Source organism: Bhargavaea cecembensis (assembly GCF_000826125.2).
GTDB classification, from domain to species: Bacteria; Bacillota; Bacilli; order Bacillales_A; family Planococcaceae; genus Bhargavaea; species Bhargavaea cecembensis_B.
The window spans coordinates 781,084-838,754 of record NZ_LN651373.1; the positions used below are offsets into that span (position 1 = coordinate 781,084).

The window sequence follows — 57,671 nt, forward strand, 5'->3', positions numbered from 1 at the left end:
TCGCAGGCCTGACCGGAGCGGCTGCGGGTGCCGGCGTCGGCGGACTGGCCGGCGCACTCATCGGCATGGGCGTGCCGGAAGATGAGGCGAAGCGCTATGAGACGTATTTCAATGAAGGAAAAATCCTCGTGCTCGTCGACCGGAACGCCGACGTGGAAGACAGCTATTTCGCCAACCGGCGCCCGCTATCGAACGATGTGAACGATATGGCGCGCGACCCGAATCTTGACCGCGACCGCTTCAATGACCCGCTCGTTTAATTGAACCACGACCGCCGCGCTCCGGTGCGGCGGTTTTTGAGTACGTTGAATAAATCCCTCCCGCATCAGGCAGGATGAACGAAGCAGACGGACGGGAGGGGTGCCGATGGGCGACTGGGGACAAGTGGACTTCTGGGAGATGGTGCTGCGGTCGGCGGTGACGTTCGCGGTGCTTCTTCTCCTGACCCGGCTGCTCGGGAAAAAGCAGATGAGCCAGCTGACGTTCTTCAACTATGTGACCGGGATCACGATCGGGTCGATCGCGGGGAATATCGCAGGGGAAAGCGAGACGCCGTTTTTCGACGGCCTCGTCTCGCTCGTCACGTGGGTGCTCCTGACGATCCTGCTCAGCCTGATTTCATTGAAATGGGCGGGGGCGCGCGTCATTCTCGACAACGAGCCGACGATTGTCATCAAGGATGGCCGGATCGACGAACGGGCGATGAAATCCGTCCAGCTTCATCTTGACGACCTGAACATGATGCTCCGGGAAACCGGCGTGTTCATGGTGAAGGACGTCCGCTACGCGATCCTCGAGACGAATGGGGCGCTCAGCGTCCTGCTCAAAGGCCAGAACCTCCCGGCGACGAAAAAGGACGTGAATGTCGGCGCCGGCCCGGCGAAGTACTTGCCGACCGAAATCATTTCCGACGGCAAGGTCGTCCGGAAGAATCTCGCCGAGTACGATCTGACAGAAGCGTGGCTGCTGAAGGAGCTCGGAAAGCACGGGGTCTCCCGTCCGGAACAAGTCTTCTTCGCCCAGCTTCAGGAAGACGGGACGCTGGACGTGACCGTAAAAGAGAATAACTAGACATGCAACCGCCTGATCCGGAGATCACCGTCCGGACCGGGCGGTTTTTTTAGATTACTCCAAAAAGTGGGGCGCAAAAGACGGTGAAAATGGTATATTAAGAGTGTTTGAAAACTTTAAACAAAGAACAGGGGGAAATGAAGTGGGTGACAAGACAAGGTCAAAACGGCTCAGCCTGATCATGATCGTGCTCATGGTGCTGTCGCTGATCCTGCCGGCGGGCGCGTTTGCCGAAGAGGCAGGCGGACTGCCGAAAGGTCCGAAGCAGACCGCAGGCATCATGGCGCAGAAACAGGCGATCGCCGAACAGCAGGCAGCCAAATCGGGCATGCCGAGGCTGCATCCGGACTTGCAGAATCTGTCCGGCAGCCAGGAAGTGAACGTCATCATTCAATTGACTGAAGACCCGGTGGCGGTCGACGAAGGCAAGAAAAAGCTGAAAAAGCTTCCGTACCAGGCTTCCGAACGCGCGAAGCAGGTCCACGCCATCAAGGCGGAGCAGACCCGCGCGAAGAAAGAGATGAAAGCGAAAAAGCTTCTCAAAAAAGAAGGTTTCTCGTACGAAACGGTGCTGAACGGATTTGCGGCGACCGTCAAGGCGGATGACCTGGAGAAGCTGCTTGACGTTCCGGGCGTGCGCGTCGTGGAGCCGGACGTGATCCGGGAAGCGATGGAAACGCCGGCAGCGGGCGGTGTTTCCGACGGGCGGACCGACGAAAGCAACTCATTCCTCGGCATCGGCCGACTCTGGGACAAGGGCCTGAAAGGGGAAGGCATCAAAGTCGGCGTGCTCGACACCGGCATTGATTACAACCACCCGGCGTTCAAGGACAATTACAAGGGCGGCTGGAACTTCATCGTGCACGACAACCGTTATGCCCGGCCGCGCGACGACCGGGACCCGATGGAGACGACGCCGAAAGACCGGGCGTCCGGCACGCCGGAATTCAATTCGGACGGCAGCTCGTTCTACACGTCCCACGGCACGCACGTCGCGGGCATCATCGCAGGACAGGCGAACAATGACTACGGCATTTCCGGCATTGCGCCGAATGTCGAGCTCCACGCCTACCGCGTCCTCGGCGGCTACGGCAGCGGCGCGACGTCCGGCATCATTGCCGGGATCGAAAAAGCGGTCGAAGAAGGCATGGACGTCATCAACCTGTCGCTCGGCGGCGGCAGCAACACGTCGCTTTCCGCCGACTCGTACGCGATCAACAACGCCATGCTCCAAGGCACGATTGCCGTGATCGCCACCGGAAACTCCGGTCCGAACCGCGGCACGATCGGCACGCCGGCCACTGCGGCGCTCGGCATCGGAGTCGGCAACACGACCCAGCCGGAAAGCCATTTCTCGGCCGATGTCGAAATGAGTGCAGGCGGCTTTGACAAGACCGTCCGCATGAATCTCATGGCGACCGAATTCGGAGCGGATCCGGCCGCGAAGCTGCAGGGCGAGTTTCAGGTCGTCCCCGTTCCGGGCGCCGGCCAGGAAAGCGATTATGCAAATCTTGACGTGAACGGCAAAGTCGCGCTCGTTTCCCGCGGGGACATCGCATTCGTCGACAAGATCGAAGCCGCGAAAAACAACGGCGCGACTGCGGTCCTCATTCACAATTTCGCGGGCGGCACGAACGCGCCCGGCATTTCGGATGTTTACCTAGGCGATGACTTTGATTTCATCCCGGCGTTTGACATGAGCCAGACGGACGGCGACGCCTTCCGCGCGGCCATCGGAAACGGCGAAGGAACCGTCACATTCGGCGCGATCAAAGAAGAGCAGTCGGCCGGCGACGAGGTGAACGACTCGAGCTCGCGCGGCCCGTCGACTCCGACATTCGACATCAAGCCGGACGTCTCGGCGCCGGGCACGAACATCATGGCCGCCATCCCGGCCTACGCAAGCGACTTCCCGGATGCCGACTACACGAAGGCATTCGGACGCAAAACCGGCACATCGATGGCGACCCCTCAAGTGGCCGGCGTTGCCGCGCTCATCAAGCAGGCGAACCCAGAGTGGGATGCATTCGACGTGAAAGTCTCCCTCTCGAACACGGCGAAACTGCTCGACACCGGCAAATATGACGTCTTCTCGCAAGGCGCGGGCCGCGTCCAGCCATATGAAGCCGCGTTCCCGGAAGTTCTCGCCTACTCGCACGACAAGACCGTCGCGGACGGCGAAGGGACGATCGTCGACAACGTGAAAGGCACCGTCACATTCGGCAACCTGCCGCAAGTGACTGAAGAAGCCGTCACGGTCACGAAGAAGATCAGCGTGAAGGACATGAAAGGGAGCGGCGGCGACTACTCCGTCTCCGTCCAGACGACGAAAGCATTCGGACAGGCCGCCGTCACGGTGGACAAGCCGGACTTCACGCTAAGCGGCGAAGAAAAACTGACCGTCACGCTCACCGCGCCGAAAACGGCGACAAAAGCGGGCGACGAACTCCTCGGCTACATCCGCATCAGCGGGCCAGGTGAAGAACTGTCGCTTCCATTCGCCGCCTCGTTCGGACCGGAAGCATCGGCGGAGATTGAATACATGCAGATCACGAACACCGATCTGTCGTTCCATCCCGACGCACAAGGAAAAATGGCCGAACTCCAGTTCAAGATCACCGGAGACCTCGGCTTGAACTACATTGAATTGTGGGATCTCGCGAATCCCGACGGCGGCGTATACGAAGACGGCTACATCGGCTATCTTCATGCGGGTCCTTCGCTTCCAGCAGGCGCCTACCGCCTCGGCATCGACGGCCAGTACATGCCGTGGGGAGGAGACGAACTTGAAACGATTCCGGACGGCGTCTACACGATCGATCTGACCGGCGAAACGGTTTCCGGCAATCCGCCGATTGTCTTCCAGGACATCGGGCCGGTCTACGTGAAATCCGCTCTTCCGGAAGCCGAAACGACAGTCGACGGCACGGTCGTCTCCGGCCGGGTCATCGACAAGTACCTCGACTTCAAGGCGCTCGTCGCCCAGTTCGGCGTCAACCTCAACATCAACTCGAAGCTCGGCGGCTTCATCGAAGTGACCGACGCGCAGGGCGGATTCGTATCAGTCGAGCCGTTCCGCTTCGGTCAGGACGGCACATTCACAGTCGATCTCGGCGCAGCAATCGCGGCCGGCGGCACGAAAGCCGAGCTGACGATCGCGGACGCGGCGGGCAATATGATGGAAGCGGTCGTTTACGAGAAAGCGGAAGAACCGGAAGAGCCAGCGATCACCGTTCCGGATGAGGAGATCGGCAGCCAGCTCGCCGACAAGAAATCAAAAGAAGTGACGATCAGCATTCCTGAACTCGGCGACGGCGAGACGGAAATCAAGCTCGCAGACGGCCAGCTCGACCGGATTGTCGCAGCGAAGAAGGGCATCACCGTCACGGACGACGGCGGCTTCGGCTTCACGGCGGACAAGAAACTCGTCGAGCAGCTCGCCGCATCGGCGGGCGGCGTCACGATCGCACTCGGAAAAGAAAAATCCGGCGATGCGTCGGCGATCTCGGACGAGTACGCGCTCCGCTTCCTCGACGAGTCGGGCAAGCAGATCGACACGGGCAAGAAAAAGGATAAAATCGAAATCACGCTCCCGGTCGACCTGAGCGGCGTCGGCAAGACGAACAAGCTCTTCATCAAAGACGGCGACACGGGCGCACAGTACAAGCTCAAAGTGAAAAACGGCTTCGCCACGTTCACGGCGGACAAGCCGGGCACGTTCACGGCATTCAACTGAATCATCGCAAGGCGGAACGCCGCGGGGAATCCACCCTGCGGCGTTTATTATTACAAGACGGTTACAATGCTCTATAATCGGGGAAAGAGAGAATAGCAGAAACAAAGGCGGTGGTCCACGTGGATGAGCAGAAGAGAACAGTCGAGCAGCTGCTGGAGGAAAAAGTCCAGCAACAGAAAAAGCGCATGCGGCCGCCCGCACGGCCAAAAAAATACCAGACATCCGTCCGCAAGGCGGCAGACTACGTCGTCCTTGATTTCGAAACGACCGGCTTCCGGTCCGGCGCAGACAAAATCATCCAGATCGGCGCCATCAAATATATCGGTCACCGGCAGGAGGCCGTCTTCGAAACGCTCATCAATCCCCGGCGCTTCATTTCACCGACGATCACACGGCTCACCGGCATCTCCAATGAAAGCGTCGAGAACGCCCCGTTCATCGAAGACGTCATCGGCGACCTGATCGCCTTCATCGACGATTACCCGATCGTCGCCCACAACGCCGCATTCGATATGAGCTTCTTGTACGCCCTCGACAACCTCGAAGGCATCCAAGTCCCGGAATACACCGTCATCGACACCGTCCGGCTCGCCCGGAAAGTCATCAAGGAAACAGCCAACCACAAACTCGGAACCCTGGCCCACTACCTGCGCCTCGAACACCACGCCCACGACGCGATCGGCGACTGCCTCGCCACCGCGGCGATCTACCAGCACTGCCTCGGCGTCAGGAAATAAATCTGTTGGACGTCCCGCTCAGCCGGGACGTTTTTCAATTGGGCGTTCGCAGCCTGCGAATGTTCGATATAATGAGACAATATGCGAGCGGCGGAAGGGGAGACGGGACATGTGGAAAATTTACGGGATGCTGACGTTCGTCATGGTGATGTGGGGCCTCAACCTGCCGATGCTGAAATACCTGCTCGGATTCGTCGGCCCCGTCACGATGACCTCCGTCCGCATCTTCACCGCCGGCATCATCGTCTTCCTCATCCTCACCGCCCTCCGGATCGTCCGCATGCCGCGCCGGGCCGAATGGAAATACATCATCCCCGGCATGCTCCTGAACGTTGTCGGCCACCACTACTTCCTGAACAACGGCCTCACGATGACGAGCGGCACGAACGCCGGCCTCATCCTCGGCACCGGCCCGTTCCTCACCGCCGTCTTCTCATCAATCCTGATCCGCGTGTTCCCGAAGGTCCAGTGGCTCGGCGTCTTCCTCGGACTGGCGGGCGTATCGTCCGTCGTCCTCGCCGACGGCGGCCTGTCCGGCATCTCCCGCGGCGACGTCTACGTCTTCCTATCGATCCTCGTCCAGGTGCTCAGCTTCCTCATCGTCGCCAAAGCCGCCGCCACCCTCGACCCGCGGCTCCTGACCGCCTACATGCTCATTCTCGGCGGCTCGACGCTCTTCGTCATCAGCCTCGCCGCAGAACCCGGCGGATTCGCGGCCTTCGGAAGCGTTCCGCCGAAGTTTTGGCTCATCTTCGCCCTGAGCGCCGTCTTCGGCACCGCCGTCAGCCACATGCTCTACAACTACTCCGTCGGCAAAGCCGGACCGACCAAAGCCGCCATCTTCATGAACCTCAACACCGTCGTCGCCCTCGCCGGCTCCGCCCTCTTCCTCGGCGAACTCATCACCCTCCGCCACCTCCTCGGCCTCCTCCTCATCATCACCGGCGTCCTCCTCGGCAGCGGCGCGGCGGAGGACATGTGGAAGAAAAGGCGGGGGCGTGTGAGGATAGAGGGGCGCGGGTGAGCGTTATTTATCTAGGGGAAAGCGTTGTTTATCTCGGGCGAAACGTTTCGTATCTCGGGCGGAACGTTGTTTATCTCACGCAGAACGTTGCGTATCTCGAGTTGTTTATCTTCAATGAGGCATCGAGTAATCTAATAACGTTGCGTATCTCAGGTGAAACGTTGTGTATCTCAACCAAAGCGTTGCTTATCTGCAATGAAACGTTTCGTAACTCACCCGGTAGTCAGTTGGAGAGCAGCACGACTCTCTCAATCAGTTCGAAAATTTAAAATAAACCTATTGCGTTCGGCCGGTTGTTATCCTATGGTAAAGGAAACACCGCCGGACGCATCTTATTTTGCGATCCCCCTCCGGCTCGAGAGGAGAGTCAAAATGATTCGCCACACTCTTGAGCTTCGCCCGCTTGACTGGGAGATTCATCGGCTGACACGCATGGAGGTCCGTCTTCAGTACGAGGATGCTGCCGCAAGCGATTCACATACTGTCCCGACAGTCGAAGAAATGCTCGGCATTCACTCCACAGACAAGGACCTCCGCTTTCTTAGGAAAAAAGCATTGGAAAAAGTCAGCGATCTCCTTTACCGAAAAAAGACAGGAAGAGCAGGGGAGGAGATGGTTGCGCAGACCCTCCAGGAAATCATCCTCCCCGACAATTCATATATATTAAGAAACGTGTCGATCACCATCCGGCACGGCTACCGTATAGAAATAGATGCCATGATCCTATCACCGGCCTTCGCCCTCATCCTGGAAGTCAAAAACATTGCAGGAACCCTCTTTTTTAAAGAAGAAGAAGGGAAGACAATCCGTGTACAGAATGACGGTCAGACCGATGAATTCGATTGTCACATTCATCAGCTTGACCGGCAGCTTAATGGCCTCATGCAATATTTTCATGCACGCGGAATCCGGCTTCCTGTATATGGTGCTGTCGTTCTGGCCAATCAAAACACCCGGATCAAGCAACGACCGAACCTGCACCCGGTCATCTACAGAAAGCAGCTTGCCCGCTTTTACCGGTCGCTCACAGAATCCGCTCCGGTCCTGCCGGCGGGGAAGACCGGGCGCCTCGCTGAAATTTTGACCAGCCGCGAATTGCAGGCGGATGAAGAGCCGCTCTGCCTTCAGCTCGAGTACCCTTTTGAGATTTTAAGAAAGGGCGTTCTATGTCTGGAATGCAATCAGAAATGCGAAGCAATCCGAGGTGCCGGCTGGCGCTGCCCAAACTGCAAGAAACCGGGCAGGGAAGCGGTCAGGCAAGGGGTGGAAGACCTATTGATACTTGGCGAAAACCAGATCACCAATGCTCTTGCCAGAGACTTCCTGGAAATCCGCAGCAATTCAATGATGTCAATCTTACTCAGTGAGCTGGACCTTCTTCGGACCGGAAAACCGCCGGCCACCTCCTACCGCCGGAAACATGCCGGCCCTATCCGGTTCAAGGAGGATATAACATCACGATAGATGGGACCCGTAAAGTTTCAGCGAAGATACACAACGCTTCGCCAGAGATACGAAACGTTTTGCCGAAGATACGCAACGCTTCACCTGAGATACACAACGTTTTCTGAGATGCGTAGCGCTTTGCCGAGATACACAACGCTTCTCCTGAGATACGCAACGTTTCGCTGAAGATACGCAACGCTTCGGCCGAGATACACAACGTTTTCTGAGATGCCTATCGCTTTGCCGAGATCCGCAACGCTTCATCTGAGTTACGAAACATTTTGCCGAAGATCCACAACGCTTTGGCCGAGATACACAACGTTTTCTGAGATGCGTAGCGCTTTGCCGAGATCCGCAACGCTTCGCCGAAGATACGAAACGTTTTGCCGAAGATCCACAACGCTTCACCTGAGGTACGCAACGTTTTCTGAGATGCGTATCGCTTTGCCGAGATCCGCAACGCTTCGCCGAAGATACGAAACATTTTGCCGAAGATACACAACGCTTAGGCCGAGATACACAACGTTTTCTGAAATGTGTATCGCTTCGCCGAAGATACGCAACGCTTTGTCGAAGATCCACAACGCTTAGGCCGAGATACACAACGTTTCACCCGAGATACGCAACGCTTCACCTCAGATACCTTCACACCCCCCAAGAGAAAGGACGATTCAGGTATGACAATTTCAATCAATCCGCTGGCGCAGGCGACGGGGCTGTCGGGGATCCGGGAGATTTCGAACCGGATTCCGGATTTCCCGGGAGCGGTGAATCTGACGGTCGGGCAGCCGGATTTTGCGGTGCCGGACGGGGTGAAGGCGGCGGCGGAGCGGGCGATCCGCTCCGACCAGACCGGGTATTCGCACAATGCGGGGCTGCCGGAGCTAAGAAAAGCGGCCGCCGATTTCTACGGCCATAAATACCGTTTCCGCTATGACCCGGCGACGGAGACGGTTGTGACGGCGGGGGCGAGCGGGGGGATGGATGCGGTGCTCCGGACGTTGCTCGAGCCGGGCGACGAGGTCATTTTGCCGGTGCCGATCTTCGCGGGGTACGAGCCGCTCATCAAGCTCACCGGGGCCACGCCCGTCTATCTCGACACGCGGCCGACCGGCTTCATCCCGGACGCGAGGCGGCTCGAGGCGCTCATCACGCCAAGGACGAAGGTGGTCATCTTCAACAATCCGTCGAATCCGACCGGCGTGACGATCCCCGAACGCGAGATGGACCGGCTCGCAGACATGCTCGCAAAGCATGACGTCTTCATCCTGTCCGACGACATCTACAGCGAGAACACGTTCGATGCGCCGCATGTCTCGTTCGGCCGATATCCGGCGCTCCGGGACCGGCTGTTCCTCATCCACGGCCTGTCGAAATCCCATGCGATGACCGGCTGGCGGATCGGCATCCTGTTCGGGCCGGCGCCCTACATGAAGTACATCGTCCGCATCCACGCGTACAACACGATCTGCGCGCCGACGCCGTCCCAGTACGCGGCGATCGAGGCGTACACCGGCTCGGCGGACGCACCGAAGGTCATGAACCGCCACTACACGGAGCGCCGCGACTTCATCCTCGGCGAGCTCGCCAAGATGAAGCTCCCGGTCGTGAAGCCGGACGGGGCATTCTACGTGTTCCCGGAGATCACCGAGTTTCCGGTGTCGTCGAAGACGTTCGCACTCCGGATGCTGGAGGAGGCGGGGGTCGCGGCCGTCCACGGCACGGCGTTCACCCGGTACGGGGAAGGGTACATCCGCATCTCCTACGCGAAATCCATGCAGGACCTCACGACCGCGATGAACCGGATGTCCCGCTTCATCACGCAGCTGCGAGGTGAAACCCGGCAGATCCCTCCGGCGCCGAAGCAGCTATGAGAATATGCCCAGCTTCACCGCAACGCTCTCCACGCGACCCACTCAAAAATGGGTCTTTTTTCTATCCCGAAATCCCATTAACTCCTTCCGCAACGGGTAGAATGATAGAAAAAGGAAGGAGCTGCCCCTAATGCCCCTCAAACGCAAACCAATCAAATCCCTTCTGATCGTCGCCGCGCTTCTGGCTTCACCCGCCGCCACACCCGCTGCGATGCCGGCCGCCGCCGCCCAAGCCGCGCAGGCCACGCATTCATTCTCGGATGTCTCGCCCACGTTCTGGGCATACAAGGAAATCGAAGAACTCACGTCGCTCGGTGCGCTCGAAGGCTATCCGAACGGCCGGTTTTATCCGAACAACCTGCTCACCCGCGCGCAGGGGGCGAAGGTGCTCGATCAGCTTACACATGCGCAGGCCGCCCCGGGCTCATTCAAACCAAAATTCAAGGACGTCACGCCGAACCACTGGGCTTATCCGTTCGTGCGGGACCTCACGTACGACGGCGTCTTCCTGAACACGGACCGCTTCCGTCCGCAGGAAAACCTGTCACGCGCACAGATGGCGAAAATCATCGTCGAGGCGTTCGACATCGTCGTCGATGACAACGATCTCGCCCACTTCGTCGACACGCCCGCCGGGGAATTCCACGGCTACATCACGACCATCGGCGAACTCGGCATCACGACCGGCCGGCCGGGCGCACGCTTTGACCCGAACGGCCCCGTCACCCGGGCCCAGTTCGCCACATTCGCAAGCCGCGCGCTCGCATTCGACGAAAAGCGCCGCAGCGGACAGATCGTCTACGACAAGGAAGACAAGCTGTATGTCGACTTAACCGGCGAACCGCTCGCCCTCAGCAACCCTGCTGAGCAGGTCGGAAAAGAGTCGATCACGCTCGTCAACAAAGAAAGGCAGAACCGACACCTCCCGGCACTCAAGGAAGACACCAACCTCGACGCCATGGCGCAGCTCAAAGCGGAGGAGATGGCCGAGAAAGGCTACTTCAGCCACGACTCTCCGACGTACGGACATGTGAACGAAATGGCCGCCATGTTCGGCTACTCCTTCACGCGGATCGGCGAAAACATCGCCTGGAACCAGCGGTCGCCCGAAGAAGTCACCGCGGACTGGATGGCGTCCCCGGGACACCGGAAAAACATCCTCGACCCGCGCTACACGAACGTCGGCGCCGGCTTCGCGACGAACAGCCAGGGCGAAACGTACTGGGTCCACATATTCGCGAAAAAGTGAGCCGGCCATCCGGACCTCTGGCACGGGTCGCCTGAAAACCGTATAATGAACCCATGAAAAAATACATCTTCCTGTTGATCATCCTCGCGGCGCTGTTCGTCTCGTCCGGCCAGACGTACGAGCAGCAGTCGCTCATCCCGACGCTCCAGAAATATCTGCCGGGCAAGCCGCTTGAAGGAACATTGTCCCGCCTGGAGATCCCGTACTGGGGCAGGACCGTCACCGTCGAATCCCGGGGCTACTACCACTTCGTCGAGTTCCTCATCCGGAAAGGGGCGCATCTGGCTTCATTCGGATTGCTCGCTGCGGCGATTTTCTTCGTGCTCCCGAAGTTCCGCCTGCGGTATGTCGCGGCATTCGCGCTCACCGTCCTGGCCGCCTCGCTCGATGAGTTCCACCAGATGCTGACGGGCGGCCGGACGCCGTACGTCGGGGATGTCATCCTGGACGGCGCCGGGTCGTTGATCGCACTGCTTCTCATTGCGCTCGTCCGGGCTTTAAGAAAACCGCAGACACAAAATAACCGCCGCACGCCCGCTTAGAAACGGGGTGCGGCGTTTTTTCCGTATATGCCAAAGTTTTCTCCCCGCCGCATGTCCGGCCGCCCGTTCATAGGGTATAATTGAAAGAATAATGACTTCACAGAAACGGGGGACTGACGGATGCGAAAACTTCAAGTGGCCTTCATCCTGGCGATGACGCTCATGATCGGCGTCCAGCCCGCCGCGGCATCACAAGACGTGCTAACCGATATCAAGTTCTACGTGAAAAACTATTACTACGGGGATATCCCGCTCGGCATCGACGATATGAAAACGATCCGGGAAGTCACGAACAGCCTGGACGAGTACTCGACTTACATGACGAAGGCGCAGTACGAGGCCTATTTGAAGACGATCCACATTCCGGGGATGAACGAGACACTCGCCGCCGACACGCAACTGTACGCGTCGCCGGCAAAAGTCTCTTCCGAGTTCCTGTTCGGGAACACCGCCCGGATCCAGATTGAAAGCTTCCAGGTCGAAACGCCCCAGGCCGTCATCCGCGAGTGGCAAAAGATGAGGAAACTCGGCGCGAAGCAGCTCATCCTCGACTTCCGGTTCAACGGCGGAGGAACGGTGGCGAGCGCCGAGTCGATCATCGGGATGTTCCAGAATGCGCCGAAAGCCTACACGCGTTTCGAGCGGGACAAGACGATCCACGTGAAATCCCGCCCGTCCGACTTCAAATTCCCGGAGCAGCCGTACCTGCTCGTCAATAAATACTCCGCCTCTGCGTCGGAGCTCGTCTCCGCAGCCGTGAAAGACCAAAAGGCGGGCGTCCTCGTCGGCCAGAAGACATTCGGCAAGGGAAGCGTCCAGAGCTTCTTCGACCTGTCTGACGGCGGAGCACTCAAACTGACGATCGCGCACTTTGCCGGACCCGGCGGCACGAAGATCCAAGGACTCGGCATCAACCCCGACCATGTGACGCCGCCCGGCAAGGAAATCGAGTTCGCCCACGAGGCGCTCGCCCGGCGGGAACTCGCGACGTGGGATTACCTGGAATTCCCGGACGCCGAAACGAAGCCCGGCATCCAGCCGATCACAATCCGATTCTCGCAGGACATGAACTTTTCCGCGCCGTCCGCGTCCAATCGGGTGGAGCTCATCCGTCTTGGCACGGGCAATCCGGTAACGACGACCGTCGAAACGGGGGAAGACGGCCGGTCGCTCCGCATCACGCCGGAGCGTCCGCTTGAGCGGAACGCAAAATACGTGCTCGCCGTCCACCCGAGGTTCGCCGACGGCCAGGGCATCTACATGCGCAAAGGCGCCTACCTGTTTATCAAGACGACGGAATGACCTTCATTCCCCGTATCTTCTGAATAGGAAGTCACGCCACTCCGGAACGTTCGCTTGCCGGATATGCTATAATGGGAAAATTGATTTACAACCATGAAATTTAAACTTGCAATCCTTGCATCAGGAAAGGAAGACCATCTCATGACGAAGAAACTTTGTGTCGTCGGCCTCGGATACATCGGACTCCCGACTGCGGTCATGTTCGCCAACCACGGCGTTCCTGTCCACGGCGTCGATGTGAACGAGCGCGCGGTGAATATGATCCGAAACAAACAGCTTCACATCGAGGAGAACGGCCTGCAGGAGCGGCTCGACCAGGCGATCGACAGCGGCATGCTGTCGGTTTCGACAGAGCCGATCGAAGCGGACGTCTTCATCGTCGCCGTCCCGTCCCCGATCCGGGAAGACCGGACCGCGGACCTGGAATATGTCCGCAAGGCGACGGCGTCGATCGTGCCGTACCTGAAGAAAGGCAACCTCGTCATCCTCGAATCTACGGTGCCGCCGAAGACGGTGGAGCACATCATGCTGCCGGAGCTTGAAAAGACCGGCCTCCAGATCGGGGAGGAGCTGTTCGTCGCGCACTCGCCGGAGCGGGTCATCCCGGGCCGGATCTTCGAGGAACTCGAACAAAATGGCCGCATCATCGGCGGCATCAACGACAAATCCGCCGAGATGACGAAAGAGCTGTACGAAGCATTCGTCAAAGGCCCGATCGAACTCACCGACGCGACGACCGCAGAACTCGTCAAAGTCATGGAAAACACTTACCGCGACGTCAACATCGCGTTTGCGAATGAAATGGCGAAGATCGGCGAGCATCTTGACGTGAACATCTGGGATGCGATCCGGTTCGCCAATTTCCACCCGCGCGTGAACATCCACCAGCCGGGACCGGGCGTCGGCGGCCACTGCATCGCGGTCGACCCGTGGTTCCTCGTCGAACTCGCGCCGGAGCAGTCGAACATCATCCACCTGTCCCGGAAAACGAACGACGGCATGCCGGCATTCGTCGCGGACCGCGTCATGCAGTTCGTCGGCGACACCGACCGGAAAATCGCCGTCCTCGGCCTGTCGTTCAAAGCGGACGTCGACGACATGCGTCAGAGCCCGTCGATCGACGTCATCCGCAGCCTCGAGGAAAAGGGCTTCACCGTCTCGAGCTACGACCCTCATGTCAATGAAGGCAGCCACCCGACGCAAGTCGCCACGGCCGAAGAGGCGGCAGACGGGGCATCGATGATCCTCGTGCTGACGAACCACCAGGAGTTCATGAAACTCAATCCGGACGAAATCGCCGGCCGCATGGCAGAGCGGATCGTCTACGACACGAAAAACTGCCTGGATCTCGCGGCGTGGAAGGCCGCGGGCTTCAAGACCTACCTCCTCGGGGATCATAAAGAAAATACGAACGAGTAATCGTCTCAACATACGGGTGAATCCAAATGAAAGAACATTTTTTCGGAGTACAGGTGAATACAGAGCGGTTCGATGAAATGCTCGACCAGATTTTCGCCCGCATGAAGAACGGGGACAAGTCGTTCATCGTCGCCATCAACCCCGAAAAGCTGATGAAGGCGAAGAGGGACCCCGAACTCCACGACATCCTGAATACGGCGGACTTCCAGATTCCGGACGGCGTCGGCGTGCTGATCGCCTCCCGGATGATGAAAGGGAACATCCGCGACCGGATCACGGGCGTCGACATGATGGAGCAGCTGTGCAGCCGCGCCGCCAAGACGGGCGACGGCGTCTTCCTCTACGGGGCGAAGCCGGGCGTCGCCGCGCAGGCGGCGTCGAATCTGCAGGCGAAATTCCCGGGTCTCCAAGTCGCCGGCACGCTTGACGGCTATGTGAAGGACGAGCGGGAGATCATCGACACGATCAACCAATCGGGCGCGCAGATCCTGTTCGTCGCGCTCGGATCGCCGACCCAGGAGAACTTCATCATCGCGAACAAGGACAAGCTCGTCCCGTCCGTGTTCCAGGGAGTCGGCGGATCGTTCGACGTGTTCTCGGGCAACATCAAGCGGGCACCGGCCCTCTTCAGGAAAGCGGGCCTCGAATGGCTGTACCGCCTCCTGAAAGAACCTGCCCGGTGGAGGAGGCAACTCGAGCTGCCGAAGTTTCTCATCGCGGTCCTCACCGGAAAACGGCAAGGCAAAGGCGGCGGCGCCCATGAGTAAAATGAAGCTCGCGTCGATCCTGTTCCTGTTCTCGACATTCGTCCTGAAATTCTCGAGCATGATCCGCGACCTCGTCATCGCCGGTCTGTTCGGCGACTCGTATGAAGCGGACGCCTACCTCGCCGCGATGACGATCCCGAACGCATTCGTCCTGTTCCTCCTGACCGGCATGAAGGACGCCTTCCTGCCGAGCTATTATAAATTTCACGCGATCGGCAGGGGAGAGGAGCACCTGACGAACATCGTCAAAGGGACTTTTTGGCTCACGCTCGGCGTCTCGGTGCTCGGGGTGCTCTTGTCCGCGCCGATCGTCCGGCTGTTTTATCCGAACTTCGGCGAATTCGAACACGGCTTCGCGATCGCCGGCTGGACGGCAGCGATCTACTTCGCCTCGCTCATGATGGTCGGCGTCAACGCCGTGTTCGAAGGCTATTTCGACGCGAAACGGAAATTCTCGTTCAGCGTGTTCTCTCAGACGAGCGTCGTCATCATGACGATCGTGTTCGCGCTGCTGTTCCATAAACAGATCGGCATCATCGCCGTCCCGCTCGGCTACTTCGTCGGGACGATCGTGAGCCTTCTCCTGAAGGTCGCCTACCGGACGCCGAAGAAGTTCATCAACTGGGGGCAGAAGCTCGACCGCGAGGAAGTGGCCGCGTTCTACCATATCTTCTGGCCGGTCGGACTCACGATCGCCGTCGGGCAGATCAACCTCATGGTGAACACGTTCTTCGCGGCGGACCTCGGGGAAGGGGTCGTCTCGAACCTGAACTATGCGTTCCGGCTCGTCAACATTCCGCAGGCGATATTCGGCGTCACGATCGCCACGATCGCCTTCCCGATCATCGCCGAAGCCCACACGAGAAAAAACCAGGCCCAGTTCAAGCGCGGACTCGAGAAAGGGTATCTGTACCTGCTCGTGTTCCTCACGCCGATGCTCGCCGGCATGTGGTACCTCATGCATGAACTCGTCGGGACGATCTACGAGCGCGGCGCCTTCACGGCAAGCGCCACCGACCTGACGTCGTCGTACGCGGTGCTTTACATCGGTTCGGCGTTCTTCTACAGCATCCAGGCGGTCACCGCCAAAGGATTCTATACGCTCGAAAAAGGGCATTACATGATGCGCATCGGGTTGATTTCGATCATCCTGAATATCGTTTCGAACTGGATATTCGCGATGTTCTATGGCGCCCAGGGGATCGCGCTTTCCGCATCCATCGTCGCGCTTCTGTACTGTGCCATCACCTTCACGACTCTCTGGAAGGAAGTCGGCGGCATGGACGGCAAATACCTGTTCCGCAACTCCGCTCAGATTGTCGTCGGCGTCCTCGTCATGATGGCCTTCCTGTTCGGGTTCGACCGGCTCGTGCCCGGCGCGGAAGACTGGCACCGGATCGTCCGGCTCGTCGTCCTTGGACTGACGGGTGCTGTCGTCTACTTTGCCGTCATGTTCGTGTTCCGCAACGAGTTCGTGAAAGAGATGCTTGCAAAAGGAGGAACGCCATCATCGAAAAGATGATGAACCACTCATTATGAAAACAACGCTTAAAAACGGCGTCGACGGGCTCGGCCGGATCGGCGCGTTCTCACCCTACTTCTTTTTGCCGTTCGTGCTCGTGCTGTACTTCATCGTCAGTGAGTTCGATTTCCATCGGTTCTCCTATTTCAATATTTCTGTTTCGGTCTGGCCGGCCGTCCTCCTGTCGCTTGTCGCCTACTACATCGGCGTCTGGGCAGCTGACCGGGGCAGATGGGTGTTCCCGGCGTTCGGGCTCGGTTCACTCAGAGGCAAGACGGTCTGGTTCATCTGGATCCTGACGATGATCGGCGCAATCGCGTACGCCGGGATGCTCGCGACCGGGCAGATCGGCCTCACCGACGAATCGGTCCGCCGGAACCTCGACCCGAAACTGAACCTGCTCAGCCAGCTGCTCTGGTTCGGCGTCGTCCTGCTCCTGGCGATCAAAATCTTCAAGGAAGAAAACCTGACGAAACGGAAGGCGTTCAATTACGGTGCCATCTATTTCGTAGCGATGGTCCTGTTCCTTCTGATGGGATACCGAACGCCGATTGCGGTCATGCTGTTCACCGGCGTCATCATTTTCCACTTCATCATCAAACGCATCCGGCTGTCCTGGCTGTTCGGCGGCATGGCCGTCATCGCCCTGTTCTTCTCGATCTTCGGATTCATCCGGTTCTCGACGGAAGATCCGAACGAAGTGTTCAACAGCCGCGAACAGCCGGACGTTGAGCTCTCCGACCGACAAGAGCAGAAGCTCAAGACCGACCAGCAGATCATGAATGAAACACCCGAATGGGTCCGATCGCTAAACGGTGAAATGGTCAACGGACACATCGTCCTGTCGAAGATCATCGAATACACCAAAGATGAAGGCTATCTGAAAGGGCAGCTCATTTCCGGCGCGTTCGGCAGCATCCTGCCGGGGGATCAAGTATTCCCTCGGGTGAAAGTGACTGAAGTCGTCAACTCGCTCAGCGTGGAAGACGGACGCTACATCACGAGGCCGAACCGGACGACGACGCCGACTTACATCGGCCAGCTTTTCCTCGACGGCGGCTATCCGCTCGTCTTCGTTGGATTCTTCGCTTTCGGTGCGATCATTTCGATGCTGTACAACCAGATGAAACGCGAAGGCGTCCGCAGCTATCAGACAGTCGCCTACGCTTTCGTCACGACCATCTTCACCGTCTCCCTGCACACCGGACTCCTGGACATCATTTTCTTCCTCATGATCGGCTTCGTCATCCTGACCGCCGCCATCGAATTGGACCGGACTAAAAAGAAAAGCTTGAAAACTTTATAAGCAACGGTTATCCTTAAAGGGCACATAGAATAGTTCCTCGTTACTTTATATTTCGGGTCATAAGAGAACGGGCCGGCATCATACGATGATGTCGGCCCGTTTTCTGTTGGTCGGAATAGAGCGGGGGAGGGATGCCAGACTGATAAGGTCAGATGAGTCATACAAGCCAGACCGCGATACGAAGGACACGGAGATCATTAGGTGAAAAAGAAAATCCACCCAACTCCATGTGTCAATCGTCCTTAATTCATTTTTTGGAACTGTGCCATTCGCCTATTGTGATAAAATTCCGCTTTTTATTGCAAAAAACGCGTAATCGTATTGAAATGTGCAGGAAATGCGTTGACATGTATCTGTAATACTCTATAATAAGCAATGAACGTCCTATTAGACTCGTATTCTATGTGCGTCTGTAGGACGGGGCAATCATCTTTTCCAACTATAAGGAGGAACATATTCTATGGCAATGAAGACCAAGTCTTATAGCAAGTTCATGACTGGCGCCGTAACAGCTGCAATGGTCGCATCCGCAGTAGCACCAGTAGCAGCGGCAGGACAAGATCAGGACGTAGCAGCAGATGCAAGCTCTTCGTTCACAGACATCTCGCCTAACAGCTCCCACTTCCTCAACGTACAAGAAGCTCGCGAACTCGGCTTCCTTTCCGGTTACGATGACGGAACATTCAAGCCGAACAAGATCCTCAACCGCGGCGACGTTGCGAAAATGCTCGGAAAGTACGTTGTTGCGACAAGCGGCAAGACTCTCTCCGAATATGTACGTGACAACAAAATCGATGATGTTAAAAACTTCAAGGACGTTCCAAACAACGCCCCTGACAAAGAACTCGTAACTTACTCGAAGATCGTCAAGCACGCAGGAATCTTCGAAGGCTCCGACAACAACCTCATGGCAACAAAAGAAATGAACCGCGACCAGATCGCAGTCGTTCTCGTCCGTGCGTTTGACCTGAAAGACAAAGCAGGCGACACGAAAGTAATCGACGGCGCAGGTTCCGCATATGAGAAAGAAATCGAAATCCTTCTTGAAAACGGCGTATCCGACGCCAACCCTTACCGTCCATTCAGCAAAACGAGCCGTGCACAGTTTGCATCGTTCCTCGTACGCGCTTACAAAGTTTCCATGGGCTGGGCTCCAGACAAGCCACTTCCTGAAGAACCAGGCGATGGCAATGGCGATGGCGACGGAAACGAAAAGCCGGATCCGGAACAGCCGGGCGTTGACTTCGAAGGCGATATTAGTATCGAAGCTTCGAAAGCCAACCTTCTCGCAGATGGCAAAGATACAGCAGAGATCACATTCTCTATCCTTGGAAAAGACGGAAAAGTAGATACGAACGCAGACGATATCGTCCTCGAGCTCGACACTACTCACGGTACATTTGCCTCCAAGCGCGTAGCAGTTCAGAACGGTGTTGCAAAAGCAACTCTGACATCTGAGCAGAGCAACAAAGATGTTGAAGTTCTGGTTACTGCAAAAGTAGCTGAAGCAGGTGCAGGCTATAAAGAAATGATCGGTAAGAAAGCATCTTACGGAAATATTAACTTTGTTGCCTATAACCAAAATGTTGAAACTCTTAACCTCACTGGTGCAGAGTCCAATCAGACTGACCGAGTGACGCTTCACTTTGACCGTCCTGTAAAGCTTGAAGACTTTGTCATTACTAGCCCGGTTACTGGAGACATCAACTATCAATACCTTATGGATGATGGCTCTTGGAGTGCGCCGACACCAGAAGTTGATCCAAATGTAGACCCATCTGAAGTTCGTCACGCACTTAAGCCAGGCGCAATTGAAATCGAAAACATTCGGGATGGAGCAGGTGGTTCCCGTTACAATGACTTTGGCATCCTTGGTCTGAAGCCTATCGAGGGGGATCCGAATTCGATTGAGGTTATCCTTGAAAACGATACAATTCTTCAAGATAATAGCCATGTATTCGTTACTACACTCTTCACATCGGATTCCGGTAAGATTTCCAACTCCCGAACAGAATTTATTGTAACAGATGCTCGTACGCCTGAAGTTACAAAAGTAACTAACGAAGGTCTCAATAAGGTCCAAGTTAAATTCTCCGAATCGATCAGACCTGACACTGGCTCTTTCCGGATCGACGGCACATATCATGTTAACGCTGATACCGACGCAGAGATTGAGTACGGTGAGTTCGATGTATTCACTCTGACAGACAACAGAGATCTTGTAACAATTACACTGGGTGAGAACTATTTCACAACACCTACACCTCCGGGATACTTTACTCCTGGCCAACATAAGATCCAGGTGGCTGATGCACGCGACTTCGCTGGCAACAAAGTTACTACACAAGATTTCAAGTTCACGGTTGATGCAAACACGACCCAGCCAACCGCTAAAGTTGAAGTTGCATCTCCAGAACAGTATCACGTAACGTTTGAAACAGATGTTGACGGAGCAGAGGTTGGAGACTTCCAGTTCCAAGTATATGATGAGACGACAAAAACGTGGAAACCGGTAACATACTCTCAAAACCTTACAGGCGAGGAAATCGTAAAAAATGGACCTGTTACTGCCGGCGACGAAGTTCAACTAATTGTTTCACGCCTTGGCAAAAACAAGTATGCATTTGAACTTCCAGCTGACTGGACACAAATTTACAACACAAACGTAACAAACGATAACTATTACAATCACAAGTACCGTGTTGTATATGCAAAAGATGCGCTTAAAAACCTTGCAAATGGCGTGACAAACGCTGAAGCAATTGAAATCGGCCTCAATTATGCTGGTTCTCCTCTAAATGAACTGGACACAGAGAGCCCTAAGATTACAGATGTTGTTCAGCACTCCACATCCTCTAAGTTTACTGTTAAAACAGATGAGCCAGTTAAACTTGCAGGAGAAGACAATGCTGGAGATACCCTTAGCCAAGAACAAGAGTCTACGAATGCCGGCACTCTTCCACAAGTTAAAGGGAAAATTGTTGCTACAGCAACTGACGGCAAGAAATTCGAAGTAGACGCTGAAATTCTGGGTTACACGCCTAAAAATAATTACGATAACAGCTTTGACATTCAAGCTGCTCACGTAACACTGGACAAGGATGTAACATCGAATCGTGTTCCACTGATTAAAGCAGGAACGTACACCCTTCAACAGCTTGTTGACTTCGGTTACTTTAACACTGACTTTAAATTGGTTGTCAGCCAATTGACTGATGATGTGGGCAATACTGCCGACACTGCTACATTTGACTTTAAGATGGCAGCGACTGTAGTCAACCCAGATCTTACTCCATTCTACATTGTTAATGCAGGTTATACCGATTCCAGATTCCCTGTAGAGATTGCTGTTACATTCTCCGAAGGAGTTTCCGCCGGTGTAACTGATGTAACAAAGTGGAACATTAACGGTAAAGATCTTCCAGTGGGCACAGAAATTAGAGCGGTAGATAATGATCAACTGCCTGGAAATGAAACTGTAATCATTTCTGTTAAAGACCCATCGGTCTTCATGTATGAAGATAACTTGTCGTTCGTTGGCGATGCGTTTGAATGGACAAACGTAATCACAGTCGACAGAGATATCGTTGCAGCTGACGGTTCGAAGTTGACAGGCCGCAATCAAGTCGTTGTAGGAACACCACCATTTCTTCAAAACGTCGCTCATACAATGGCCTTGATGCAGCGTGTTGCGGCACTCGATAGTGTATCGTTAGGCGATGAGGCCCTGGTTCAATCTGCTTGGGATTCCTTTGTTGCTCTGACAGCAGAGGAACAAGACTTCATCACTAAAGATTTAATCGGTGCGGTTGAGGATGCGGCAGATGCTATTGATGCACTGAAGGCAGCAGACCAAGCAGTGAAAGGGCTTTTCGATGACGCTGGTCAAATTCTTGATAGCACGGATCAGGCCGCAATTACTAACGCCCAAAACCTGACAACAGCAGCACGTGAAGCCGGCGGCAACACGGCAGGCCTTCAGGCTCAGCTTGACAAGGCAAAAGCACAGCTTAAAGCACGAGAAGATGCTACAAATGCAGAGAGAATAGCAGCAGAAGCAGCTGCTAAAACTGCAATTGAAACTGCAGCTCCATTCTTGGCGGACGTAGATTTTGATTTCGCAAACGCTACGAACGAAGAGCTTGTAGCTTTGAAAGAAGCCTTGGATAATGCAGGAGCAATTGACCTTGGCTCACTTGAGGCAGATATTCAAGCTTCTGTAGGTGAAGGTAACCCAATTACCGCAGAAGCAGTTGCCGGTTTCTTCGAAGCCAACTCTGGCGATATTCCAGCAGCACTTCAACCGGTAGCAGATGCATTTGTAAACGTTGTGCGCCCATAATTATCTAGTGTAGGGTTTCGCTATTAGGTATTAAATGAAATGTATTTTCCAATATCCTGTGGTTGAACAACATAGTACTCTATGTTGTTCGAACCGCAGGATATTTTTATTTTGGCTCTACAATATTTGTTGGGGTACAGGTACACATCCCCTTAATAAAAAAGGCACGCAACCTTCCAATTCTCTATAAGTGTAGGGTTTCGCTATTAGGTATTAAATGAAATGTATTTTCCAATATCCTGTGGTTGAACAACATAGTACTCTATGTTGTTCGAACCGCAGGATATTTTTATTTTGGCTCTACAATATTTGTTGGGGTACAGGTACACATCCCCTTAATAAAAAAGGCACGCAACCTTCCAATTCTCTATAAGTGTAGGGTTTCGCTATTAGGTATTAAATGAAATGTATTTTCCAATATCCTGTGGTTGAACAACATAGTACTCTATGTTGTTCGAACCGCAGGATATTTTTATTTTGGCTCTACAATATTTGTTGGGGTACAGGTACACATCCCCTTAATAAAAAAGGCACGCAACCTTCCAATTCTCTATAAGTGTAGGGTTTCGCTATTAGGTATTAAATGAAATGTATTTTCCAATATCCTGTGGTTGAACAACATAGTACTCTATGTTGTTCGAACCGCAGGATATTTTTATTTTGGCTCTACAATATTTGTTGGGGTACAGGTACACATCCCCTTAATAAAAAAGGCACGCAACCTTCCAATTCTCTATAAGTGTAGGGTTTCGCTATTAGGTATTAAATGAAATGTATTTTCCAATATCCTGTGGTTGAACAACATAGTACTCTATGTTGTTCGAACCGCAGGATATTTTTATTTTGGCTCTACAATATTTGTTGGGGTACAGGTACACATCCCCTTAATAAAAAAGGCACGCAACCTTCCAATTCTCTATAAGTGTAGGGTTTCGCTATTAGGTATTAAATGAAATGTATTTTCCAATATCCTGTGGTTGAACAACATAGTACTCTATGTTGTTCGAACCGCAGGATATTTTTATTTTGGCTCTACAATATTTGTTGGGGTACAGGTACACATCCCCTTAATAAAAAAGGCACGCAACCTTCCAATTCTCTATAAGTGTAGGGTTTCGCTATTAGGTATTAAATGAAATGTATTTTCCAATATCCTGTGGTTGAACAACATAGTACTCTATGTTGTTCGAACCGCAGGATATTTTTATTTTGGCTCTACAATATTTGTTGGGGTACAGGTACACATCCCCTTAATAAAAAAGGCACGCAACCTTCCAATTCTCTATACTTGAATTGACGAGAAACAAGCAGAGAATGGAGTTGCATGCCAATGAATTCTATCATGTATTTGCCTGGCTTGAAAGAGGTTATCATCACTGGAATGGAAGAACAGGAGGACCGGCTGGTCCTTCATGCAGAACTGGAAGACCGAATCCATACTTGCCCTTCCTGTGGTTCGAAGACCCGTAAGGTCCATGATTATCGTGTGCGTAAAGCGGGTCATCTGAAGCTCTTTGAGCGCTTAACTACCATCTTTTATCGACAGCGGCGTTCCGCTTGTCAAAAATGCCGAAAATGCTTCAGTGAAAGAAATCCGATCGTGGGCAGGTATCAACGTTTTGCGAAAGAATGGCATCAGGCCTTGTCCCTACTTTGCGTAAAAGCGAAGACATTTAAGGAAATGGCCGTTTCTTTTGAGCCTCCGCTACCACTGTTACACATCGTTTTGATGACTTGGCAGAGAAAGCAGTGTCACCACCCGGAAAACTTCCTAAAGCTATTGCCATTGACGAATACAAAGGGGACACGTCTGCCGGAAATATCAGGTGATCATTGCGAACGCAGCCACCCGGCAGCCAATAGATGTCTTGCCTGTCCGAAAGGTCGAAACTGTCAAGACCTGCCTGCAATAACATGAAGGCGCCGTTGAGGTGATCGTTATGGACATGAGTTATACGTTCAAGAGTGCAGTTAAGAAGGCGCTCGGCAATCCGGTCATCGTTATGGATCGGTTCCACTTCGTGCGTTACGTCCATTGGGCATTAGAACGAATTCGTGTACGTGTTCAGAAAGAGTTCAGCGATTAAGACCGCAAGCATTGCAAGAGGATTCGCCATGTATTCCATAAGCAGTCGGATCAGCTGACCGAGAAATAGAAGTGGTACCTGGACCGATACCTAAATATGCATCCAAACCTTCGAAAGCGGATGCGCTTAAGGAAGCGTTTAAGACGTGGTTGAATGATGCCAAGACTTCGGGGCTGGATGGAATGGCGAAAAGAAAAAGGATCTCGCTGTTCTTCTGCTCCTCTGGGTCCCTTGTTAGGCAAGATGCGATATCAAACAAGTCATTTGCGCTTACCTAATTCTATAGTCTTTCCTTCTCTGACTTCATCCATTTAAGGAATGTACGCACGGATGGCGTCTTCCTATTGTTTACATCCAGCTATTGGAAATATGTTGGTGCTATATTTGAATTGCTATCGTAATCATTTAAACGTAAAATAGTATTCTGAGACTATAACTCTCGTGTTTTCAATGCGATAGACAGGGTATTAGTCTAGGGGAGGACATATATTATGATCTCCCCGATTATTGTATTCTTAGGAGGATGTAGATTTGAGAACCAAGACATACAAGAAGTTTGCGACAGCGACAGCAACCACTGCTTTGATGGCGAGTGCAATCGTACCGGTAGCGGCAGCTGCTCCTGCTACACAAGATGCCCAAGACGTAGCTGTTAATTCCTATACAGACGTACCTGTTACCAGCTCGCACTACAAGAACATTATTCGTGCCCGCGAACTTGGCATCATGACGGGTTATGATGACGGAACATTTAAGCCGAACAAGCAGCTCAACCGCGGTGATGTGACAAAGGCGCTGGGCAAGTTTGTTGTGGCGCGCAGCGGAAAGTCTCTGGATGAGTATGTTGCAGACAATAACATTGCTTCTGTCCCTAACTTTGATGATGTCCCGAACGACTGGGTGGACAGCGAGCTTCTTACTTTCTCTAAGATCGTAAAAGAGGCAGGCATCTTTGAGGGATCGGACAACAAGCTGATGCCAACACGACTGATCAAACGTGACCAGATGGCAGAGGTACTGGTTCGTGCCTTCGATTTTGAAGATCAGCCTGGTAAACCGGATCTCGTAGGCGTTGAAGGCTCGGGCTATGCCAAGTCTATTGAGATTCTTTACGAAAATGGAATTACCGACCAACTGGACTTCCGTCCGCTCAGCCCGACGAGCCGCGCCCAGTTCGCATCGTTCCTTGTCCGTTCTTACGACGCCACGGTAGAACCTCCTACAGAAGAACCGGAAGAGCCGGCATTCGTAGTCAAGTCGGTTGAGGCTGTCAGCGCAACTGTTGATGCCAACACAGACAAGCAATTCGCCACATTCACAATCAACGATGGTGAAAAAGCGGATCTTGCGAAGCTTCAGGAAGAAGGCTATACGGTTGAGTTCCTCTCGACTGTTACGGGTCTCTTCGTAGATAAAGCAACGGGCGAGCTGGACGAAAGCAAAATGAAGGCAGGAGACGAAATCCGCTTTGAGGTTAACGTTTCCAAAGATGATAAAGTCCTCACTTCTAACAAGGCAACATTGAAAGTTGAAGACTTCGCATCGACCATTGCATCACTTGACAGCTATGAATTGAAGCTTGACAACGGCCAGGTTGTTGTCGGAGGCACTATCGTCCTTGATGAGAAGGCCTCTATTGCTAATGTACTGGGTACGACAAAAGCAGGAGAAAAGGAAAAGCAAATCCCTGCTGGTCAGTTGGTCTTTACCTCTTCGAACCCGCAAGTCGTACAAGTCAATGATAACGGCGAATTGACTACAGTGGCACCAGGTTCGGCGACCATCACCGTCAAACATGAAGGCTCCGGTGAAGAGCTTACTGTTCCGGTGAAAGTTAAATCCGAAGCCCGCGTTGCTGCAACAGCTAAAGCAAATGTAGATAAAATTGGCCTTCTCAGGGAACAGCAACGCACATTTGGATTCAGTGTAACTGACCAATATGGCATGCCGTTTGATGAAGGCGAGACGAATAAGATTACTGGAACCATGGATGTTAAAGATGCTGACGGCAAAACGACTATTGCCACAGTGACAGTGACCAAAGATGACAAAGCTGGACAATATGTGGCTGAAGTGGTTGCTAAAGACTTGAGCGAGACCGCAAGCGGCAATGTTGTGATCAAAGCCGGTGAGAAAGAACTTCTTAGCATTCCATTGACGGTTGGTACGGACATTGAAGCCGAATCGTATCGCTTGGAACTGGCTGATGGCTCACAAGATACAACACTTGATGTGAATCCGGTTGCCAAAGATGATAATTTGACTCTTGTCCTTAACCAGTACAATAAAGAGGGCCTCCTCATTGGAGCAACTGAGGATGTCGGCGATAAGTACTCGGTAAGCACAAACAACAATAATGTAACAGCAACAGTTGGAGATAAAGGAGTCATCACTGTTGAAACGAACGACAACACCAAAACAGGCACGACGGTGGTTTCCGTAAAAGAGGGCGAGCTGCTGGTCGATCAAATCACCATCACTGTGGTTAATACGACTCCTGCCATTAAATCCATCAAATTTGGTGCAGATGAAGTGACCACTGCTCCTGTAAAACTTTCGGATCTTTTGGATGCAGAAAACATCACCCTTTCTTCAAATGCTAACGTGGATATTGAATTAGTGAAAAACGTTCCTACTATCTATGCAGAAACATCCACGGAAGCCGACGGTTATCAAGCAGGTCAGGATATCCTGCTGGGTACTGTGGATATTGCGGCAACCACAGGCCTGGGCACTCTCACATTTGTAGAGGGTGGAGAAGATGATACGATTCTTCTGACAGGCTTCGAAGCTGGAGATAAAGGCAACTTTACTCTTCGCGTGCGCAAAGACAATCAAGTTCTTGGTACGCATATCGTAAATGTTAAAGATGTGAAGATGGATCAAGCCACAACTCTTCAAGAGTTCCAAGGCATGGTCAATAACAAGGAAGGCGTCACTGGCTTGGACTTCACAAAGGACGAGGATTTCAAGAAAGCTACTGTAGAGCAGATTCAAGCAGTTTCTATAGCTGTCCAGGAAGCAAAGCCTGCAGACTTGGCGATTCTTCCATCGAACGTAGCGGAACTTAAGGAATGGGTCCGTAGTGCGAATCTTGAAGCTGAAGAAGGCGAAGATGGTTTTGTTCCAGAAAACCACAAAGCGCTTGTAGAAGCTTTCCAGGCAATCTACGGAACGGCTGCCACTGAAACTGCATCAAACTGATCAAAAAAGACTTTAAAGACTGTGCAGAATCGAAATAATCGATTCCCTGCACAGTCTTTTTCTTTTTCTTTTAATAATCTATAAGTTTATATTGCCTTTAGACGGTTGTCTCGGCATGATAGAGATGTAAGGATCCGCTTTATCAAAACCTATTTAAAAAGGAGAATGATGAATGAAGTCACTTAAGTGGCGAAGATCAATCAACGGTCTGTTGTCTGCGGGCTTGGCGATCAGCCTGTTTCTGCCTGCCATCCCTGTGTTTGTGAAAGCGGTTTCAAAAACGCCGGACCTGCTGTTTTCCGAGTACGTTGAAGGCAGCGGCTTCAACAAGGCTGTTGAGCTGTTCAACGGCACCGGGAAGGCTGTCGATCTGTCGGCCTATACGCTGGAGCTGTACGCGAACGGCAATGCCACCACCCAGGGCAAGCTGCAGCTGTCCGGCACCTTGAAATCGGGTGAGACGCATGTGTTGGCGAACAATCAGTCGGTTGCGGAACTCCTGTCCAAAGCGGATGAGGTCAACGGCAGCGTCATCAACTTCAACGGCGATGATGCGCTCGTCCTCAGGAAGAACGGGGAAGTGGTGGATTCGTTCGGCCAGGTCGGCGTGCGGGCCAATTTCGGGACCGATGTGACGCTCGTCCGGAAGCCGTCTGTGACAGCCGGTGACACGGTGATTGATGATGCATTCGACCGGAGCGCGGAGTGGAATTCATTCCCGAAGGACGAATTCTCGAATCTTGGCTGGCATGAGATGGACGGGACCGGCGAGCCGGGTGAGCCGGAAGCTCCGGTCGAGTACTTGTCCATTGCGGAAGCCCGTGCGCTTCCACTCGGCGAAACGGTAACGATCAAAGGAGTTGTCGCGGGCAACCTGAAGAACACGATTTCCGTGCAGGACAGCACAGGCGGGATCGCGGTCCGTCCGACGACGCTCGGCCTGAAGGTCGGCGAGGAAGTGGTGCTCACCGGGAAGCTGGCGGATTACCGCGGGCTGCTTCAGCTTGACGGGGCGAAAGTTGAAAAGCGGATAGACGCCGAGGCACCGGCCGCCCAGGTGGTGACCGGAAGCGAGATCGGCGAGTCGTTCGAGTCCCGGCTCGTCACGGTCCAGAACGTTGAGCTGATTTCCAAAGAAGGCGGCAGCGGCTGGGCCAATTACGCGGCGGAAGACGGAACCGGAACATTCCTCGTCCGGGATGAGCAGGACCGGCTCGACCTAGCGGAGGGCATGAAGTACGAATCGATCACGGGCATCGTCCAGCAGTTTGACGCTGACTACCAGGTCATCCCGCGCGGACCGGAAGATGTGATCGTTGACTCATCGATCCTCCAGCCGGCGATTGCCAAGCCGGGGAGCGGGACATATGTCGGCACGCAGACGGTGACGCTTTCGACGACGACGAAGCACGCTGACATCCTTTACACGATCGACGGAACGGACCCGCGAGAAGGCGGCGTCGAATATACTGGCCCGATCTCGGTCAAGGAAGATACGGTCCTCCGGACGGTCGTCCGGAGTGCAGAAGGCGAGTTCGGCGACGTCATGGTGTATGACTATGTAGTCACCGATGCGCTCCGCATCCATGACATCCAAGGGGCCGATCACTTCAGCCCGTACGAAGGGCAGAACGTGGAAGGCGTCGAGGGGATTGTGACGTACCACTATGAGCTGAACGGCTCGCATTACTATCACATCCAGACGCCGGATGACGAAATCGACGATGATTCGAGGACTTCCGAAGCGATCACGCTCTATGCAGGGCGCAATGGATGGCCGGTTGAAATCGGTGATCTCGTGTCCGTCAAGGGCAAGGTGAGCGAGTATGCGATCGACGGCTACGGCGACCGGCAGGAGACGGATCTTCCGGTCACTCAGATCAACGTGCGCGATGACCAGGGCGGGGACGTCAAGATCCTCGAGCGGGGCGTCGAGCTGCCGCTTCCGATCGTCATCGATAAAAACAATCTCCCGACGGAGCATGTCGACAGCGATAATCTGACCGTGTTCAATCCGGACGTCGATGCGATTGACTTCTGGGAGAGCCTCGAAGGGATGCGCGTGTCGGTCGGCACCGTGCGTGCGGTCGGTCCGCAGGAGCACGGAGACATCGTGACGGTGCTTGAGAGCTGGCCGGCGGAGACGATCCACGGCGGCATCCTGTACAAGGAAGGCGACCAGAACCCGGAGCGCATCCAGTTCCGCCTTGAGCCGAACGGCGCCGCGCGTGATTTTGAAGTCGCAACGGGTGACAAGTTCGAAGGCACGATTACGGGGGTCGTCGGTTATTCGTTCCAGAACTATAAGATCTTTGCGTCCCTTGACGACATGCAGGAAGCCCATGTGAAGGGCGAGGCGCGTCCGGAGACGACGACGATAAGCTGACGATTGCGTCGTATAATCTCGAGAACTTCTCGAACAACAAAAAGACGACATCCGACGACAAGGCACGCAAGCTCGCCCGTGCGTTTGCGGTCGACATGCAGAACCCGGACATCGTCGGCGTGACGGAAGTCCAGGACAACAACGGGCCAGATCCGGGTGACTCGGATGCGTCGCAGTCGTATCAGCGGCTGATCGATGCGATCGTCGAAGCCGGCGGCGTGCGCTATGAGTATGTGAACATCAACCCGGTGAACAATGAAGACGGCGGACAGCCGAATGCGAACATCCGCGTCGGCTTCCTCTACAATCCGGAGCGCGTGTCGCTCACCGAAGGAATCCCGCACGGGGACGCGACGACCGCGGTCGGCTATGAGAACGGCAAGCTGACGCTGAACCCTGGGCGCATCTCGCCGCAGGACCCGGCGTTTGAAAGCAGCCGAAAGCCGCTTGCGGCGCAGTTCGACTTCCAGGGCGAGAGCGTCGTTGTCATCGCGAACCACTGGAACTCCAAGAGCGGGGACACGCCGATCTTCGGCAAGATCCAGCCGCCTGTGCTCAAGAGTGAAAAACAGCGCCTGGAAATCGCCAAGCTCGTCCGCGATTTCACTGAAGAAGTGAAGGCCGACAATCCGGATGCGAACATCGTCTCAGTCGGCGACTACAACGACTACCAGTTCTCCGCACCGCTCCGCTTGTTCGAAGGCGAGCACATGACGAACATGATCAACCGCGTGGACGCGCCGGACCGGTACACGTACGTGTATCAGGGCAACTCCCAGGTGCTAGACCATATCGTCGTGTCGAACAACCTCGTCGATGACACGGAAATCGACATCCTGCATGTGAACGCCGATTTCACCGACATGGCCGGCCGTGCGAGCGACCATGATCCGCTCATGGTGCAGGTCGATCTCGTGAAGGGGCAGAAGTTCGAACCGATTGAAGCGCAGGACCACTTCGTGTTCGACAAGCCGGGCAAGAAGAAAGAAACGATCGGCAAGCAAAGCGTATCGGTCACGATGGGGGCGAAGGCCCACTTTCCTGACGGCCTCCACCTGAACGGGCGCTATGCAGAATTGCACGGCGAAGGCTTCAAGAACCAGGTCGTCTACGTGAAACCGAAGCAGGACGGCACGATCATCGATGCGAAAGGCACTGAAGTGAAGGAACTCGTGATCGAAGGGGCCAAGCCGATCGAAGTCCGCGGCGGGGAGAACATCCGGAAGATCATGTTCCAGAAGAAAGCTTCCAAGGAATACTTGGCGCTTTATGACTCGAAGGGCCGGATCATCGGCCTTCCGGGCGAGCGGAACTTTGCACCTGTCGTGAGTACGCAAATCCCGGATCAGAACGTGATAGCAGGGGAGACGGTCACCGTCGACCTGGCCGGTCATTTCCGCGATCCGGACGGGGATAAGCTCACTTACTCGGCGACGAAAGGGACGGTCAATGGATCGGTCCTGACGCTCAGCCTTGAAGAAGGCACCCATATTGTCGGCGTGACGGCGAAAGACGGCAAGGCATCTGTCACGACCCGGTTCACCGTAACGGTAGAAGCGGCCGGGCAACCGGAAGAACCGGAGCTGCCGGGTGAAGGAGACGGCTACTATGCGGATGCAGAAGGGCTTCAGGGCGATGCGCTGAAAGACGCTCTCCATGACATCATCTCCGAGCAGTATGTCCTGTCGTACGGGGATGTCTGGGACGCCCTGAAAGAGACCGACGAAGACCCGGCCAATCCGGACAACGTCATTCTCCTTTATTCGCAGGAATCCCGTTCGAAGGACCGCAACGGCGGAAACGTCGGCGACTGGAACCGCGAGCACGTCTGGGCAAAGTCCCACGGCAACTTCGGCACATCCAACGGCCCGGGCACCGACATCCATCACCTCCGGCCGACCGATGTCCAGGTGAACAGCTCCCGCGGCAATCTCGACTTCGATGAAGGCGGAAGTCCGGTGAAAGGCTGCAACGGCTGCTTCAAAACGGCGAACTCCTTCGAGCCGCCCGATGAAGTGAAGGGCGACGTGGCCCGCATGCTGTTCTACATGGCGACCCGCTACGGCGAAGACGACCGGGTCGACCTTGAACTGAACGAAAAACTCGGCAACGGCACCGCGCCGTATCACGGGAAACTGTCAACCTTGCTGAAATGGCATGAGCAGGATCCGGTGAGCGAATTCGAGCGGAACCGGAACGACAAGATCTTCGAAATCCAAGGCAACCGCAATCCGTTCATCGACCATCCCGAGTGGATTGAGTCGATCTGGGAAAACGAGGGCAAGGCAGGCGGTCTTCAGAAGGCCTCCTGAAAGAAGAACGGGCCTGTCCAGAAATTACTGAATGGCCCCGTGAGACAGCAAAAAGCAAGGACGTCTGGAGACTCCTGCAGGATAGCCGATTGTCCGAGGCCCCTCACGGCTGTAAGCCGGAGGAGGCTCGGCGACAGGCCTGCAGATAGCGACCCGAATCCTTGCCTTTTGCTTTTTCTGTTTTAAAATCGACTTTTCGGACAGCCCCGTTATATATGAAGATTGGAGACCCAAAGAAGTGATCGACCTTAAGGCCAACCGGTTTCAGTCTTTGTCTCTACATGCCTTCAGCTGTAATTACTTCTTTCCTTTAAGCGGTTGGAAAGATTATACTGGAAGTAAAAAGAGTGACTTAGGGGAACAGGAGTGTCCTAGATGGAGAAACGAGCCTTTGGTTTGGAAGAGTTGGAGAGAGAAAAGAAGAGGGCTATCACAGAAGAAAGCCGGATCGGTACAAACGGAGAGGTCGAAGTCTTCAAGAAGTTGGACAGATTCTTGCCTGCGACCTCTATCATTATAGCCAATCCCCGGATGGGTATGTCCAGAGAGGCAGATATTCTGGTTTTCGACCCGGCCTACGGTTTTGTTTTTGTGGAAGTGAAGACGTGGGCATTTCGGCGGATTCAGCGTGTAGAACCGAATGGAATTTTTATAACGAATTTTGAACAGCAAAAGCAGTTCCCGTTGGATCAAGCCGATCGTTACCGCGCGGAGCTGAAGAATATCATTCATTCCAAAATCGGGAAAGACCCTCATAAGATTATTACCTCGGTTGCGGTATTTCCTTCATTCACGAAGGGCCAGATTTTGAGGCACCCCAGCGTCAATGGCTGGCAAGAGGCAAGCAAGGAAGCGTTCTTAAAGCATCATCTGTTCTCTGATGATCTGGAAGGCAGTTTGAAGATGAGCCTGCAGAGGGCAAAGCGTTTTCAAGGAAATGTCGAACATGAAATGCATGGAGTGGACTGGAAGCCGGTTCTGGACCTGTTGATTCCGGAAACAAGCACAGACAGACACCATCCTGTATTGCCGGAAAAAACAGAAGGTAAAGCGGATCGGCCGTTGAACATAAATCGGGAAAAACAGTCTGTCAGCAAGGACCTGAAGTATTTTGAAGAAGTATTTAGAAACTATCAGGAACCATTGATGGCACGGGATGATTATCCAGATGCCCGGATATCCGCCAGGCCTGCCAAGTCGCACCGGCAGCCGGAATCCATCAGATATGTCCCTGAGAAAGCCGGTTCCTCCGTCCTCAAAACCGGTTCCTTGGCTTCTGCGAGTCAGTCAATAAGTGAGACTGGGCGGACCCGCCAGGATCTGCACCGCAAGCGGCCGCGAAAGAAGCAGGGTAATTTGATGCAGAAGGCAGGCTATACGCTGCTTGGTTTTATTTTGTTTGCAGTTTTAATGTTCATTATGAATCTCCCCGCGACCGAAGGGAACACAGTGGACAGTGGGTACGATGATGACGATTGGTTGGCCGGCTACGACGAGGCTGAAGAAAACCCGGGTGATGAGCAAGTTGCCGGATCTATTCCAGAGTTACAAGATGAGGCATCTGAGGAGCCTGAAACAACTGTGGATGAGGGCACCGAAGTCCGGGAAGCAACAGTGGCGCAGAGAGCCGGGGAAACGGATAATGATGAGGAGATTGAAGGCGCTGCTGTTCCAGACTCTCCACCGGAAGAAGTTCCGCCTGTAACGGAGCCGGCCGAGGATGCGGGCAATTCCTCATCCGAAAGCTCGACGGTTCAGGAGAGCGGGAGCGAAGCCGGTTCGGACGCGGCACCGGTCTATTCGGGTCCCGGTTTTACCATTGGCTCCACTGAAGTACAAGTGAAGGCGATCATGGGCCCGCCCGATGAGGTCAATGCCATCCTGAATCAGTGGTCCTACGATTATTCTTCCATCCAATTTGACGAACAGGGAAGGGTAAAGGGGTGGAATGACCGAGCCAATGTATTGAAGACGGATTTGGGTTCTGCTGTACAGGGCGCTACCTTTACTCTTGGGTCTTCCTCAGGTGATGTTGTTCGCGCAATGGGAACGCCTAGCGAAGTGAATGCCATCCTGAATCAATGGTCATATGACTATTCATCTGTTTCTTTCGATGAACAGGGTAAAGTCAAAGGGTGGAGTGACCGGGGTTCGATCCTAAATGCCGACATGGGGAGCCCATCCCCGAATGCCTATTTTACGAAGGGGTCCTCGAAGGAGGAAGTGATCGCAGCGATGGGAACGCCTAGCGAAGTAAATGCCATCCTGAACCAATGGTCGTATGAGTATTCTTCCATCCAATTCGGCGAAAGCGGGATAGTTGAAGGTTGGAATAACCGGTCGGGGAACTTGCGGGTCAAATAGCGGAGCAATATGTAAGACAATTTCATTAAATGAATAGACAAGCTATAATGATAGGTACCGGAAAGGAGGCGGATACGATGAAAAAGGGATGGGTAGCCGGAGCGGGGGCGGCACTGTTGTTGGCCGCCGGATTAATGCTTTTGCCGGGTGGACAGGCAGAAGGGGACGGGCAGGTGAACCCGATGCTTTACGCCGATGTGCCACTGGAGAGCAGCCACTTCCAGAACATCATGGAGGCCCGCACGCTCGGACTCATGACGGGTTATCCGGATAACAAATTTGGTCCTTCCGTAAAGCTGAACCGGGCAAACGTCGTAAAGGCGTTCGGCAAGTATATCGAGCAGACCACGGGCAAGAAGGTGTCGGAATTTGATCTGTCCGGCGTCGAACCGTTTTCGGACGTGCCGCCAGATGCTCGTGACCAGGAGCTTTATCAATATTCACTTCTTGTGAAGAAGGAAGGGATCTTCCAGGGTTCGAACAATCGGCTGATGCCGTCGGAATACATCTCTCGGCGCCAGATGGCGATGGTGCTCGTACGTGCGTTCGACCTGCCGGATCTGACTGATGTTCAATCAAAAGTGACGGATCTGAGTCCAGATTTCGGCGAAGAGGACCGTCGGGCGATCAATATTCTATCGAAGCATCGAATCACTACAGTGAGCGAGTTCCGACCGAGAGAGACCACGAGCCGCGGACAATTCGCTTCGTTCTTGGTGGCTTCTTATCATGCTGTCCACGAGGAACATACGCCCCCGGAAGTGACCGGAATTGAAATTGAAGAAACTGAGAATACGAGTAACGAACCGGCCAGCTGATGAAGGTCGGTTTTTTTGCTGTCATGGAAGCCTGAGTCTTTTGCGGGCAAAGCTTTCTTCAACACTAAAAAGCCTGGTGATTTGTTGGATAGCTTTAATTGGTTTGAGAGGAGCGAGCAAAGAGTCCGGCAGGCAGGCGTACAGTGAAAAAAGCTCGGCTTCTCGTTCTTGAATCTTTCTCTCTTCATCATCCATGAGTAACTGGTTTCCGGAATGCAAGCATGCGTGCCCGAGTTCATGCCCGAAAAGTTGCCATTTCTTTTTGCAAGAAAGCTGTTCACCCAAGACGATGACTCCGTCACAGTAGAAGGACGCGCTTGGAAGATAGATTAGATCTATTCCGAAACGCAGAGCGATCTCTTCAGGATTCAGCTTTTCGAGACTGTCGATCCTGTGGAGCTGATATAAAGTGGATACCATTTCTTTTATCTCTGTTGTTAGCATCATTAGATTCCTCAATTCCTTAAATAGTGATCTAGCATGGCCGGTTTGAAATGGATAAATAATAGCTTTAATTAATGACTTGAAAAATAGGTCGAATTGGCAGTTTTAGACGGCTCCCATCTATGATACTATGAAGCTAACCTAATCAATAGAAGGGGATGGGAAGTTGAGTAAAAGAATAACAGTTCCTGCAGCATTGCTCCTCATCACGGCTTTCCTCTTTATGGCTGCCCTCCCTGCGGCAGCAGCAGACGATGTCACGGGCCACTGGGCAGAGAAGGATATGCGTTTCCTCATTGACCGGGGCATTTTGCAAGGGGACAACACGGGCTATCACCCGAACAAGGTTATCACCCGAGGTCAATTTGCTGTGTTGCTCGCCCGTTCGCTGAAGCTTGAAGAAGCGCCGGGGAACATTACGTTCACCGATGTAGATAACAGGAGCGGTTATCTGGCTGAGCTGCTGGCAGCGGCGAATGCCGGAATCATCGACGGATATCCGGACGGAACTTTCCGGCCGAGCGACAAAATCAAGCGGCAGCATATGGCCGTTATGATGAAACGGGCAATGGACTACCTGAAGCTGGAAGGCAAGAAACCGGGATATAAGTTCGCCGATGAAAACGAGATGCTGCCCTCTTACCGAGCAATGGTGTATGATCTTGCCGGAGCCGGGATATTCACCGGCTCCGAGCAACCGGACGGAAGCTATCTGTTCCGTCCGATGAATGAAGCACACCGCTGGGAGGCGGCCACGGTCATCACCCGGCTCATCAAAGTGGTGGAGAAGATTGAAGACGAGGAAGTGCCTTCTCCGTCTCCCTCTCCGCAAATGGACTATGCAACCGCTGTGATTGACTCAAAGGGAAATCACACGACTCTCCGCAAGTTCAAATCATTCGATGAAGCGTCTGCGGCGCTGGCAAGCGGACAGGTGGTCCTGTATAAGGATTCGATTGTCAAGATGCAGAGCGGAGTAGTCATCACGAAGCCGGCACTCACAGGTTCCACATTGACAAACGTGTATGAAAAGCCGGATTTCAAGTCGGCCTTCACTTACGTGACGAGCGATTCGGAGCTTGAATACCTCGAGTCCACCCCGAATTATGTGAAAGTCCGGATTGCCGGAAAAGACGGCTATATCAAGCATGAGAATGCGGAATTGAAAACTTGGAACATGTTGAAGGGCCGCTCGTATTATACGGCGGACAGCGCAGGAAACCTCGTCCACTATATTTTCTCCAACCGGACGGGAGGCTACTTGTCTTATTCGACCGGGAAGGCCCCTGAAGGCATGACACCGGGTGCCAAGTATACCTCATGGGATCAGGTACATTTCGTTGATGCAAACGGCAAGTCGGCACTGACCAACTACAACTATTATCAGTTCCTTCCGGCACGCACGAAGACCGTCTACTCGGCAACGGACATCGACGCCTATGTTGCGAAGAAGCTGAAAGCACTGGAAGGAACCAAGAGCGCAGCATACAAAGATGCCACGAAGAAAAGCAAGTTGATCGGCATCGGCAAGGCTTTGAAGAAAGTCGAAGAGGAAAAGGGCATCAATGCCCTCATGATCCTGGCGCTTGCCCAGCATGAAAGCAACTATGGGATGAGCGACAAAGCGCAGCTTTACAACAACCTGTTCGGCCTTGCAGTGTATGATGATCTGGATAAAGATCACAAGTTTCATAAGTACAGGTCGATTGAGGAAAATGTAAATACGCTCGCCGACCGGTACTGGAACAAAAACTATATCCCGCCAACCGGACCGTATGCAAACGGAGCCGCATTCGGCACGAAGGCTGTCGGCTTCAACGTAAAATACGCTTCCGACCCATACTGGGGGGCGAAAGCGGCCGGACATGCCTACCGGGCCGACAAGGAAATGGGCGGACGTGACTACGGCCGCTATACGATCGGCCTGACGACAGCGGACAACCTAAAAGCCCGAACATCGCCGGAAATCGGCAATAATATTCAGTTCGCCTATAAAAAATCCGGCATGCCGGTTGTAATTATTGGGTCGAACTATAATGAAGCCGAAAAGATCAATTGGCAGAATATCCTTTCTGATGATCGGGGCCGTTATTCCGTTCATGTGGCCGGTCAATATGTAGATGTAATCCATAAGCCGTAATTTGATGGGGACTGTACGAAAACTCTGCGCGTCACGGCAGAAAAAGCAAAGCAAGGACTCTGGCTGCTTTTCTTGAGGCAACCGGTGTCCTTGCTTTTTGCCGTCTAACAAAGTTTTTCAATGCGTTGAACACTGATTCCGACGGTGTTTCCGGATTATTCCCAACTCTGTTGATTGCCTATCAGCAATAAGGTATGATAGCGGTAGGCAATTTTGGAGGTTTATCTACATGAATCAAAATCAGCGCAAAAACTTGAAAGTGTTGATCATCGTACCGGCTTACAACGAAGAAGAGGCGATCGGGCTGACCATCGAAGGTTTGCTCAGACTTCGCAGTGAAATGCCCGGTCTGGATATTTGTGTGGTCAATGACGGATCCAAGGATCATACGGCCGACATCGTCCGTCAATATTCTGATGTGGTGCTGCTTGATTTGCCGAATAATCTAGGTATCGGCGGAGCAGTGCAGACGGGCTACAAGTATGCAGATTACAACGGCTACGATATTGCGGTTCAGTTTGACGCGGACGGTCAGCACAGCGCCAAGGAACTGGAGACGATCATCGCACCGGTCGCCGACGGAGAGTGTGACATGTGCATCGGCTCCCGTTTCGTAGAAAAAACGGATTACTCGGGCAGCCCTTTCCGCCGGATGGGGATCTTTTATTTTGAGCGGCTCATCCGGGTCATGTCCGGCCAGCGGATCACCGACCCGACGTCCGGCTTCCGGGCAGTCAACCGTGATGTGATCCTTTTGTTCTCTGAAGCGTATCCGAGTGATTATCCGGAGCCGGAAGTGATCATCTATCTGCGCCGAAAGAAAAAAAGAATTGAAGAACGGGCCGTACAGATGCACTCCCGACAAGGTGGCGAGTCCTCAATCACCCCGTTCAAATCAATGTACTACATGGCGAAAGTAACGCTGTCGATTGTCATGCAACGCCTTGTCGGCGGGAGGGCTTGACATGGACATCAGCATCTTCTCGTTCATTCTCGTCATCATTCTGTTTTTGATTGTGATTGAATCTGTCCGTCGCGGAATCCTCGAGACGAAGTATTCACTTCTCTGGATCATCACTTGCTTGTTCATGGGATTCTTCAGCATCAGCGAGACGTTCATCAATCGGCTCGGCAAGTTGCTCGGCGTTTTTTATCCGCCGTCGCTCTTGTTCCTGTTTGGTCTCCTGTTCGTGATTATCCTTGTATTTGACTTGACCCGCCGGATTTCCAAGCTGAACAAGGCCATGGTCAACTTGACCCAGGAATACTCGATTCTGAAGAAAAAACTAGAAGAGAAGGAATAATTCAATGGTTTATCTCGTTTTAGTCGCGAACATCCTGCTTCTCGTCACGGGGCAGGTGCTCTGGAAACTGGCGGTGTCGAACATCGATGCATGGAGCCTGCAGGCCGCCGTGCGTCTTGTTCTGTCGCCACTCTTTATCGGCGGGGCCTCGCTTTATGTGATCGCCACCGGCCTTTGGCTTTATGTGCTGAGCAAGCTTCCGCTCAGTGTCGCTTATCCGAGTCAGAGCATCAGCTACATTCTTGCTGCGATCATCGCCATCCTGGCGTTTCGCGAAACCGTCCAGCCCACCCAGTGGGTCGGCATGGCGGTCATTATCTTCGGCGTCTATCTGGTCGCCAAATAGGAGAAGGATCCATGTCCAAAATGAATAAGCTTGGCCCGTTTTTCAAAAGGCATTTCATCATCACTGTACTACTGATGATTTATGCCGGCGTGAATCTATTTTTCCTTTACACCCATCCGGGATCAATTTACAACAGCCCCGGTACGTTTGGAGAAGAAATTTCTACATACGGCTCCCGAGATGCTGCCCTTTATTCCAAGATGGCATGGCAGCTGATCGACGACGGCATCTATGGCTATGAATACAGCCCGAATGCCGCCGGCAAGCCGAATGCGTATGTTACCTACGGTCAGCCATTTTATCTGGCGGCCATCTTCAAGACAGCAGAAGTGCTGAATACAAACCATCTGATGCTTTACAGGCTGGCCAACATGTTCCTGAACCTCGGTATTGTTATTCTTGTCTATGCAATATCCTGGAGACTTTTCCGCAACCGGTGGATTTCAAATATCGCGTCGATTCTTTATATGACGCATATCGCCCCGCTTCATTATTTCAGGGCTGCGCTCACAGAGATTCCGAGCATTTTCCTTCTGCTCCTGTCGATTTACGTCTTCATCATCGCCATCAGAAAGAAAGATGTAAAGTGGCATATCGCTTTCGGCATTATTGCGTCGCTAATGCTCATGTTCCGTGCGACGCCTGCGCCCATGTTGCTGTTTGCCTGGTTGCTCGTAATGATCCGCTATGGTTGGAAGGATGGCATCAAGACAGGTTTTATCTGGTGCATCGGTCCCCTCCTCGTCATGGGGCCGTGGGCAGTGCGGAACTATATCCAGTTTGGTGAAATGTACTTGTTCTCAAGTCATGCCGGCGGACCGCTTCTCGGCGGGGCCAATCCTTTCTACCGCATTCCTCCGGAAGATTTGGTCCATGAAGCGGTCGCAAAAGGCTACAATCAGGAACAGTATGCAAAGATCCTCATACCGCAAGGATTCAAGGAAGATTTTCCGCTTTGGTTCACTTGGTTCACAATGGGCAAGACGATGTGGCTTTTCGTTGACAACAATCTGACACCGGATGGTCTTGGGCCATACTCTCAGTATATCCCGGGCTTCCTCCGCAGGTTTTTCAAGTATCAGAACATTTTCCTGGCCAGTGTAGGCCTGCTTTCCGCCTTCCTTTGCCGCAGACACCGCCCGGTCATGTATTTGAGCGTGCTTGTGCTGATCTATATCATTGCCTCAAATATGTTCCTGGCCCTGCCACGGTATGGCTTGCTGATCATGCCGCTCCTCGCCATCATCGGCGCGTATGGCATGGTGCAGGCAGTCGGCTTTATCGTCGGCAAATGGCGTGCGTTTCGCATGAAGGAGTCTCTGCAATAAACGTTACAAAAAGGCCGGGCCGGTCAGACGGCTCGGCTTTTCTTCGAAAGGAAGTGGCAACAAATGAATAAATACGTGAAAAATGGGCTCGTTCTTGCAGCGATGGCCATCTACAGCGGTGTCCTTGTCCTCATGCTTGAGGCAAAGCTTCACCAAAGTGCCGAGGAGCGGATTGAATGGATGAAGACGACCGGCACGACTGCTTTTCTGCTCAATGTCCTGATCGTATTCATGCTGTTTTTGATTTTGCTCGCTGTAACAAACCGGTTCATGATCAGCTTTATCGCGACAAATCTGGTCGCCGCCGGACTTGCCGCCGTGTCTTACTTTAAGTTCGGCTTTCTGGGTGAGAATCTGTATCCGTGGGATCTCTTCCTATATAACAACGTCATCAACCTGTTGCCGAATCTGGCCGAGCAAATCAATATACCGAGGCTGATCACAATAGCCGTGATCATTCTGCTGGCCGTCGTGGCGCTTGTCGTGATTATCCGTCTGAAAAAGCCGCCGCGCCTGGTGAAGTTTCCGTGGTGGGGAAGGCTGACTATGGGGGTTGTGGGGCTTCTGTTCTTATCAGCCTTCGTCTTTTATCGCAGCGTGCCGGCAGCAGGAGAGATGCTTGAAGATCGGCTCGGCATTCTAAACCGGACATGGAACCAGAATGATAACTACACGACGAACGGATTCTTTGTCGCCTTTCTTCTGAACGCACAGAGCGCGATCGTCCTGCCGCCGTCCGGCTACGGCAAGGACAAGCTGGCTGACATCGGAAAAGAAATCAAGAAAGATGTCAATGAAGCGGCAGCGGGGGATCCCGACGTGAAACCGAACATCATCATGATCATGAATGAAGCGTACTGGGATCCAACGAAGCTGAACGAGGATCTGAAGTTCAACCAAGATCCGATGCCGCATGTCCGTGACCTGCAGAGCGGCTGGTTCCTGGCGCCGGTGTTTGGCGGAGGAACCGCGAACTCAGAATTTGAAGTGCTGACGGGGATGACGAACACGTTCCTTCCGAATGGCTCTGTTCCGTACCAGCAATACGTCACACGCGATATTCCGGCATTGCCGGCTTATCTGAAATCATTCGGGTACCATACCCTTGCTGTCCATCCTTATCCGAAATGGTTCTGGAACCGTGAGAACGTATACGAGCATTTCGGATTTGATGATTTTCTGGATATCGACCGGCTGGACAATCCAGAGTATGTTGGTCCGTACGTCGGCGATGTGGAAGTGACAAGAGAGATCATCCGCCAAATGGAAGCAACCGATGACCCGCTATTCTTGTATGCCGTAACGATGCAGAACCATATATCCTATAACCCGGGTCGCTACGAAGAAGAGCGGATTAAGTCAGAGGGCGGAGGACTGTCCCCTGAGATGCGATCGATTGTCGATCTGTATGCACAGGGGGTTTCCGATGCCGACCAGGCGCTGGCCGATCTGCTGGCCCATCTTGAAGAGTCCGGCGAGCCGACAGTCGTTGTCTTCTTCGGTGACCATATGCCTTCACTCGGCCTGGACTTCCAGGCCTACCGGGAAGCAGGCTATGTCCCTCCAGGCAAAGGGGAAGAGGGCTGGCCGATTGAACAGACGTTCAAGATGCGGAGGACTCCGCTCGTCTTCTGGAACAACTTTGGTGCACCACAGCCGGACATTGACACGCTGAGCGCAGCATTCGTCGGACAACAGGCGCTCGAGATGGCCGGCCTGCCACAATCCCTTTTCCATGAATTCCTCGGTAAAATGCAACAAGATCTGCCGGGCTTCACACGAGAAGTTAAAGTGGACAACGAAGGGAACTTGTATCCGAACGTGCCAAAGCAATACGCAGAGTATCAATCGCGATACCAACAGATTCAGTATGATATCCTGTTCGGCGACCAGTACTCGAAAGAGAAGTTGTTCACGCCGGCAGAGTGAGGAAGAGGGGGGAGAGATTCTCCCTCTTTTCTTATTGGCAAGCAAAGCAAAGATACTACGGGAAGGTTTATAGAAACCGGAGCGGCTTAACAGAACGTTTCCGTCCAGCGAAAATCCGGCTTGCAGAATCAAAGAATCAATGAAAACAGGCGCTTCCCGCTAGCCGGGGAGCGCCTGTTCCTGTGTAAGGGATCAATAAAAACGTTTGAAGCTGTCGAACTTGTCTTTCCAGTAGGCATCGTCGACGTGGGAGACGACGACTCCCTGGGATGTGCTGGCGTGGACGAATTTGCCGCCGCCGAGGTAGATGCCCATATGGGAGATGCCTTTTTTGTAAGTGTTGTTGAAGAAGACGAGGTCGCCCGGCTGCGGGTTGTCGACGTAAAACGAACGGTTGAAGTAGCCGTCGGTGCTCGTCCGGGCGATGTCCGCGCCGGCCGTCTTGAACGCATACCAGATGAAGCCGCTGCAGTCGAAGCCGGCCGTGGTCGTGCCTGCCCACAGGTAGGGCGTGCCGACGACGGCAAGCGCCGCATCGACCGGAGAGGAGGCGGACGCTGTCGGAGGAGACGACTGGGACGGTTTGCCTGCCGCGCTACCGCCTGTGGAGACAGAACCGCCTTTAACCTTCAGTTTCTGGCCGACCTGCAGGTTGTAATTGGACAGGTTATTCCATGCCATCAGATCCGTGACGGTGACGCCGAATCTGCTTCCGATTGCAGACAAGGAATCGCCGCTCTTCACTGTGTACACATCAGAGGAGGCTTCCGGCTTTGCCTGCGGTTTCGGTTTCGGCTTGGCAGCATGGACGATGTTGCCGCTGCTGTCCGGCTTGGCCGACGAAGCGCTTCCATTCACCTTGAGCTTCTGGCCGACATGGATGAGGTGGGAAGTGAGGCCGTTCCACTTCATCAGCTGATCGACCGATACGCCGTTTTGGATGCCGATGACTGATAGCGTGTCGCCGCTCTTGACGGTATACGTGCCCGCGGTAGCAGGCGCGGCCGGCTTTTGGACCGGTTTGGCATCCGGCTTTGCCGCGCCGGCCGCCGGTTGCTGGACAGCGGTGCCCGTGACCTTCAATTTTTGTCCGACGAGGATGAGGTCTCCGGACAGGCCGTTCAGCTCTTTCAGCTTGGCGACGGTCGTCTTATGTATGCCTGCAATCTTGCTGAGTGAGTCGCCGCTTTTCACTGTGTAGACGGACGATGACGATGCCGCGGGCTGTTTCGGGGCCGGAGCCGCCTGAGCCGTTTCGGGAGCTTTCGACTGATTGGTCCCCGGCTTGGCCGTTGCCGGCAGGTCCACGAGCAGTTTCTGGCCCGGATAGATGATATCGGTCGTCAGGTTGTTCAAGTTCTTCAGTTGTGCGATGGAGATCTGATGCTGCGATGCGATTTTCCAGAGGGAATCGCCCGACTTTACCGCGTACGTGTCCGAAGCGGCTTCCGCTTCGCCCGGTGCTGCGATGATGACTGCGAGTGCAGACGTCGTCAATACCGAAAATGCGATCTTTTTCATCACTGATTCTCCTTTTCCACTAAATACACCTGTTTCCCATTGTAGCCGTTCACCTGCCGCTAAACAATAGTCTGATAGATTACGTTTTGATTACAAATAGATTACATATTCATTAAGTGAGCGGAAGCCTGTCAAAACAGGTCGAAAACACCGTTCTTCTTCCAAAAGCTAACAATGGGGCGTGCAATTCGTCATATTCAAAGTATTGACTGAATGGTAGAATAGAAGCGACAGACCGCTCTCTATCTAAATAGATGCGGGAAAACAAAAGAATAGGATGGTGTATGATGAACGGAAAATGGATCAAGGCATCTGCCTCCGCGGCACTGGCTTTCGCGCTGTTCGGCGTCCAGGCACCGGCACAGACGAAGGCGGCTGAAGGTGACTTCGAGCTGACCGTCATTCACACGAACGACACGCACGCCCATCTCGAAAACGGAGCAAAACGCGCGACGGTGATCAAGCAGATTCAGGCTGAGAAGCCGAATAACGTTCTGCTGGATGCAGGGGATGTATTCTCGGGCACGCTTTATTTCAATGAGTTCGACGGGCTTGCCGACCTTAAGCTCATGAACTATCTCGGCTACGACGCCATGACATTCGGCAACCATGAATTCGACCGTGGTTCGATTGAAGAAGATCACAAGACGCTTGCCGAGTTCGTCCGGCAGGCGGAATTCCCGATCGTCAGCGCCAACACGGACTTCTCTGAGTATGGCTTGTTTGCAGACCTTGCGGGCGGGGGAGTCACGGAGGAATTTGACGACGGCAAGTTTTACAAAGGCATCATCAAGGAAGTCGGAGGAGAGAAGGTCGGAATCTTCGGCCTGACGACAGAAGAAACACCGACCATCTCAAGTTCCAATGATGTATCGTTCAGCAGCTATGAGAAAGCAGCCAATGAAGCCGTGGCCGCTTTCGAAGAAAAAGGCGTCAATAAAATCATCGCCATCACTCATATGGGCTATGAAAGCAACCCGGAATTCGGAAACGATAAGCTGCTTGCCGAAAAGGTCCAGGGAATCGATATCATCGTCGGCGGCCACTCCCACACCGAACTGGAGAAACCGGTTAAAGTGGACAATCACGGCAACCCGACACTGATCGTCCAGACCGGTGAATACGCAAACAATATCGGCGAACTGAATGTTACATTCGACGAAAACGGCGTGGTCACAGAGTATGCCGGCGGCCTCCATCCGACAAAAGAGGCTGAAGAAGACCCGGAAGCGAAAGAGCTTCTGAAAGAGTACGACGAAGCGATTGAAGCAAAAATGAACGAATCGACAGACGTTGTGGCGGAAGTTCCGCTCGACGGCTCCCGCGGCCTCTGGGGCGTCCGTGCAGGCGAGACGAACCTCGGCAACTTGATCACGGACGGCATGCTTGAGACTGCGAAGAAGATTAATCCGGAAGTTTCGATTGCCATGACAAACGGCGGCGGGATCCGTTCCTCGATCGATCAGGGCGATATCACGGTCGGTGAAGTCATGACGCTCATGCCATTCGGCAACACGCTCGGCATTGCCAAGCTGACCGGCGAGGAAATCGTGGCGGCACTCGAGCACGGCGTGCGCCTGTTCCCGAACGAAAACGGAGGATTCCTGCACGTTGCCGGATTGAAATACACGTTTGACGGCAAAGCAGAGCCGGGCAAGCGTATTCGGGAAGTGCTCGTGAACATGAAAGACGGCTATGAGCCGATTGACAAAGAGAAAGACTACTTTGTCTCCACCAATATGTTTACAGCAACCGGCGGTGACGGGTATGACATGTTCGCCAAGGCTTATGAAGAGGGCCGTGTGAGCGAGCCGGGCAACGTCGATTGGGAAATGTTCATCGATTATATCCAGCAGTTCGACGCAGTCGCACCTAAAAAAGAGAACCGGATCGTGGCGTCCATGCCGTTCACAGACGTGAAGGAAGACAACGAATTCACGCCGTTCATCCGTGATCTTTACTATCGTGACCTTGTGCATGGGAATACGGCAACCACTTACGGGACGAATAAAGTCCTTTCCCGGACCCAGGCAACGAGCATTATTGTCCGGTCGCTCGGTCTGGAAACAGAAGGAAAGACATCGGACTTTAAGGACCTTGGAAACATGAAAGCAGAGACGAAAGCTGAAGTGGCTGCTGCACAGGAATATGGCATCGTCAAGGGCTCTGACGGCAACTTTATGCCGAATGAGCCAGTGAAGCGTGCGCAGCTTGCACTCATGCTGAAACGTGTGTACGAGCTACAGAACGGCAAGGAATATGAAGGTGACCTCTCAAAAGTTCCATTCAAGGATATCGACGGGTCCGATGAAGAGACACTGGATGCCATTGCATTCCTTTATGAGAATGGCGTCGTCGACGGTTCTGAGAACGGCACGAAGTTCCGTCCGCTCGAATCAACGAGCCGGGCACAGGCGGCCAAAATTTTCTCCAACGCGCGTGAACTAATTGTAAAAGACGAGGATTAATGAGCTACCCAGACGCGGTAATAGCTTAAAAGCAATTGATATTGTAAATAATCATGACGAGAAAGAAGATTGCACCCGGTTGCGGGCTGCAATCTTCTTTTTGATATGTTGATATCCTTCAACGGGTCAAAAAGTGATACACTTTATATTGTTTCAGGGAAAATCATGGCATGCGCTCGTCAAAGGGGGCAGGAATAAATTCGCAGGAACGATCAAAGAGGCAGTAGGTTCAATGAGCCTCAAAATTAAAGGGAAAAGCACGGATGAAAAGAGGATAGTGTAATGAACAAATTTAAGATCTTGATTCCGGTCTTCATTGTGGCAATTATAATATTGGGCATCGGCTTGTTGGGAAATAAAAAGGAGCCTTCCATAAATGAAACTGGTGAGAAAAAAGTGCTCAGCAACGTAACGGACAGCAACACGGTGATCCCGGTTGTCAATTACCACATGTTCGATGAAGAGTCAGATCATGGTTCAATCAATACCCGAAGCGAAGATTTCAGGGCACAGTTAAGGCACTTCAAGGCAATGGGATATACAAGCATCAGCAATTCCGAATTGGAAGCATACTTGAACGGAGAAGCATGGCTCCCGCCAAAGCCGATTTTAATTACAGTGGACGATGGTTACAAAAGCGTCTATGACACTGCCTTTCCCATTCTAAAAGAGGAAGGGTTCAAGGCGATTTTGTTCGTCATCACAGATAATGTAGAAAAAGGGGAACGCGTAGGACTTCCTATGGCCTCTTGGGAGCAGATTAAAGAAATGCGGGATTCCGGAGTATTTGAAATCGGAAATCATACGAACGCGCTTCATCTGCGGCATGACAATGAAAGCGGAAAAGAAGCTTTCATTACAAACCTGAGCACTGACGGGAAACCAATCACAGATGCACAGCGAAAAGAAATGATTCTGGATGATCTGGCTCTGTCCAATAAAATTATAGAAACGGAACTTGGCGCAGCGCCAAAAGCGTTCGCTTATCCATTTGGCGCTTATGACGATATTTCGGCTTCGGCAGTAAAGGAGTCCGGTTTTTCAATGGTCTATACAACAGAGACCGGGGTGAATACGTTTAATTCAAATAAGATGCAGCTTAAACGCTTTAACGGCTCCTCTATGAAAGATCCGCTGTGGTATACAGACCAATTTGCCGAATTCGAAAAGAAGGAAAAACCGAATGAGCCACGCGTGTCCCTCTTCAAAAACGAAGGAGACTATGTGGCGGCCTCATTCCTTCAGAATGATGTTTACCAAAACGGCACCAGCCTGTCCGAGGTCCGTTGTGAATTGTGGAAAGAAGAAAAGTTCGTCAGGAATTTTGGAGAGAATGATGAAACCGCGATTGATGAGAACCAAATGGTGATTGCGCGGGACGGCGGCGAAGGACTTAGTGGAAAATATGATTTAAAAGTGATCTTCACCATGGAAGATGGAACGAAGGCAGTGGAATGGAAAGAAGTAGAGTTTTGATGAGGCGAAAAAGAGTCACCACTCCAACAATCAGGAATGGTGACTTTTTTTGTATGTCTTTTTAGATATAAAAACAGGCGAAACTGCACTCCGTTTTCCGGATGCAATCTCGCCTGTCTTTGCTTTTTAACGGTTGTAGTAATCCACAATTCCGTTGTAAACCGCTTGTGCATAGCGCTCAAGATAAGCGTTGCTCGTTAGCTTCGAGTAGTCCTGCGGGTTAGTGATGAACCCGAGTTCGACGAGGACGGCCGGGATATGCTGGTTGCGGATGACGTAGAAACGCTTGTCGAACGTTCCGCGGTTGTGCATGCCGACATCCTTGACGAGACGTTGCTGGATGTCATACGCCAAGTAGCTGCTTTCTGCGCCGTTCATGTTGATCGATGTGTCGAAGAACACTTCGGAGCCTTTGGCTGCTGTGGAGCCTGCCGCATTCACGTGGATGCTGACGAAGTCTTCGGCATACTTCTGAGCAGCGTAATCCACCCGGTCCTGCAGGGAAGGGAATGAATCGCCTGAGCGCGTCATGTAGACGGTCGCCCCGGCAGCCTTCAGTTTCTGCTCGACCAACTTGGAAACTTTCAATGTGATGCTTTTTTCAGTGACGCCGTTTTTCGACGTACCCGGGTCAGATCCGCCGTGGCCTGCATCGACGACGATGATCCGGTTCTGCAGGATAGATCCGCTCGTGTTTTTAAGTTTCAGGAACGACTTATGAACATAGGCAGTCTTTCCGTTGTAGTCAATCTGCGCCCACCAGCCGTTCAGCTTCTTCACAGTCACCTGTGCACCTTTATTCAGCTTGCCGAGAGAGGCGGTTGAATCAGACGGACCTTGGCGGACATTCAGGCTGTTGACGGTTACTTTCCCGACCAGATTGCCGCCTGGTGCTGCAGGTGGTTTCGGTGCTGGCGGCGCTTCGACTTTTTCGGTGTATGCCGACTGGATATATGCTGGCAGACCGTTGAAAATGACGAGGTGCCAGCCATTCTTCGCGCCATATACGTCAATGACTTCACCGTTTTTCAGCTGGCCGATGACCACGCCGTCAACGGAAGGCTTTGACCGGACGTTAAGTACCGGATCGGATGCCGACTTTGTATTCACTTTGACCGCATGAGTAGCTGAGCCAATATCCTGGTTGTCGGCATCGAGCATGGCGACGTATGCGGAACTTGCATTGATGTAGGCCGGTCCTTTTTCATAGCGGACCTGAACCCATTCGCTCGTCTTCAGGTTGTCGTTCTTCAGGATGGCGACGAGTGAACCCGGGTTCAGCTTGCCGATCACCTTGCCGGAAGTCGTCGGTGAGTTCCGGATGTTCAGTGCGCTGCCGAGATTGTTATGCACCCGGGCATTGGCGATTACGGTGTTGTTCACCGGGGCGACTTTAAGACGGAATTTCTGATCCATCGCGCGTGCGAGGAACATAGAGAACTGAGCCCGGGAAAGTTCAGACCCTGTCCGGAATTCGCCTTGCGACCCCTGAGCAATCCCGTTGTAATAAAGACCGTTTAGTTTGGTGGCGTTTTCGTATCCCGTTTCGACATCGGAGAACATCAGGGGCTTCTCAATTGTAATCGGCTCTTCCACATTGAATGCATTTGCCAGAACTTTGATCATTTGGCCCCGTTTCAAAGTTCTCATCGGCTTGAACGTTCCGTCCGAATAGCCGGAGAAGAACCCGAGCTTCGCCGCAATGCCGACGTATTTTTTCGCTTCATCCGACTTCAAATCCGGAAAAGTGAACTCCGAGGCATCCATATTTTCGTTGCCTGTTGCAATCACGAGCATCTTGGCTGCCTGGAAACGGGTGACCGGTTCATTCGGCTTGAAGAGGGATTTGCCGTTTTCTTCATAGCCGCTGATGATTCCTTTGCCGGCAATGAAGTCAACATGCTGCTCAAACTCCGTGTTGCCGGTGTCTACAAACTTGCCGGCAGCTTCAGTTTGGAGCGGAATTCCCAAAATCAGCAGAACAGATAAAAACGGAAGCAGGAGACGTCGTTTAATGTCCATTTTTTCCTCCTATCAATCTTTCTATTTCGACTCCATCATATCAAATGAAAACCTATTATTCTATCACTATTCCACTATTCTTTTAAAGAATATGAAAAAAAGACCAAAGTCCCGGTTTGGGAACTTTGATCTTCGGGTAATTCATCTCACAGACGGTCCATGAACTTTCCGAGCTGAGTGCGCGAGACTTTGTCATTCAGTCCGTAAGTGCCGGCTTTAGGGCCGTCAGTGTAGCCGGTTGTGACGTTGTTGTGATAGAGCGTGTTGACGTAAGGAGCTGCCCAGCTGTCTGCCGGTACATCCTTGAATGGTGCTGGTGTAGTACCTTCGAGATCGAACGCTTCGACGAGGATTTTCGCCATCTGGGCACGGCTCAGACCGCTTTCAGGGTTAAAGTTGCCGTCGGACCCGGTGAAGATGCCTGCTTCATAAACAGCGTTGACTACCGCAAGCTGCGGATGGTTGCCAGGGATATCTTTGAAGTACGTGGCTGTCGGGTATTTAGCTTTGATGCCCAGTTCTTTTACAATAGCTTCAGCTGCCTGGAGACGGGTGATTGGCTTTGCTGCGTTTGCATAAGGGTTTTTAGCAGAAGTCTGTGCAACTTCCGGCGCTTTTTCAGCTACAGGCGCTTTCTCAGGGAAGTTGGCAATCCGGCGTGCGCCGATATATTTGCTGCCCCAGTAGTAAGGGTCGCTGAGCGACGTGATTGTCACACCGCGGCTTGTCGATGCATGGATGAAGCTGTTCGAACCGATGTAGATCCCGACGTGGGAAACGCCTTTGCCCGAAGTGTTGAAGAACACAAGGTCTCCGGTCTGGAGGTTCGACTTGGCAACAGCCTTACCAGTGTTCATTTGAGTACCAGTTGTGCGCGGGATGCTGACACCGGCTTCTTTGTAGACGAGCTGCGTGTAGGCCGAGCAGTCAATTCCCGTCTTGACCGACGAGCCGCCGTATCGGTAAGGTGCTCCGAGATATTTTTTGGCCGTGTTGACAACGGTCGATTGCGTCACGGTGGTTGCTGCCTCAGTGGCGTGTGGTGCGATTCCGGAAATGACTAGGACGGCCGATAGTATGAACAAGAGACGTTTCATAGATTTTGATAGTTCCCCTTTCAGACTGTTCCGTTCCTGCTTTGGAATAATCTCTTTATATTTTTCTCACAAAATGAGTTTAGCATAGGAACCTGTGTGGTAAGGTTACAGTTACATTACAAAGGTATTACAGTTAAACAGTCTATTGACCTATTTGAAACAAACAAAAACCGGCCTTTTCGGCCGGTTTTCTCACATTTGCGACATTTTGACCATTTGACTGTGGGATAAACTTGGAATCACAGTTTCCTAGAAAAGATTAACTGTTGCCGGGTAATCGGCCGGACGGCCCCTAACTATTATCTTCAACCCTATATTGCTTTTGAAATTCATTCTTGTTTTCAAGATTTGAATGCTATCAAAATTAGGCTTGCCATCCAATTAATCTACCATTAGAGTAAAGGATAGATTTTAGGATGGAGTGAGTGAAAACATGAAAAATATGAAAGCCACTGCTGCCGCGGCGTTCGCTTCCTTTCTGCTTTTGTCGTCGGCAGCCGCGCCTGCGCATGCACGGACATTCACCGTCACGCCGGGAGTGGAATACGATTCCGAAACAGGGCAAAAGCCGGGGGCGAACCGCCTGACGATAGACATGCAGAAGCCGGGAGTTTCGGTTGAAGCGCTGACCAATGATCCCATTGACAGCCTGTTGCAGACTTCAGTCCTTTCTAAAAAGCTTTCTAATGAAGGCCATCAGATTGTCGGCAGCATCAACGGGTCCATCTTCCACATCAACCCGAAATACAACCCGCTGAATAAGGGGATGCCGGCATACTTGCTCATGCAAGACGGAGAAGTCAATACATACGGCGCGATTGAAAAAGACCGGGACCAGTTCATGAACCGGCCCTCGGCGTTTGCAGTGACCAAGGAAGGAAAGGGACATATCGGTCTCTTCGGATATGATGCCGAGGTTTCTGTGAACGGAGTACCAACAACGATTGATTCGATCAACAAGCAACAACGGGAAGAAAATGAAATCATCCTTTATACAGATACTTTCAGCTACAGGGACACCCACCAAAACAAATACGGGATGGAGATCGTTCTAAATGGTTTCTCCAAGCCGTTTGAAGAGGGCTATAAACTGGGCGATCAAGTCCAGGCCACCGTTGCCAGTGTCGGGCCGGGAGGTTACACGGCAATTCCTGAAGGCGGCGCGGTCCTGTCCATCCACGGCCCCGAAAATGTCCAGCGCTTTTCGGGTCTGAAAAAAGGGGAACAGGTCTCCCTGAAAATTAATTTGACGAAGCCGTGGAATGATGCGAAATTTGTTCTGGCAAGCGGTCCGCTTCTCGTGCAGAACGGGAAAGTCAAACTTGAAATGGATCCAAAGAGTGCCCGGGCAAATGAAATCGCTCCCCGCACGGCTGTTGCAACGAATGCGGACGGCAGTGAAGTATACCTCATCACGGTAGACGGCAGAAGCTCGGTCAGCCGTGGAATGAAGCTGCCGGAATTTGCACAGTATCTCGTATCGATCGGGGCCCATAATGCACTCAACCTGGACGGCGGAGGATCCACCACGATGGCAGTCCGGGAACGGGGCGCGCAGTATCCGGTTGTGTTTAACCGGTTATCGGATGGTGCCGAACGCCGCGTCTCCACAATCTTGAGTGCGGTGTCTTACGAAGCAACAGGAACGCCTGTCTATATGAATGCAAAAATATCTTCTTCTTCCGTAGCAAAAGGCGGACGGGCAAAAGTGATCGTCAATTGGGCGACGGACCGGAATTATCATCCGGTGAAAGTAGAAGCGTCGAAGCTGCAGTATTCGGTGGAAGGCGGGATCGGCACCATCTCGGCCAACGGGGAATTCACGGCGCAGAAGACCGGCAAGGGCACGGTCACCGTCCGTTACGGCAATGCATCCCAGTCATTCCCCGTTGAAGTTAAAAAGGCGGAGCCAAACGGCATGATCAGTGGCTTTGAACGTGCAGCAGACTGGAAAGCAGAATCTGCACGGGCAAAAACGACTCTCAAGTTTAACGCGCCAAAATCTCCGGTAAAGGAAGGGAAAACGTCGCTCGGCCTGCAATATGACTTCACTGGCCAGAAAGGGACATCCGCTTCTTATGCGGTGACTAACTCTATCAATTTAGCTTCAAAGCCTGATCGGCTGGGCCTTTGGGTGTTCGGTGACGAGGCGAAGCACTGGCTGCGCGGCACAATCCGGGATGGTGCGGGCAAGGAATATACGATCGACTTCACCGAGCAGGGCGGCCTCGACTGGGATGGCTGGCGCTATGTGACGGCCGATTTGCCAGCAGCAGCAGTGAGCCCAGTCTCCGTGCAGAAGATCTATATCGCAGAACCCCTGGATTCCAACAAAAATAAAGGCACCATCTATCTTGACCGCCTCATTGCTGACTATGACGGTAAGCATGTCGAGCAGCCATTCAATGACATCCCGCTTGATTTCTGGCACATTGAAGAAATCAGGATGGCGGTTGAAAATGGTTGGATCAACGGATATCCCGACGGCACCTACCGGCCGGCAGATCATATCACGCGTGCGCATGCCGCCCTCCTGATCAGCCGGACACTTGGACGAAAGGGTACCGTGGTCAATGAAGATCCGTTCAAGGACGTGTCGAAAGACTACGGGTATGCCGGAGAAATCGCTTTAATGAAAGAGCTCGGCATCATGACTGGCGATGAAAACGGTAACTTCAAGCCACAGGCCAAGCTGTCCCGTGCCCAGATGGCAAAGGTCCTTCAGCAAACCTACAAGTTGCAGCCGAAAAACCCGGTGCCCGAGATTTCGGACATCGACAAAAACAATTGGTCGTACGGACCGATTTCGACGATTGCCAGCCATGGTCTGACCGTACTCGGCGAAAATAACACTTACCGACCGAACTCGTTTGTCTCGCGAACCCAGTTTGCGGCATTCATTGCACGCGCGGAAAGCATGGAGAAGTAAACAGCAAGACCCGGGGCGCTCATGGCTCCGGGTCTTGTTCTAGCGTTCATGTATAATAAAGATTCACGTTTCAAGGGAGGGGGGCGAAGATGAAGAAAGAACGGATTGAATCTCTTAAATACATGAGGGTCGTGGCCATGTCGTTTGTCGTCCTGATCCATACAACAGGCGTAGCGTTTTTTCACGTTCCGACGGATAGTCCCCTTTACCAAGTCTACCTGTTTTTGAATCGGTTCACCCGTTTTGAAGGAGCGGTATTCGTCTTTTTGAGCGGCATGCTGCTTTTCTATAATTATGAAGATAAACCCTTCACAGTGAAGACATGGCTTGGGTTTTACCGCAAACGGTTCCTGTACATCCTGGCGCCTTATATCGTCTGGTCTGTGTTCTATGAATGGTTCGGCCATGTTATGGGCTACCGCAGCTTCGATGGGATCGGACAATTATTTAGTGATCTGCTGGACGGCGGTGCCAATTATCAGCTGTACTTCATCATGATTCTGGTTCAGCTATATTTTCTGATGCCGGTTTTCGTTTTTTTGGTCCGGAAATTCCCGTTTGTCCGCAAATGGCTATTCCTGATCGGTTTTCTTGCCGAATTTATATACCAGGTGCTGAACCGTACATATGAGTGGATTGACTTTCCGTTTTTCATGGTCTATCTTGCCAGCTTCCTCTTTGGTGGATGGACAGGCATCCATTATCAGAAATTAAAAACCCCATGGTCTGCCGGGAAGTATCTGGCCGTGTCAATTGCGACGTTTGTAATAGGCATCGTATACATGGAGCTTTATCTGAAACACAACATTCTTAAAGAACCGGTGATGCCATATGCGCCGTTCAAGTTTATCGCGATGTTTTATTATCTGCTCGCCTGTTTTCTGCTATTCAAGCTTGGAATCAGGCTGGATCAAGTCGCTCCAAAGCGGATCCAGAATGGAGCCGAGCGTCTTCGGATATATTCTTTCGGCTTTTATCTGGTCCATCCGTTCATCTTGTATTTGTGGGAGATGTGGCTGTCGTCAGAAGGCGGATGGACTTTCCATGCGTTGATATTCATCCGGTATGTGCTTGTCATGGCAAGCTGTTATGGACTGATCCGCATCGTTCATCTGCTATTTCCCGGTGCATGGTTCATTTTTGGGAAGCTCCCGCCGCCGAAAGGAAGAACGGTTGGCAGGTGAGTACTTAACTGGCACGGGTGCAACGTTCCCGTTGAAACATGCGTCATAAAACATGGGACGGGCGGATTGAAATCATCAAACAACCGGTTATAGTCCGCCCCCTCCAACTGTGTTATAGTTAACAAATAGAGTCAAATCGACGTTCTCAAATATGAGAATATCAAGAAATGAAATCCCAAAACTGACATCCGTCAGGACATTGCAGGCAAAGGAAGAACAGAATGAGAATCGGCATCGTGGGGAACTACGGGAACAACAACAATGGGGACGAGGCGATCCTTGCGGGGATCATCGAGCAGGTGACGGAGCATTACGGCATCGGGCCGGAATCGATCACCGTCTTCAGCAATAATCCGCCGCAGACGTCGAACCGGTTCGGGGTGAAGGCGGCGCCGCTGTACTACAAGCGCTCGTCGGCGACGATGACGTTCATGGAGACGGTGAAGAAGAATTCGCCGCTCATCCGGGAGCTCGACCTTCTGATCATCGGGGGCGGAGGCATCCTCATGGATTTCTACAACCGGGAGGCCCAGCTGTTCGGCTCTTACGGATTCATGGCCAAATGGGGCAAGGTCCCGTACGTCATCTATGCATGCGGCGCGGGGCCGATCAATTCGGCCGTCGGCAAGTGGTTCATCCGCAAGCTCGTGTCGGGCGCGGCCAGCGCGTCGGTGCGGGATCCGAAGTCGAAGAAGCTGCTCCAGTCGATCGGCGTATCGCGGCCGATCGAGATCATCGGGGATCCGTCGTTTGCGCTGCCTTCCGGCGAGCGCAGGGAACACGGGCCGAAGATCCGGAAAGTCGGCGTGACGGTCGTGCCGTATTACAGCCTCGCCTACTGGCCGGAAGCGAACGACATCAAATACGAGAACTATGTGCAGGGAATGGCCGACAATCTGGACCGGCTGCTCGAAGGCCGGGACATCGTGCTGACGTTCTTTTCGACGAAATATCCGCATGATGTCGATGTGTCGGTCGAGATCCGCAACCGCATGAAGGAGAAAGACAAGACCGAGCTGATCGAGGACAATCTGAACCCGGCGGACATCATCCGCATCAGCGGCGAGCAGGACCTCATCATCGGCACGCGGCTTCATTCCGTCTATCTCGCCCTGAACGCGGGAACGCCGGTGATCGGGATTGCCTATCATCACAAAGTGGCGGATTTCATGGACATGGCCGGCATGAGCGGGCGCTGCCATAAGATCGAGGCGCTCACGAAAGATGACGGGATCCTGCGGCGTGCAGTGGCGGAAGCCGAAGAAGACTGGCCGGCGGTCGTCCGGGAGACGGCAGAGCTCCGGAACCAGCTGAAGACGAGCGCCGATCTCGGGCTGACGCAATTCATCCCGGTCGCGGCGGAGGAGACGGCACGATGAAAATATTAGTGTTGAGCAATATGTATCCGACGGATGCCCATCCGACGTACGGCATTTTCGTCCGCAACCAGGTCGAACTGCTGCGCGCGAGCGGGATTGACGTCGACGTTGCGGCGATAACCGACCCGGGAAAAGGGAAGGCGGCCGCTTTGAAGAAATACGGCGGCTGGGCGATGGAAACAGGCCGCCGGCTGTTTGGCGGGCGGAAATCCTACGCGGTGACGCACGCCCATTACGCCTTTCCGACCGGCCTCTTGTCCCTCATCGGCAAGAGGCTGTTCGGCGTTCCGTACATCGTGACGGTCCACGGCGGCGATCTTGACCAGATGGCGAGGAAAAGCCCGAAGATCCGGCAGATGACGGAACGAATCTTGAAGGAAGCGGCGCATGTGATCACGGTCGGCCAGCGGCTGTACGAGGAAGTGACCGGGCAATACGAAATCCCGGCTTCCCGTGTGTCGATCCTCAGCATGGGCGTCGATACGGATGTTTTCCGTCCGCGCGAACGGGCGGCCGTCCGTGCCGATCTTGGCATTCCGGAAGGCGAGAAGGCGGTCCTGTTCGTCGGAAATATCATCCGGGCAAAGGGGACGACG

Annotated in this window: 37 protein-coding genes and 2 pseudogenes (1 of these 39 running past the window's edge); 35 read left to right on the forward strand and 4 right to left on the reverse strand. The window is 53.2% G+C overall.

Annotated elements, in window-relative coordinates:
• From BN1189_RS16540 to BN1189_RS09625, 23 genes and pseudogenes are all read left to right on the forward strand, one after another.
• Positions 1 to 260 (forward strand): annotated as a pseudogene (locus BN1189_RS16540) (general stress protein); the annotation flags it as partial.
• 106 nt (positions 261 to 366) lie between these two features.
• On the forward strand, positions 367 to 1,071 hold the full coding sequence (locus BN1189_RS09520; RefSeq protein WP_040227687.1) for a DUF421 domain-containing protein: 705 nt from the start codon (positions 367 to 369) through the stop codon (positions 1,069 to 1,071).
• Positions 1,072 to 1,213: 142 nt separating this feature from the next.
• The gene (locus tag BN1189_RS09525; protein WP_040227688.1) at positions 1,214 to 4,807 is read left to right on the forward strand and encodes a S8 family serine peptidase; all 3,594 of its coding nucleotides are present in this window, start codon (positions 1,214 to 1,216) and stop codon (positions 4,805 to 4,807) included.
• Positions 4,808 to 4,926: 119 nt separating this feature from the next.
• Positions 4,927 to 5,544 (forward strand): 3'-5' exonuclease, encoded by a 618-nt coding sequence (locus tag BN1189_RS09530; RefSeq protein ID WP_040227689.1) that lies wholly within the window; start codon positions 4,927 to 4,929, stop codon positions 5,542 to 5,544.
• 109 nt (positions 5,545 to 5,653) lie between these two features.
• Positions 5,654 to 6,568, forward strand: a complete 915-nt coding sequence (locus tag BN1189_RS09535; protein WP_040227690.1) for a DMT family transporter — start codon at positions 5,654 to 5,656, stop codon at positions 6,566 to 6,568.
• A 372-nt stretch (positions 6,569 to 6,940) separates the two neighbouring features.
• A complete protein-coding gene (locus BN1189_RS09540; RefSeq protein WP_040227693.1) occupies positions 6,941 to 8,032 on the forward strand; it encodes a nuclease-related domain-containing protein in 1,092 nt (363 codons plus the stop codon).
• A gap of 659 nt (positions 8,033 to 8,691) precedes the next feature.
• Positions 8,692 to 9,888, forward strand: coding sequence for an aminotransferase class I/II-fold pyridoxal phosphate-dependent enzyme (locus BN1189_RS09550; RefSeq protein WP_040227695.1), 1,197 nt, complete (start codon positions 8,692 to 8,694; stop codon positions 9,886 to 9,888).
• 130 nt (positions 9,889 to 10,018) lie between these two features.
• Positions 10,019 to 11,137 (forward strand): S-layer homology domain-containing protein, encoded by a 1,119-nt coding sequence (locus BN1189_RS09555; protein ID WP_052455789.1) that lies wholly within the window; start codon positions 10,019 to 10,021, stop codon positions 11,135 to 11,137.
• A gap of 53 nt (positions 11,138 to 11,190) precedes the next feature.
• Positions 11,191 to 11,679: a VanZ family protein gene (locus BN1189_RS09560; protein WP_040227696.1), complete on the forward strand. Its 489-nt coding sequence runs from the start codon at positions 11,191 to 11,193 to the stop codon at positions 11,677 to 11,679.
• 120 nt (positions 11,680 to 11,799) lie between these two features.
• A complete protein-coding gene (locus BN1189_RS09565) occupies positions 11,800 to 12,981 on the forward strand; it encodes a S41 family peptidase (RefSeq protein ID WP_040227697.1) in 1,182 nt (393 codons plus the stop codon).
• 141 nt (positions 12,982 to 13,122) lie between these two features.
• The gene (locus tag BN1189_RS09570) at positions 13,123 to 14,400 is read left to right on the forward strand and encodes a nucleotide sugar dehydrogenase (protein ID WP_040227698.1); all 1,278 of its coding nucleotides are present in this window, start codon (positions 13,123 to 13,125) and stop codon (positions 14,398 to 14,400) included.
• A 26-nt stretch (positions 14,401 to 14,426) separates the two neighbouring features.
• On the forward strand, positions 14,427 to 15,167 hold the full coding sequence (locus BN1189_RS09575) for a WecB/TagA/CpsF family glycosyltransferase (RefSeq protein ID WP_040227699.1): 741 nt from the start codon (positions 14,427 to 14,429) through the stop codon (positions 15,165 to 15,167).
• Positions 15,160 to 16,689 (forward strand): murein biosynthesis integral membrane protein MurJ, encoded by a 1,530-nt coding sequence (murJ, locus tag BN1189_RS09580; RefSeq protein WP_040227701.1) that lies wholly within the window; start codon positions 15,160 to 15,162, stop codon positions 16,687 to 16,689. The genes BN1189_RS09575 and murJ overlap by 8 nt, the downstream gene beginning before the upstream one ends.
• Before the next feature lie 13 nt (positions 16,690 to 16,702).
• Positions 16,703 to 17,995, forward strand: coding sequence for a membrane protein (locus tag BN1189_RS09585; protein ID WP_040227703.1), 1,293 nt, complete (start codon positions 16,703 to 16,705; stop codon positions 17,993 to 17,995).
• 460 nt (positions 17,996 to 18,455) lie between these two features.
• On the forward strand, positions 18,456 to 22,337 hold the full coding sequence (locus BN1189_RS09590; protein ID WP_040227706.1) for an S-layer homology domain-containing protein: 3,882 nt from the start codon (positions 18,456 to 18,458) through the stop codon (positions 22,335 to 22,337).
• A gap of 1,330 nt (positions 22,338 to 23,667) precedes the next feature.
• Positions 23,668 to 24,255 (forward strand): transposase family protein, encoded by a 588-nt coding sequence (locus BN1189_RS09595; RefSeq protein WP_179860939.1) that lies wholly within the window; start codon positions 23,668 to 23,670, stop codon positions 24,253 to 24,255.
• Between the two features lie 13 nt (positions 24,256 to 24,268).
• Entirely contained in the window at positions 24,269 to 24,424 is a 156-nt protein-coding gene (locus BN1189_RS16825; RefSeq protein ID WP_082194219.1) for a transposase, read from the forward strand.
• Between the two features lie 531 nt (positions 24,425 to 24,955).
• The gene (locus tag BN1189_RS09605; protein WP_040227708.1) at positions 24,956 to 27,628 is read left to right on the forward strand and encodes an S-layer homology domain-containing protein; all 2,673 of its coding nucleotides are present in this window, start codon (positions 24,956 to 24,958) and stop codon (positions 27,626 to 27,628) included.
• A 172-nt stretch (positions 27,629 to 27,800) separates the two neighbouring features.
• Positions 27,801 to 30,014, forward strand: coding sequence for a lamin tail domain-containing protein (locus tag BN1189_RS09610; protein ID WP_143242297.1), 2,214 nt, complete (start codon positions 27,801 to 27,803; stop codon positions 30,012 to 30,014).
• Between the two features lie 2 nt (positions 30,015 to 30,016).
• A pseudogene (locus BN1189_RS16545) lies at positions 30,017 to 30,841 on the forward strand (endonuclease/exonuclease/phosphatase family protein); the annotation flags it as partial.
• Positions 30,842 to 31,513: 672 nt separating this feature from the next.
• Positions 31,514 to 32,326 carry an endonuclease I family protein gene (locus BN1189_RS09615; protein WP_441296271.1) on the forward strand — a complete coding sequence of 271 codons (813 nt, stop codon included), beginning with the start codon at positions 31,514 to 31,516 and terminating at the stop codon, positions 32,324 to 32,326.
• 375 nt (positions 32,327 to 32,701) lie between these two features.
• On the forward strand, positions 32,702 to 34,690 hold the full coding sequence (locus BN1189_RS09620; protein ID WP_040227710.1) for an NERD domain-containing protein: 1,989 nt from the start codon (positions 32,702 to 32,704) through the stop codon (positions 34,688 to 34,690).
• 77 nt (positions 34,691 to 34,767) lie between these two features.
• Positions 34,768 to 35,508: an S-layer homology domain-containing protein gene (locus BN1189_RS09625; RefSeq protein ID WP_040227712.1), complete on the forward strand. Its 741-nt coding sequence runs from the start codon at positions 34,768 to 34,770 to the stop codon at positions 35,506 to 35,508.
• A 21-nt stretch (positions 35,509 to 35,529) separates the two neighbouring features.
• Here BN1189_RS09625 and BN1189_RS09630 read toward each other — a convergent pair whose 3' ends face one another.
• Positions 35,530 to 35,952 carry an ImmA/IrrE family metallo-endopeptidase gene (locus BN1189_RS09630; RefSeq protein ID WP_179860940.1) on the reverse strand — a complete coding sequence of 141 codons (423 nt, stop codon included), beginning with the start codon at positions 35,950 to 35,952 and terminating at the stop codon, positions 35,530 to 35,532.
• A gap of 166 nt (positions 35,953 to 36,118) precedes the next feature.
• Here BN1189_RS09630 and BN1189_RS09635 point away from each other — a divergent pair, with 166 nt between their 5' ends.
• From BN1189_RS09635 to BN1189_RS09660, 6 genes are all read left to right on the forward strand, one after another.
• On the forward strand, positions 36,119 to 38,092 hold the full coding sequence (locus tag BN1189_RS09635; protein ID WP_143242298.1) for an S-layer homology domain-containing protein: 1,974 nt from the start codon (positions 36,119 to 36,121) through the stop codon (positions 38,090 to 38,092).
• Between the two features lie 229 nt (positions 38,093 to 38,321).
• Positions 38,322 to 39,056, forward strand: coding sequence for a glycosyltransferase family 2 protein (locus tag BN1189_RS09640; RefSeq protein WP_040227715.1), 735 nt, complete (start codon positions 38,322 to 38,324; stop codon positions 39,054 to 39,056).
• A gap of 1 nt (position 39,057) precedes the next feature.
• Positions 39,058 to 39,396, forward strand: a complete 339-nt coding sequence (locus BN1189_RS09645) for a DUF2304 domain-containing protein (protein ID WP_040227716.1) — start codon at positions 39,058 to 39,060, stop codon at positions 39,394 to 39,396.
• 4 nt (positions 39,397 to 39,400) lie between these two features.
• A complete protein-coding gene (locus tag BN1189_RS09650; protein ID WP_040227717.1) occupies positions 39,401 to 39,742 on the forward strand; it encodes an EamA family transporter in 342 nt (113 codons plus the stop codon).
• A gap of 11 nt (positions 39,743 to 39,753) precedes the next feature.
• On the forward strand, positions 39,754 to 41,070 hold the full coding sequence (locus tag BN1189_RS09655; RefSeq protein WP_052455791.1) for an ArnT family glycosyltransferase: 1,317 nt from the start codon (positions 39,754 to 39,756) through the stop codon (positions 41,068 to 41,070).
• Positions 41,071 to 41,133: 63 nt separating this feature from the next.
• Positions 41,134 to 42,999 carry an LTA synthase family protein gene (locus tag BN1189_RS09660; RefSeq protein WP_052455792.1) on the forward strand — a complete coding sequence of 622 codons (1,866 nt, stop codon included), beginning with the start codon at positions 41,134 to 41,136 and terminating at the stop codon, positions 42,997 to 42,999.
• Positions 43,000 to 43,191: 192 nt separating this feature from the next.
• Here BN1189_RS09660 and BN1189_RS09665 read toward each other — a convergent pair whose 3' ends face one another.
• Positions 43,192 to 44,520 (reverse strand): C40 family peptidase, encoded by a 1,329-nt coding sequence (locus tag BN1189_RS09665; protein WP_052455793.1) that lies wholly within the window; start codon positions 44,518 to 44,520, stop codon positions 43,192 to 43,194.
• A 287-nt stretch (positions 44,521 to 44,807) separates the two neighbouring features.
• On the opposite strand from BN1189_RS09665, the gene BN1189_RS09670 reads away from it, so the two are divergent.
• Both BN1189_RS09670 and BN1189_RS09675 read left to right on the forward strand, forming a co-directional pair.
• The gene (locus BN1189_RS09670) at positions 44,808 to 46,988 is read left to right on the forward strand and encodes a 5'-nucleotidase C-terminal domain-containing protein (protein ID WP_040227719.1); all 2,181 of its coding nucleotides are present in this window, start codon (positions 44,808 to 44,810) and stop codon (positions 46,986 to 46,988) included.
• A 282-nt stretch (positions 46,989 to 47,270) separates the two neighbouring features.
• Entirely contained in the window at positions 47,271 to 48,464 is a 1,194-nt protein-coding gene (locus tag BN1189_RS09675) for a polysaccharide deacetylase family protein (protein ID WP_040227720.1), read from the forward strand.
• Positions 48,465 to 48,590: 126 nt separating this feature from the next.
• On the opposite strand, the gene BN1189_RS09680 is transcribed toward BN1189_RS09675, so the two are convergent.
• Positions 48,591 to 50,486: an N-acetylmuramoyl-L-alanine amidase gene (locus BN1189_RS09680; RefSeq protein WP_040227722.1), complete on the reverse strand. Its 1,896-nt coding sequence runs from the start codon at positions 50,484 to 50,486 to the stop codon at positions 48,591 to 48,593.
• A gap of 146 nt (positions 50,487 to 50,632) precedes the next feature.
• Entirely contained in the window at positions 50,633 to 51,502 is an 870-nt protein-coding gene (locus BN1189_RS09685; RefSeq protein ID WP_257125411.1) for a C40 family peptidase, read from the reverse strand.
• A gap of 619 nt (positions 51,503 to 52,121) precedes the next feature.
• Here BN1189_RS09685 and BN1189_RS09690 point away from each other — a divergent pair.
• The 4 genes from BN1189_RS09690 to BN1189_RS09705 form a co-directional block, all read left to right on the forward strand.
• Entirely contained in the window at positions 52,122 to 54,512 is a 2,391-nt protein-coding gene (locus tag BN1189_RS09690) for a phosphodiester glycosidase family protein (RefSeq protein ID WP_218922849.1), read from the forward strand.
• Between the two features lie 89 nt (positions 54,513 to 54,601).
• The gene (locus BN1189_RS09695) at positions 54,602 to 55,696 is read left to right on the forward strand and encodes an acyltransferase (RefSeq protein WP_040227726.1); all 1,095 of its coding nucleotides are present in this window, start codon (positions 54,602 to 54,604) and stop codon (positions 55,694 to 55,696) included.
• 221 nt (positions 55,697 to 55,917) lie between these two features.
• On the forward strand, positions 55,918 to 57,075 hold the full coding sequence (locus tag BN1189_RS09700) for a polysaccharide pyruvyl transferase family protein (RefSeq protein WP_040227727.1): 1,158 nt from the start codon (positions 55,918 to 55,920) through the stop codon (positions 57,073 to 57,075).
• Positions 57,072 to 57,671 carry the 5' portion of a glycosyltransferase gene (locus BN1189_RS09705; protein WP_082194221.1) on the forward strand. The gene runs 495 nt beyond the window's last position, so only the first 600 of its 1,095 coding nucleotides appear in the window; the start codon lies at positions 57,072 to 57,074; its stop codon lies off the right edge, out of view. Before BN1189_RS09700 ends, BN1189_RS09705 begins: the two co-directional genes overlap by 4 nt.

Bases quoted from the DNA above. Each gene is read 5' to 3' on its own strand.
- BN1189_RS09520 (WP_040227687.1), top strand. From the start codon at position 367: ATGGGCGACTGGGGACAAGTGGACTTCTGGGAGATGGTGCTGCGGTCG.
- BN1189_RS09535 (WP_040227690.1), top strand. From the start codon at position 5,654: ATGTGGAAAATTTACGGGATGCTGACGTTCGTCATGGTGATGTGGGGC.
- BN1189_RS09540 (WP_040227693.1), top strand. From the start codon at position 6,941: ATGATTCGCCACACTCTTGAGCTTCGCCCGCTTGACTGGGAGATTCAT.
- BN1189_RS09550 (WP_040227695.1), top strand. From the start codon at position 8,692: ATGACAATTTCAATCAATCCGCTGGCGCAGGCGACGGGGCTGTCGGGG.
- BN1189_RS09555 (WP_052455789.1), top strand. From the start codon at position 10,019: ATGCCCCTCAAACGCAAACCAATCAAATCCCTTCTGATCGTCGCCGCG.
- BN1189_RS09560 (WP_040227696.1), top strand. From the start codon at position 11,191: ATGAAAAAATACATCTTCCTGTTGATCATCCTCGCGGCGCTGTTCGTC.
- BN1189_RS09565 (WP_040227697.1), top strand. From the start codon at position 11,800: ATGCGAAAACTTCAAGTGGCCTTCATCCTGGCGATGACGCTCATGATC.
- BN1189_RS09570 (WP_040227698.1), top strand. From the start codon at position 13,123: ATGACGAAGAAACTTTGTGTCGTCGGCCTCGGATACATCGGACTCCCG.
- BN1189_RS09575 (WP_040227699.1), top strand. From the start codon at position 14,427: ATGAAAGAACATTTTTTCGGAGTACAGGTGAATACAGAGCGGTTCGAT.
- murJ (WP_040227701.1), top strand. From the start codon at position 15,160: ATGAGTAAAATGAAGCTCGCGTCGATCCTGTTCCTGTTCTCGACATTC.
- BN1189_RS09585 (WP_040227703.1), top strand. From the start codon at position 16,703: ATGAAAACAACGCTTAAAAACGGCGTCGACGGGCTCGGCCGGATCGGC.
- BN1189_RS09590 (WP_040227706.1), top strand. From the start codon at position 18,456: ATGGCAATGAAGACCAAGTCTTATAGCAAGTTCATGACTGGCGCCGTA.
- BN1189_RS09595 (WP_179860939.1), top strand. From the start codon at position 23,668: ATGAATTCTATCATGTATTTGCCTGGCTTGAAAGAGGTTATCATCACT.
- BN1189_RS09610 (WP_143242297.1), top strand. From the start codon at position 27,801: ATGAAGTCACTTAAGTGGCGAAGATCAATCAACGGTCTGTTGTCTGCG.
- BN1189_RS09620 (WP_040227710.1), top strand. From the start codon at position 32,702: ATGGAGAAACGAGCCTTTGGTTTGGAAGAGTTGGAGAGAGAAAAGAAG.
- BN1189_RS09625 (WP_040227712.1), top strand. From the start codon at position 34,768: ATGAAAAAGGGATGGGTAGCCGGAGCGGGGGCGGCACTGTTGTTGGCC.
- BN1189_RS09630 (WP_179860940.1), bottom strand. From the start codon at position 35,952: ATGCTAACAACAGAGATAAAAGAAATGGTATCCACTTTATATCAGCTC.
- BN1189_RS09640 (WP_040227715.1), top strand. From the start codon at position 38,322: ATGAATCAAAATCAGCGCAAAAACTTGAAAGTGTTGATCATCGTACCG.
- BN1189_RS09645 (WP_040227716.1), top strand. From the start codon at position 39,058: ATGGACATCAGCATCTTCTCGTTCATTCTCGTCATCATTCTGTTTTTG.
- BN1189_RS09650 (WP_040227717.1), top strand. From the start codon at position 39,401: ATGGTTTATCTCGTTTTAGTCGCGAACATCCTGCTTCTCGTCACGGGG.
- BN1189_RS09655 (WP_052455791.1), top strand. From the start codon at position 39,754: ATGTCCAAAATGAATAAGCTTGGCCCGTTTTTCAAAAGGCATTTCATC.
- BN1189_RS09660 (WP_052455792.1), top strand. From the start codon at position 41,134: ATGAATAAATACGTGAAAAATGGGCTCGTTCTTGCAGCGATGGCCATC.
- BN1189_RS09665 (WP_052455793.1), bottom strand. From the start codon at position 44,520: ATGAAAAAGATCGCATTTTCGGTATTGACGACGTCTGCACTCGCAGTC.
- BN1189_RS09670 (WP_040227719.1), top strand. From the start codon at position 44,808: ATGAACGGAAAATGGATCAAGGCATCTGCCTCCGCGGCACTGGCTTTC.
- BN1189_RS09675 (WP_040227720.1), top strand. From the start codon at position 47,271: ATGAACAAATTTAAGATCTTGATTCCGGTCTTCATTGTGGCAATTATA.
- BN1189_RS09680 (WP_040227722.1), bottom strand. From the start codon at position 50,486: ATGGACATTAAACGACGTCTCCTGCTTCCGTTTTTATCTGTTCTGCTG.
- BN1189_RS09695 (WP_040227726.1), top strand. From the start codon at position 54,602: ATGAAGAAAGAACGGATTGAATCTCTTAAATACATGAGGGTCGTGGCC.
- BN1189_RS09700 (WP_040227727.1), top strand. From the start codon at position 55,918: ATGAGAATCGGCATCGTGGGGAACTACGGGAACAACAACAATGGGGAC.